We start from the raw sequence: 57,671 nt of genomic DNA, 5'->3' as shown, positions 1-57,671 counted from the left end.
CCTTGCCGCGTCCTGCGACATCGTCGTCAGTGCGTCGACGGCTCGCTGGCATTTGCCCGAGGCGCCAAACGGTTGGCTGCCTCCGTGGGGTTTAGCATCGCTGGTAGCGCGAACCGGCCCTGTTCGAGCGCGCCGTTTGACCTGGGGAGCCGCGCCGATCGACGGTGTCGAAGCAGCTCGTATTGGACTGGTTGACGATGTGGTCGAGCCGGGCGCAGCGCTCGCGCATGCGATCAGTGTGGCCAACGGGCTTGCCGCGGTGCCACTGGAGGCCATTGCGTCTACCAAGCGATTCTTTGAGCCATTCATCATGGCGGATACGGAGCGCCTGGATGAAGTCGCATCCAGGGAGTTCGCACTAAATTGCGAAACGCCGAGCTCTCGCAAGACCTTCGAACGTTTCATGGTGAAAGCGTGAGCAAGATTGTTGATGCTGCGACCGCGGTCGCTTCGATTCCGGACGGATCCACTGTCGGCTGTGTCGGCGTAATCGGCTGGGTGACGCCGGATGCGCTGCTCAAGGCGCTTGGAGAGCGCTTCCGCAAAACGGCGAGCCCGAAAGATCTGACGTTCTATTTCCCTGTCGGAACGGGCGACGCCCAAGGCATCAGGGGAATGGATCACGTCGCGCAAGAAGGGTTGATGAGGCGCATCGTCGGCGGATCCTACATCAATCCGGTCGATCCAACGACGGGCAAGCGCCCGGAGTTGATGCGCTTGATCCGTGAAAACAGGATCGAAGCCTATTCATGGCCAATCGGAGCGACCATGCATTGGCTTCGCGAAGTTGCGCGCCGCAGTCCCGGTTACATGACACGGATCGGTCTCGGGACCTACATCGATCCCGAAAACGGCGGTGGCAAGTTCACCGAGCGCGCACAAGATAATCTGGTTCGGCGCATCGATTTCGAAGGTCAGTCTTATCTGTTCTATCCTACGTGGAAGCTGGACACGGTCTTTATCTACGCCTCATCGGCGGACGAGGAAGGCAACCTCTCATTCGAGAACGAGGCGCTCGTCTCCTCCAACATCGCGCTAATCCTCGCGGCCAAGGCGCATGGTGGCCGTGTGATTGCTCAGGTGCGCCGAGCGGTACCTCATGGAACGCGGCCCGCTTCCGAGGTGCGGATTCCCGGCATGTTCGTCGACGCCGTCGTGGTCGATCCGTCGATGATGATGACGACCGACGTGAAGTTCGAACCGGCTTACTTCGGCGGAGAACGGGTTCCTCTGTCGCAGCTCCCGCCCATTCCGATGTCGGCGGACAAGGTCGTTGCGTTGCGTGCATCGAAAGAGGTCCGCAAGCGAGAACTATCGATCTTCGGCTTCGGCGCAGCAGCCGACGTACCCTTGGTGATGGCTGAGCAGGGGGTGTTCGAGAACGGTAGCCTCAAGGACTACTGGTTCACGACCGAGCACGGTTCCTACGGGGGCATCGTGATGTCCGGCTGGCAGTTCTCGGCCAACCTCAATCCCGATGCGATCCTGGACGGGGTCTACCAGTTCGATGCCATCGATGGCGGCCTTTGCCGGTTTGCGGCGCTGGCCTTTGCCCAATTCGACCGGGGTGGTCTGGTCAACGTTTCCAAGTTCGGCGTCGCGAATCCTGGCGCCGGCGGGTTCATCGATATCGCGGAAAACGCAGAGCGGCTGGTGTTCACCGGCACTTTCACCACCGGCGGCCTCGATGTCGCGTTCGCGGATGGAAAACTGCGCATCGTCAAAGAAGGCAAGGTGCGCAAGTTCGTCAACAAGACCGAACACATTACCTATTCCGTGATCGATGGCGTGAAGCGTGGTCAGACGGCCCGCGTGATCACTGAGCGCGCGGTGTTCGAGATTGCGGCCGAAGGCTTGATCCTCACCGAAGTCGCGCCGGGGATCGATGTGCGCCGCGACGTGCTCGATCAGATGGAATTTGCGCCATGGAAGGTGGCGGACGATCTCAAGCTCATGGATGAGGCGTTCTTCCTGGATATGCCTTGCCAGGCTAGGGCCAGTTGAAGGTCGCCAAACGCTGATTCGATCAGGCTACACCAGGCCGATCCCTCGCTCGAAGATCTTGCGTGTATAGCCTTCGATCTGGTCCATCAGGGCCGTAGCGTGGGCAAGCGCCTTTTTCTCGTCCTGTCGCGCAACGGCGCGCGCCCGCTCGGCATGCAGTTTACCCATCGCTTCGAGGTTCTGCAGGTCGGACTCATATTTGTAGTAAAAGCGCCGCGACATCGCGTGGAGCGGTGAGATCGACCGGGCCGCAAAAGGATTGCCCGCCGCCTTCGCGATGAGATGATTCGCATTGAACACCTCGCGAAGGTATTTTTCCAGATTGCCCTGCTTGCCGGCCGCATCGATTTCGTTGGCCGCCGCAACGAGCCGCTCGCGATCGGCGGCCATGATCCTTCGCGCCGCTCGTGTGGAAATGAAAATCTCAAGCTCCCTGCGGAATTCGATGACGAGCAACTGCTCATGGAGATTGATCTCGGTGATCATCAAGCCATGTCGGGGCAAGATGCTCACCAGATAGTCTGCCTGCAGGCGCTTGACTGCTTCGCGGACCGGCGTGCGGCCAATCCCGATCTTGTCGGCAAGACCTTCTTCGGACCAGTGGCTCCCGGGAGGAAGCTGCAGCGTGACAATCATCTCCTCGAGGCGTCGATGCGCGGCATCGGCCTGTGATTCCGTCGTGACATCGATCGCAGCTTTCTTACCCATAAGACGTCTAAGCCTTTGCAGTACACCGAGTCGTATTGAAGAACTCGCAAGCACCAGTCAACCGAGCCACGCCAGATCTATACCACTTTGTTGTCCGTCGCCGTTCCTGCGACCGCTCTCCGATAGATGCAGCCGATAGCTCTATCGCCTCGGCAGGCGAACGAGGCAGCCGCGCTTGACGTGTGCGCCGTAAGATATTACTAGTACGTTAGTGAGATAATACAAACATTGTCAGGGAGGGAGAGACGTGCTCGGGTCAAGAGGATTTCTGCTCACAGGGTTGATGGCGTGCAGCCTGCTCGCGGCGCCGGCCGTTCGCGCTCAAGATGTCGTCAAGATCGGTCAGATCGAGGCACTAACGGGCGCCACCGCCACTTACGGATGGATGTCGGCGCAAGGCACCAAGGTCGCCGTCGAGGAGATCAACGCCAAGGGCGGCTTCAAGGTCGGCGACAAGACCTACAAGCTCGAATTGATCCAGGCGGATACCCGTGGCGAGCCACGCGAGGCCACGGTTCAGTTTCGTAAGATGATGGAGGACAAGGTCCGCTTCGTCTTCGGTCCGTTCCTGACCAATATCTTCAACGCCATTGAACCGATCGCGAACCAGAACAACGGCAAGTTCCTGCTGTTCTCGGGGGCCACATCGGCCCATGCCGCGCTTGGAAAGCCGGATCACGACTATCTGTTGCGCACCTGGAATTGGGATGCCGGTTCGGCGGGGTTCGGCCAGTTGATGGTCGACTACCTGAAGAAGCTGAACACCAAGAAGGTGGCGATGCTGTTCCAGAATGATGCCTTCGGTAAGACGGCCGTCGATATCTATACGGGGCTTTTCAAGACTGCCGGCATCGAGCTGCAGGTCGAGCTCTTTGAGCCCGGTACGAAGGACTTCAGTGCGGTACTTGCGAAACTCGCCGCCGGGAAGCCCGATATTCTCTTCCCCGGTTATTCCGATGCGGTGCTCTACGACATTGTGCGGCAGGCGACTGAATCCGGCTTCGCGAACCGCTTTTTCCTGGTTCGTGGCTCGATCGGGCCCGCGCTCAAGAACAAGGACGCCATCGCGGACTACGTAGCCTACGTTCCGAAGTATTTCGAGGAAGCGGAAAAGAGCGAGCCAAAGGTCAAGGCGTTCATTGAGAGCTACAAGAAGACTTTCAATCGGGAATTCCCCTACGACCAGGCGCCTCTGTGCTCATCGTCCTGCTACGACCATGTCTACATGCTCGTCCAGGCGATGCAGAGCGCAGGTACCGTCGACGACGTTTCCAAGATCCGGTCTGCGTTGCTGGCCATGACTTACGACGGGTTGTGGAAGATCCGATACGACAAGACCGGGGAGGCGGTGTTCGGGTTCGACGTGGTGCATGTGCGCAAGGGCGGCTCGATTGAAATCGTCAAATACGATCCGACCAAAGAATAGCTGAGATCGTCGCGCTTCGGCTTTCCCGGAATGTCTTCTTGGTCCGGGAAAGCCCCTCCATCGATGAGGGGAGGGGCATTTGCCATGGCGTGCTCTCCTAACGGACACAGTATCCATGTCGCAGCTAATTATCGGGCAGATGCTCAACGGCGTGATCGTCGGCTCGCTCTACGGCATCATCGCGCTCGGCGTGACGCTCACCTTCGGTTTGACCGGCATTGTGAATTTCGCGTTGGGCGCCTTCATGATGCTCGGCGCCTACACAACGTGGTATTTCTACGATGTGCTCGGCTTGCCGTATGCGTTGGCCGTGCTTGGCGCCGTCTGTGCCGTCAGCGTCGTCGGCTACGTCTCGGATCGCGCGCTGTTCCAATTCACGCGCGGCAATCTCGTCAATGGCTTGCTTGTGTCGATCGGCATGATCTCGGTATTCGAGGCGCTCGTGCTGGCGGCCTTCACCACGACGCCGAAGGACCTCACTTACGTGCTGCCTGGCGCGTTGAACATCGCGGGGATTATCCTTCCCAAGATCAAAATCGTTGTCTGCGTCGTCTTCCTGGCCGTGATATTCGGCACTTATCTCGCGTTGACGCGCACTTGGCTTGGCCGTGCGGCGTTCTCCTATGCGCAGAATCCCGAGGCGGCTGCGCTGATGGGGGTTCACACCGGACGATTGCAAACGATCGTCGTCGTGTACTCGACGGCGCTCGCAGGTCTTGGCGGGGGGCTCTACGCCAGCATGTACTCCATCGAGCCGACGATCGGCTCCGGATACATTCTAAAGGCGGTGGAAGCTGCGATCCTTGCCGGCGTCGGAAGCGTCATTGGAGCGTTGGGTGGCGGCATCATTCTCGGTATCAGCGAGAACATAGGATCCGTCTTCCTTCCATCCGCCTTCCGTGACGCCTACGGGCTCGTCTTCCTGATCGCGATTCTCCTCGTTCGTCCGGGCGGCCTCTTTGGAGATCGGCCATGAGATACGCCATCGCCATCGGATTGCTCGCCGCGCTGCTGGCGCCGCTCATAGCTCATAGCGATTCGGTTCTTGCCATTGCGATTTACGCCTTCATGGCTGCGTCGCTGGCGGTGAGCTTCAATCTGATATTCGGATTCACCGGCCAGTTGTCGATGTTCCACGCGGCATCCTTCGGCGTGTCGGCCTACATCGTCACGATCCTCGTCACGACGTTCGGCTGGAATTTCTGGTTGGCCATAGCTCCGGCCCTCGCCGTCGTTCTCATCCTGTCGCTGATCGTTGGAACAATTTGTTTCCGGTTCAAGCTGAAAGAGTTCTACTTCGCCGTGGTCACGATGGCGTTTTCGGAGGTGCTGCGGTTGATCATTCTGAACTGGAACGGAATGACGAACGGCTCACTTGGCATCACCGTCGTCGACAAGCCGAGCCTCTGGACGCCGATTGGCAACGTTGCGATTTCGGGCGGGGTTGCCTGGTACTACCTGACGCTGGCACTGTTGGTTGTCGTATACGTCGTTTGCCAGGGGGTCCTTTCATCGTGGATCGGCCGGTGCCTTGCAGCGATCCGCCTGAACGACCAGTTAGGCGAAACGCTGGGTATCGATGTTTTCAAGTACAAGCTGCTGAGCTTTGCGATCGGAAGCGTGCTCGCAGGCTTGGTCGGCGCCTTCTACGGGTTCTATTCAGGTTTCGTTGAGCCGCACTATCTCTCGATACCGCTCGGGCTGGACATTATTGCGATGGTTCTGCTCGGCGGGGTTGGGTCGCTGATCGGGCCCGTGATCGGCGCCTTCGTATTGACGGCGCTTCCTCACGTCATCGAGTTGAGCGCGGAGCTCCGTATCGCGCTCTACGGATCGATTCTGGTCTTTGTCATCCTGGTCATGCCGAAGGGCATCGTTGGCCTGATCGGGAGCAAAAGAAATGCTGCTTGATATCCGGAACCTGACCAAGCGCTTCGGCGGTCTGACAGCCGTTTCGAACGTCTCCTTCGGAATCGAGCGAGGCGAAATCATCGGGATCTTCGGGCCCAACGGCTCCGGGAAGACCACGACGCTCAGTCTGATCGCGGGAATTCTCGTGCCGACGGACGGCAGCATTGTCTGGAAAGGCAAGGATATCAGCGCGCTTCCGCCGTTTGAAGTCGCGCAGCACGGACTGGTGAAGACGTTTCAGAATCCGCAACTGTTTCCCGAACTGACCGTCGCCCAGCACATGCGCATTGCATGTCACCTCCATATCAAACGCGCATTAGGCTTCGGTCGCGTGTGGTCACTATTCGGAGGCATGCCCGCTGAGCTGAACGGCACGCTGACCCGCAAAATCGACCAGATGCTCGAATTGTGCAGGCTGGCCGATAAGCGAAACGAAGAGGCGGGAGCTCTGTCCTATGGGGGCGAGAAGATGTTGGGCGTCGCAATGGGAATGGTTTGCGAGCCCGAGCTGCTGTTGCTCGACGAGCCGGCCTCGGGTCTCGGCCACGATGAGATCATGAACCTCGACGCGGTCCTGCGCGATTTGAGAACGCACGGGGTGACGCTCTGCATCATTGATCACAAGGTTAGGTTCCTGGGCCGGCTGGCGGATCGCTCGATCGCACTTCATCACGGCGCGGTCATCGCCACCGGCAAGACCGCAGACGTTCTCGCCAACGAAGCAGTCATCGAGGCCTATTTGGGCAAGAAGCATGCTTGATGTCACCGATCTCAACGTCAGTTACGGCAAGCAGAAGGTCCTTAGAGGAATATCTTTTGAGCTTCGGCAGGGCGAAGTCGTCACGCTGATCGGGCCGAATGCCGCCGGAAAATCGACGACCTTGCGCACGCTTGCCGGGTTGAAGAGGAGCGACTCCGGAAAGATCGCCTTCGACGGCGGTGACATGGCTTCCATATCGACAGCCGAGCGCGTCAAGTGCGGGCTGGTGCTCGTTCCGGAAGGCCGCCAGATCTTTCCGCGAATGTCGGTCCATGAAAACCTGTTGATGGGAGCTTACCATCGTTCCGATCGCGACCATGTCGAAGACGATATCGAACGCATCTTTTCCATGTTCCCTCGTTTGCGTGAGCGCAGCACGCAGCGAGCTGGCTCGATGTCGGGTGGCGAACAGCAGATGCTCGCCATCGGACGTGGATTGATGTCTCGGCCGAAGTTGATGCTGCTCGATGAGCCGACACTGGGTCTCGCGCCGATCATTATCGAAGAACTTGGGCGGATCATCCGCAATCTGGCCAAGGAGGGCCTTGCGATCCTGCTCGCGGAGCAGAATGCGGTGATGGCTCTGGGATGCGCGGATCGCGCCTACGTGCTCCAGTCCGGCGACATCGTGACGTCGGGTGATGCGAAACGGCTCTCGGAGGCTCCCGAGGTCAAGCAGATGTATCTTGGCGCGTGACGTCTATTTGCTGGTGATCCATGAGCGATAAGCAGGAAGTTGTTGGTCTGGAGAAGCGGGGTGACGTTGCGGTCGTCACCTTGTTGAGGTCTTCGCGCCGCAATTCGATGAATCAGGAACTCGTGGACGGGGTGAGGGCGGCCCTGATCGAGCTGGATCGCGATGAGAGTGTCGGCGCCATCGTTCTCGTCGGTGCGCCACCTGGCTTTTCCGCCGGCAGCGACCTGAAGTTCATCGGTGCGCTCGGTCTCGAGGCGATGGGGCGGTTCGAGCAGGAATGCGGGGACTTGGGCCGCCTGATCGGTTTCATCAGCAAGCCCGTCGTTGCCGCGGTTGAAGCGTTCGCGATCGGTGGCGGATTTACATTCGCCACGTGTTGCGACGTCGTTGTCGCTGGGCGCGGATCGAAGTGGAGCTTGCCCGAGGTGCCGCATGGATGGCTCACTCCCTGGGGCATCAAGTCGCTGGTTGCTCGCGTAGGGTTGGTCAAGGCTCGTTTGCTCTGCTTCTGCCTTGAGCCGCTGACCGCCGAAGGGGCGCGAGAACTCGGCGTCGTCGATTATTGTTGCGATGATGGCGAGGCGCTTTCGACCGCTGTCAGTATCGCCGAAAAGCTGGCCTTGCTCCCAAGGCCGGCAGTTGCGGCAACCAAGCGCTTCTTTTCTGGCTATCTGATGGAAAATGCCGAGGCGATGGACTTCGAAGCCAATCGCCTCTTCCTCGACAATTGTCGGGAGAGAGCCGCCCAGGCGACTCTTGACAAGTTCCGGCACCGCTGATGGCCGCCATCCCAACCAGAAAGGACTGGATCGATGCTCCTTGACCTCAATGAAGAAGAAAGACTGCTGAAAGAAGGTCTCGAACAGTTCGCCGAAGGTTCGATCCGGCCGAAGATCAAGCCTTTCGTGGACCGGCATGAGTTTCCCACCGAACTCGTCAGAGAGTTTCTCTCACTCGGCTTCATGGGTACGGCCTACGATCCGGATTTCGCCGGCGGCGGACTTGGCACCCGAGGCGCGGCGATCGTGGCCGAGACGCTGGCTCGCGCAGAGCCGGGCTTCGCGGCGATCTATCTTTGCAACAGCGCGCCGATGACGGTGATCGCGCGCTACGGTTCCGACGAAGTCAAGAAGAAGTGGCTGGAGCCGCTATGCCGTGGCGATTTCATCGCTTCGTTCGGCGTAACCGAGCCCAGCGGCGGGTCGGACGTCGCCAGCATCAAGACACGAGCCGTGGAAGATGGCGATTCCTTTGTGCTGTCGGGATCGAAGGTGTTCTCCACCAATGCCGGCACGCCTCTGCACGGAGTGTCGACGTTCGTCGCTGTCACCGACCCGGAGCTGGGCCCCAAGGGACTCTCGACCTTCGTCGTTCCGGTTGGAACGCCTGGCTTTAAGGTCGGCAAGCCCGGGCGCAAGATTGGCTGGCGGATTGCAGATTCGGTGGAGCTGTTTCTCGATGAATGCCGCGTGCCAAAAGCGAATATGATCGGCAATCGTGGGGACGGATTGAAGCAGATACTTACCACTCTAAGCATCGGCCGCATTCTTGTTGGCGCCACAGGCCTGGGGCTCGCCCGCAAGGCGATGGACCTCGCGAAAACCTATGGGGCAGGTCGCAAGATCGGCGGAGTGCCGATATTCAATCACCAAGGACTGACATTCCCGCTGGCCGACGCGCTTACGAAGATCCACGCGACCGAACTCATGATCCGCAATGCTGCCTGCTTGGCAGACGCAGACCGGCCATTCCGTCTCGAGACATCCATGGCCAAGTTGTTTGCGACCGAAATGGCGGGTGAAGTTGCCGATATCGCCCTGCAGGTTCACGGCGGCTACGGGGCATTCGAAGAGTATGAGGTGTCCGGGCTCCTCGGCGAAGCGCGGGTCCTTCGTATCCTTGAAGGCACAAGCGAAATCCAGCGTTTGGTGATCGCTCGCGAGCTGATGGCGTAACGCTTGGCTAAGATCAAAAACCTTTCGTTGTTTCGAACCCGCCAAGATCTGAGGTTCTCGGGAGCCCGATCAAGCAAGGAATTCAGGCCGGCGATCGCCACCATGCACGTTGCCTTGGGGGGGGCGACGTCAGGTGACGATCCACTATCCCTTCACTGGCTCGCGCTGGTCGCGGCAACAGGCGTGGTGGCGGTCGCGCGCTTGCTGAGTGCCAGATATACTGCGGCCGATACGCCGATGCCGAACAGCCAGCTCAAATCCGCGCCGCCGAGGAGGCCGGTCGAGATCGGACCCTGCAGTGCGCTAACGAGGCCGTCTTCCACCGACCAGCCGGCAACGAGACCCGCGAAGAAGGCGATGATCCCGCTCCAATTGATGTCGCCATAGGCGCTGGTCTCCGGCGAGCGGTAGAGTTCGGCGACGTCGATCTTGCCCCTTCGCTTGATGTAGAAATCGGCGAGCACGACGCCGGCCCACGGGCTCATCCACAACAAGAGGCTGATCATCCAGTTGTCGAACGCCTTCGCAAACGACGGCGCGAAGATGAAGTACAGCGTGACCAGATAGCCGGCGATGCCGACGATAATCGCTAGCGCGACGCGCGAGAGCTTGAAGCCTGCGCTGAGCGCGGCGAGCGCAGCCGAATAGACATTGAGGATATTGGTCGCAATCGGTCCGTGCAGCACCATCAGCAGTACCAGGATGCTGGTCGGACCGCCGAACACCGCGCTGACCATCTTGGCCGGATCGGTATCCAGCGTTGTGCTGGCGATCGTCGCGCCCAGGATGGCGAGCCACACGCTCGGTACGAACATGCCGACATAGCTGTACCAGAACACAGAGCTTGACGGCACGCTCCTCGGCACGAAGCGCGAATAGTCAGATGCCCAGGTGACCCAGGAGATGCCCCAACCGACGCCGACCGCCGTCATCAGCAGCGTCAGCATCGCCAGATGCGCGCCGCCCGAAAGGGAGGTGGTGAGGCCCCAATTGACGACGCCCGGACGCGACCACGCCAGCACGCTCATCAGGATCATGATGGCAACCGTCGCCGGCACCGTATATTTCTCGAAGGTCCGGATCGCGTAGAAGCCGTACACGCCGATCCCGACCTGAAGCACCATCACCAGCGTGATGATGATGATCTCGACCAGCCAGGTGTCGGGAATGCCGAACTGGCCAAGGATGGCGACTGCGATCTTCACGGGGAAGTAGGTGTTCACGCCGATCCAGCACAGCGTCATCAGGAACATCAGGATGCTCGGCAGATAGGCGCCGCGAACGCCGAAGGCCGAGCGGCTCAAGACCATTTGGTTGACGCCGGTCCTGTGACCCATCACGGTGAAGGACGCAAAGATCGCGCAGCCGATGATGTTGCCGATCACGATCACCGCGATCGTTTCCATGAGGCCGAGCTTCAGGATGATGCCAAGCGCGCCGAGCGCCCAGTTCACCGGCGCGATATTGGCGCCTGCCCAGATCCACATTTGCTGCGGTCCGGTGGAGTCCCGGTCGGCGTCGGGAATAGGCTCGATGCTATGAATATCGGCGCGAAGCTCGGAATCCGTCATGACATCCCCCGTTCAATACGAAGCACGCTTCGTAATCGTCGGGCGCAGCAACAATCATGCCATGAAAGGAAGGCGCGTCCGCAAAGCGTGCCGCTCCGCACGCCGATGCGACGGGTGGTTCGAAGAATTGACGCTGTCTTTTCAAGGTCGAGACGGTGTCGCTCCCGGTCTATGTCGACGTGCAGGCCGGTCGTTGCAACGCTTGGTCATGCCAGTCCGGGCGTCGGCAGAGCCGGGACCGCAATAGCGAGCGTGCGGTCACAGATTGTGCAGCCCGCGCCAAAAAGACAGCCAGCGACTCCCGTTCCATCTAGTCGAAAAGGGCAGCAGCGCTGTCGCGATTGGCGTTGCCCGCAACGATGCGTTGCATCATTTCGATGAACAAGCTGCGTTCCTTCTCTGTCAAGCCGGCGAGGGTGGCGCGATGTGCGGTCCGCGCCGATGCCTCGATCCGGGAGAGCAGGGCCGTTCCGGCCGATGTCAACCGGCAGAGCCGGGCGCGTCGGTCGTCTTTGTTGACGGCCCGTTCGACCAGATTGCGGGCAGCGAGCCGCTTCAGCGCGCCGGTCGTCGTGGTGCGATCCAGCGCGATATCGGCCGCCAATGTAGTCTGATCGGCGGTTCCTCGCACCGCTAGCGCCGACAGCAGGCTGTATTGCAGCGGCGTTATCTCGAATTGGCCGCACGCTTCCTGGAACAGCGCGACGTGGATCTGATGCAGGCGCCGGATCAGGAACCCTGGCCGTTGTGACAATGGCCATGGGCGATGCCTGGTCTCACCGCGACGCTTCTTCGCTTGCTGCAACGCACAGTCTCCAGCCTTGGAACGTGGCGCGAGTAGCCCGATTCGAGTGCACGCGCCATCACCAGATCATGGCATGAAGCTTGCTTTTTGGAAAATACGAAGCATGCTTCGTATTTCCGCGAGAGCGGGATCAACCCGCCGGCGAGCCTTTAGGAGAACGTTCATGTCCATCAGCGCCAGCTTCGACCTGCTTTTGCGCGGCGGCCGCGTGATCTGCCCGGCCTCCGGCATCGACGGCATCCGGGATGTTGCCATTCGCAACGGCAAGATCGCGGCGGTGCAGGCGGATATCCTGCCAACCAGTGCGAGGGAAGTGATCGACGTCGGTGGCAAGCTGGTGCTGCCGGGACTGATCGATACGCATGCGCATGTCTATCAATACGTCACCGGACGGTTCGGAATGAATGCCGACATGGTCGGAGTGCAGTCGGGCGTTACGACGCTGGTCGATCAGGGCGGTCCGTCCTGCATGACGCTGCCGGGCTTTCGTCACTTTGTTGCCGAGACCTCGAAGTCGCGCGTCTATGCGTTCCTGTCGGCCTATCTCGTTGGCGGGCTCGAAGGACATTACTATCCGCAGCTCTATAGCCCTGACGGAGTCGACATCGACGCCACCGTCAAGGCGGCGAGGGCCAATCCTGACATCGTTCGCGGTATCAAGGCGCATGCCGAGATCGGTGGCTTTGCGCGCTGGGGCATTCGCGTCATCGAAATGTCAGCGGAGATCGGTCGCCGCGCCGATTTGCCGGTCTATGTCCACTTCGGCCAGCTCTGGGGCCTGCCTGAAAGCGGCGCGAACGGTGAGGATGCCGACACCATCCTGACGCGTGTGATCCCGTTGTTGCGCGAAGGAGACATTCTCGCGCATCCGTTCACGCGCCATCCGGGCGGCTTCGTCAACCGCGAGGGCGAGGTGCATCCCGTGATCCAAGCAGCGCTTGATCGCGGCCTCAAGGTCGATGTCGGCCATGGCAGTCATTTCTCCTACCGGCTTGCGAAGAAGGCGATTGCCGCCGGCATCGTCCCGACCACGCTTGGCGCCGACATCCACGGCTACAACACCCATGTGCCCGCGCCCGCCGGCACGCCGGACCAGCACGAGGACGAAGAAAACCATCCGTTCGCCGGCCAGGCAAAGTTCAGCCTGGTGCAGGCGATGAGCTCGATGATGGCGCTGGGGCTCTCGCTCGAGCAGGTGGTGCCGATGGTCACCTCCAATCCGGCGAAGATGCTCGGCCGCGACGAGGAGATCGGCGCGCTCAAAGTCGACAGAGATGCCGATGTCTCGGTGCTCACGGAGCAGACCGGGCGTTTCGTCCTTCGCGACAACGAGAAGAATGAAGTCATCGCCGAACGGCTGCTGCAGCCGACGTTCTGTTTGCGTGCCGGCACGCGCTACGACGCGGTGGCGCCGATCCTGCCGCAGGCGGTCGCGGCGTAAGGAGGCCGTAGCAGTCCGATCGGGGAGACGCCACCGTGCGCAACGAGCGTGACTTTTCCTCCGCACCAGGGGCAGGCGCCGGGCAGGGCGTCGGTGCGCGGCTGCCGCGCAAGGAGGACGATCGGCTGATGCGCGGCCGCGGCCAGTTCGTGGCCGACATTCGTCTTGCCGGGCTGCAGGATGTTGCGTTCGTGCGCAGCCCGCTGGCCCACGCGCGTATCAGTGGCATCCATGTGCCCGAGCGCTATCGTGGAAAAGTCTTCACTGCCGCCGATCTCATCGGCGTCAAGCCGATCCGCGCGGTGTCGGCGTTGCCGGGCTTCAAGATTTCCGAACAGCCGGTGCTGGCCAGCGGCAAGGTCCGCCAGGTCGGTGAACTCGTCGCGATGTGCGTGGCGCCGACGCGTGCAGAGGCCGAGGACATCGCGGCTGCCGTAACGCTCGATCTCGAAGAGCTTCCCGCCGTCTACGACATGTTGAAGGCGCGCGAGCCCCATGCGGCGCTGGTGCACGAGCATTGGGGCGACAACGTCTTCCTAGAAACCAACTACGAGGTCGACATCTCAACAGCGCTGGATGCGCCGATCAAGGTGACGCGCGAGATATCGACCGCACGGCAGTGCATGTCGCCGCTTGAGGGGCGCGGCGTGGTCGCGACCTTCGATCACCGGCTCGATCAGCTCACGCTCTATTCGGCCGCCCAGATGCCGCATGTCACCCGCAGCGGCCTTGCCGAATGCCTTGGTATGGAGGAGGGGAGGATCCGCCTGATCTCGCCCGATGTCGGCGGCGGTTTTGGCCACAAGGGAATTCTGCTTCCCGAGGAAGTCTGCCTCTCCTGGCTGACCATGCGCTGTGGCCATCCGGTGCGCTGGACCGAGGATCGCCGCGAGCATCTCACGGCGAGCTCGAACTGCCGGGAGCATCACTACAATATCACGGTCTATGCCAACAGCGACGGAAGGCTGCGCGGCATCGATTGCGAGGCGACGGTGGATTCCGGCGCCTATTCCTCCTATCCGTTCTCGGCCTGTCTCGAGGCGGCGCAGGTCGCGAGCATCCTGCCCGGTCCCTATCTGATGCCGGCCTATCGCTGCCGGACTTTCTCGGTTGCGACCAACAAGTGCCCGATCCTGCCCTATCGTGGCGTCGCGCGCACCGGCGTCTGCTTTGCGCTGGAACTGATGCTGGATCTGGTCGCCGCGGAAGCGGGCCTCGAGCCCGGCGAAGTGCGCCTGCGCAACCTGATCCGGCCGGAGCAGATGCCGTTCGACAACATCACCAAGAAGCACTTCGACAGCGGCGACTATCCCGAGGCGATGCGGCGAGCTTTGGCGACGATCGATGTCGACGCGGTCCGCGCCCGGCAGCGCAAGCGAGAGGCTGATGGACGGCGGATCGGCGTCGGCGTTTCCATCTATTGCGAGCAGGCGGCACATGGCACCTCGGTCTATGCCGGCTGGGGCATTCCGATGGTGCCGGGTCACGAGCAGGCGTCCGCGCGGCTGACGCCGGATGGTGGTCTCGAACTGCGCGTCGGCGTGCATTCGCACGGGCAGGGCATGGAGACGACGCTCGCGCAGGTCGCCCACGAGATGCTCGGCATTGATGTCGCCAACGTGCGTATCATCCTCGGCGACACCGCGATGACTCCTTATTCGACGGGCACCTGGGGTTCGCGTTCGATGGTGATGGCGGGTGGCGCAGTCGCAACCGCGTGCCGCGAACTCGGCGAGCGCGCCAGGCGCATCGGTGCCAAGCTGTTGCAGCACGATCCGGCAGCGGTGGTGCTGCAGAGCGGTGAGGTCCGCGGCGTCAACGGCAGCGTGACGTTGAAGGAGATCGCCTACACCTGGTATCGCCGCCCGCAGGATCTCCCTGCCGACGTCGATCCCGGCGGACTTGAGGTCACCTCCGGCTACAAGCCGCAGCGCGACAGCGGTACCTTCAGCTACGCCGCGCATGCAGCCGTCGTCGCCGTTGATCCCGATTTGGGTGAAGTCGAGATCCTCGACTATGTCGTCGTCGAGGATGGCGGCGTGCTGGTCAATCCGATGGTGGTGGACGGCCAGATCTATGGTGGCCTCGCGCAGGGTATCGGCACCGCGCTCTATGAGGAGATGCCGTTCGACGCATCCGGCCAGCCGCTTGCGACGACGCTCGCCGATTATCTCCTGCCGGGACCGACCGAGGTGCCCGCGGCACGCCTCGATCACATGGAGACGCCGTCGCCCTATACGCAGTTCGGGGTGAAGGGCATCGGCGAGGGCGGCGCGATCGCACCGCCGGCCGCGATCGCCAATGCCGTCAATGATGCGTTGAGACCGCTTGGCGTCGAGATGATGCAGTCGCCGATTACGCCGCACCGTATTGTCGAGGCTGTGCTCGCCGCTCGCGATGCAGAAAGGACGGCGGCATGAAACCCGCGCCCTTCGGCTATGAGCGTCCGCGCGACCTGCCGGCAGCGCTTTCGCTGTTGGCGGAAGCCAACGGGGCGTCGAAGATCATCGCCGGCGGGCAGTCGCTAGGTCCGATGCTCAACCTGCGACTGGTCCAGCCGGAACTGGTCGTCGACATCACCGGCCTTGCCGAGCTCAAGCAGGCCGAGCGACGCGGCGACGAACTCGTGCTCGGGGCCTGCATCACGCATGCCGACATCGAGGATGGACGAACGCCGGATGTGACGCGTGGCGCCATGCGGGGTGTCGCCGCCAACATTGCCTATCGCGCGGTGCGCAATCGCGGCACGATCGGCGGCTCGCTCAGCCATGCCGATCCGGCCGCGGACTGGGTGTCGGCGTTTGCGGCTTTCGGCGCGCGGCTGACGCTGCGCAGCCTCGCAGGAGCGCGTACCGTCGCGATGGAAGATTTCATCCTTGGCGCGCTTGAATCCATTTTGCGGCCCGGCGAGATCGTCGAGACCATCCATGTTCCGGCGCGGCCCGCATCGGCGCATTGGGGTTACGTCAAGAGCTGCCGCAAGACCGGCGAGTTCGCGCATGCGCTCGGCGCCGTGATGATCGATCCGAGCGCTGCGACGGCGCGCGTGGTGATGGGAGCGATCGACACCACGCCGATCGTGATCTCGGATGCCGCGGAACTGTTCGGCGGGCGCATCGCCGGCGACTACAAGGAGCGCTTTGACGTGCGCGTCGCCGACGCTCTTCTCGCCAAGGCCGGCATCGGCAATCCGGCCGACCGACATATCCATGTGAGCGTGCTCAGGCGCGCCGTCCGTGAGGCGGCCGCATGAACATGATTGCGCTCAACGTCAACCGACGTGCGGTACAGGCTGAGGCGGAGCCGCGCACGAGTCTGGCCGACTTCGTTCGCGACAAGCTTGATTTGACCGGTACGCATCTTGGTTGCGAGCATGGTGTCTGCGGCGCCTGCACAGTGCTGCTCGACGGTGTGCCGGCCCGCTCATGCATCACTTATGCGGTGGCTTGCGAGGGTGCCGATATCACCACGATCGAGGGCCTCGATGAGGACGACATCACGACCGAGCTCCGCGCCGCCTTCACCCGCGAGCACGCCCTGCAATGCGGCTATTGCACGCCGGGTATGCTGGTCTCCGCGCGCGACCTCGTCCTGCGCCTGACCGCGGCCGACGAGCGCCAGATTCGCATCGGCCTGAGCGGCAATCTCTGCCGCTGCACCGGTTATGTCGGCATCGTGCGTGCCGTGCAGTCAGTGATCGAGGCACGGCGTGCTCGCAATATCGCGCCCGAGCCGGATGGCGGTCGAAAGGTCTTGGGACCGGCCGGCTCAGGAAGAAGCGGGCGAGAGGGCGCGATCCAGGCGCCGCGTGCAATTCAGGCTGAACCCGTCTATGCATCCGAGGCGGCGGTATCGCCGGCTGAGATAGCGGACTTCACGCCGGCCAACAGGCTCGAACGGGACTTCACGCTTCCATACCCGCCAAAGGCTGTCTTTGCGATGTTCGACGACATCGCCGCTGTTGCGGCCTGCCTGCCAGGCGCGTCGTTGACGGCGGTCCCGAGCACCGAACGCGTCGAAGGCGCCATCCGCGTCAAGCTTGGTCCAATCGCTGCGACATTCCTGGGCTCGGCCCGCATCGAACGCGCCCCGAAGAACCTCTCCGGTCGCATCGTCGGCATCGGCAACGATCGCCGCAGCCGATCGGCGACCCAGGGCGAAATCCGGTACCAGTTGGCGCCGATCGAAGAGGGCGCGGCGACGCGCGTCGATCTCTTAATCGGATACACGCTGACGGGAATGCTGGCGCAGGTCGGGCGGCCGGGACTGGTGCGCGACCTCGCCGAGCGGCTGATCGCGGAATTCGCCGCCAATCTCGATCGCCGCATGTCGGGGGCCTCGCCCGAGCAGGCAACCGCGACGGAGCTGGAGGGATTTTCCATAGTTTCGGGAGTTTTGCGCGCGCGCATCGCGCGCTGGTTGGGTCGCTTCGTCAGGCGGGACGGAGCGGCGTGATGTTTCGGCGTCTCCCCATATCGCGGGGCGGCGAGATTGGGACTGCGCGGAGATCAACAGGGGAATTGGAGAGCCACATGATAAGGACTTCCAGGATTGTTCCGGCAATTGCGCTGGCGACGGTTTTACTTGGCAGCGGGGCCGAGGCGCAAACCATCAAGATCGGCGTGAACGAACCGCTCACCGGCGCGTTTGCCGCCTCCGGCACCTATGTCGTTAACGGTGCCAAGATCGCCGCCGACGAGATCAACGCCAAGGGCGGCATTCTCGGCAAGAAGATCGAGCTCGTCATCGAGGACAACAAGAGCAATCCGACCGAGGCTGCGGCCGTCGCTGAGAAGCTGATCACCAGCGACAAGGTGCCGGTATTGATGGGCGCCTGGGGCTCGAGCCTGACGCTCGCGGTGATGCCGAAGCTGATCGAGTATGAGACGCCGATGGTCGTCGAGACGTCGTCGTCGAGCAAGATCACCACCACCGGAAACCCCTTCATCTTCCGCATCTCGCCGCCGTCGTCGGTCGAAGCCGCGGCCTTCAAGGGCATCGTCGACAAGCTCGCGTTGAAGAAGGTCGATTTCCTCGTCATCAACAACGACTGGGGCCGCGGCACCGCCGAGGATTTCAGCAAGATGATGAAGGAGAAGGGGATCGGCATCGGCTTGGTCGAGACCATGGACCAGGGCGCGCAGGACATGAGCGCGCAGCTCTCCAAGATCAAGGGCTCGGACTCCGAAACCGTCATCGTCACGACCGCGGTCGACCAGCTCACCCTGATCTTCAAGCAGGCGGCGGCGCTGGGCCTGAAGAAGCGCATCATCACCACCGGTGGCTCGCAGAATCCCGATCAGATCATCGCGCAGGCGGGCGCCGCCGCCAACGGTACCATGCACCTGACGACCTTCCTGCCCTGGTTCCCCGAGAAGACGCCGAACCCGGAAGCGACCAACTATTTCGTGTCGGAATGGAAGAAGCGCGGCTTCGATTTCGCCGGCTGCACCGAGAGCTTCCGCGGCTATGACGGCATTCGCACCGCGGCGGCCGCGATCGAGAAGGCGGGCAAGGCGGAGCCCGCGGCGATTAAGGCGGCGCTGTGGGACATCAACGTGAAGGGTTTGAACGGCGATATCGTATTCCGCAAGTCCGGACCTGCAGGCAAGGAGAGCGGCCAGAGCCAGCCGAACGTCTACCTGATCGAGATCAGCGACGGCAAAGTCGACATGAAGACGCTGTGACGATGAGATCGAAGCGAGCAACGACGGCGCTCCGCTCCCTCTCCGGCGTGCGGGAGAGGGCTGGGGTGAGGGTATCTCCGCGAGTCGCCGTGTGGAGAGAGCCTTCACCCGGCGCGGAGCCTGTACTCGGACGGCGCGAAGCGCCGATCCGGGTGCGCCGACCTCTCCCGCAAGCGGGAGAGGTCGAGTTCGCGGACAGACCCACTCAACCAACTCGCATCCCCCGCTAACACGGAGCCGCCTTGAGCGAGTTTCTGCAACATCTGATCAACATGCTTGTCCTCGGCGGCACCTACGCGCTGCTGGGGATCGGGCTGACCTTGATCTTCGGCATCATGAACGTGGTGAACTTTACGCACGGCGTGCTCTATACCTTCGGCGCCTACATCATGTTCATCGTGGTGCAGCAGCTCGGGTTGAACTTCTTCCTCGCGTTGCCCGTCGCTGTCGTCGCGGGCTGGCTCCTGGGCGCGGTGATTGAACTGACCTTGCTGCGGCCGCTGCGCGGCTCCGATATCGATACCACCATGCTGGTGATGATCGGCGCCTGGATCGCGATGCAGTCGACGACGCTGTGGATCTGGGGCGGGGTCGCGAAATCGGTCGCGACACCGTTTCCGGAGGCGCCGCTTGTATTGGGGCCTGTCTCCGTCTCCTGGCTGCGGCTGTTCGTCCTGGCGGCCGCAGCGCTTCTGATCGTGGTGACGTACCTGCTCATCAACCGCACCAAGCTCGGCTGCGCGATGCGCGCGACGTTCCAGGACCAGGACACCGCGTCGCTGATGGGGGTCAACGTCGATCTCATCTATACCTCGACCTTTGCGATCGGCTCGAGCCTGGCCGCCGCGGCCGGCGCGCTGCTCGGCCCGGTCTATGTGATCTTTCCGCAGATGGGCGATCTTGCCGCGGTCAAGGCGTTCGCGATCGTGATCCTCGGCGGGCTCGGCAACATCACCGGCGCGGTGATCGGCGGTTTCATCCTGGCGTTGGCCGAGGAACTCGGCGCCGGCTACATATCGTCGGGATATCGGGACGCGATGGGCTTCCTGATCATCATCGCGGTGCTGATCTTCAAGCCCACCGGTCTGTTCGCGCGTTCGGAGCGCGTGGGATGAGGGCAGCGATCACCATGCTCGCGCTCGCGGCCTTCGCATCCGTGCCGCTCTGGCTGCGCGATCCTTATCTCCTGAACGCGCTGATCACGACCGGCATCTTCATCATCGCTGCAATGAGCCTCAATCTCCTGCTCGGTTTCACCGGCCAGCTCAGCCTCGGTCACATCGCCTTCTTCGGCATCGGCGCCTATGTCAGCGCGCTGACCTCGCTCGGCTTCGATATCGGCCTGCCCGGCGGCTTCCGCCTGGGTCACGAACCATGGCCGCCGATTGCGGGGCTTGCGCTGGCGATCCTGGTCGCGGGATTGTGCGGCTATTTCGTCGGGTTGCTTTCCTTCCGCGTCCGCGGCGCCTATTTCGTGATCGTCACGATTTCCTTTGCCGAGGTCGTGCGGCTGGTAGCGCTGAACTGGGTCGAGCTGACGCAGGGGCCGCTGGCGTTGACCAATATCCCGTCGATCGCGATTGGCATGCCGGGTCTCGGTGAATTGACGCTGCGCACTAAGCTGCAGAACTATTATCTCGTGCTCGCAGTCGCAGTCGTCGCCTATCTCCTGATCGCGCGGCTTGTGCACTCCCATTTTGGCCGCGCCATGCGCGGGTTGATGGAAAACGAAACGCTGGCGGTGTCGGTCGGGATCGACGTAACGAAGACGCTCACGCTCGCCGCAGTCATTTCGGCTGCTATCGCGGGCGCGGCCGGCAGCCTTTATGCGCACTACATCCGGATCATCGATCCCGAGGTGTTCGCCTTCATCAACACGGTGACGATGGTGATCATGGTCATCAGCGGCGGCAAGGGCTCACTGGCCGGACCGGTCATCGGCGGCCTGATCTTCGGATTGCTGCCGGTCGTCCTGCGTCCGATCATGGCGCCGGAAGCACAATGGATCGCCTATGGCGGCGTGCTGATCGTGATCCTCTTCGTACTGCCGCGCGGCATCGTACCTTCATTGGCGCAGCGGTTCGCGAAACGGAAGCGCCAAGCCTCAACGGTTGCTCCGGTTGCCTTCTCCGAACGTGCCAAGGAGCCTGCGTAGTGACCTCGCGTGCGATCGCCTTGGACGTTGAGCAGGTCGCCGTTCGCTTCGGCGGGCTCGTCGCGCTCTCGGATATGAACTTTACGGTAGGCGAGGGCGAGATCGTCAGCCTGATCGGCCCGAACGGCGCCGGCAAGACGACCGCGTTCAACGTCGTGACCGGCTTTCTGGATCCCGCCCACGGCAAGGTGAGCTATCGCGGGACCACGCTTAACGGACTGAAGCCGCATCAGATCGCTGATCTCGGATTGATCCGCACCTTTCAACGGACCAGTGTTTTCCCAAACGACACGGTTTACGACAATCTTCTGATCGGGTTGCACCGCCAGGGCCGGGTTGGCCTGTTCGAAGCGATTCTTGGCCTGCCGCGCGGACGCGCGTCGGAACGCCGGCTGCGCGAGCGCGCCGCCGAACTCGTCGAATGGGTCGGGCTCGAGCGTCGCGCCCACGACCCCGCAGGTTCGCTGTCCTATGGCGAGCAGCGCCTTGTCGGCGTGGCGCTGGCGCTGGCCGCAGAGCCGTCGATGCTGCTGCTCGACGAGCCGGTCTCCGGCATGAATGCGTCGGAGACCCACGCGTTCGTCGAACTCATCCGCAATATCCGTGACCGCGGCGTTACCATCCTTCTGGTCGAGCATGACATGCCGATGGTGATGAGCGTGTCGGATCGGATCGTGGTGTTGAACTACGGCCGGATCATCGCGGAAGGACCGCCGGATGAGATCCGGAACGATCCTGACGTCATCGAAGCCTATCTCGGGCAGGGAGCCGCGCGTGCTTGAGATACGCGACATCGTCTGCGGCTATGGCGGCGTCACTGCCCTGCGGGGCATTTCGCTGCAGGTGAAGGCCGGGCAGCTCGTCGCTCTGATCGGCGCCAATGGCGCCGGCAAGAGCACGACGCTGCGCGCGATTTCCGGATTGGTACCGCTGCGTTCCGGACAGATGTTCTTTGACGGCAAGGATATCACCGCGGCGCGACCGCCGCGCGTGCTGGCGAGCGGGATCGCGCATTGCCCGGAGGGGAGGCGCGTGTTTCCGCACATGACTGTCGAGGAAAATCTTGACATGGGCGCCTATCTGCGCAACGACGCGGGCGGGATCGCCGCGGACCGCGACCGCATCTTCACTGAGTTTCCGCGTCTTGCGGAGCGGAAGCGGCAAGCGGCCGGTACCCTGTCGGGCGGCGAGCAACAGATGCTGGCGATCGGCAGGGCGCTGATGTCGCGGCCTCGCCTCGTCATGTTTGACGAGCCGTCGCTTGGGCTCGCGCCGAATATTGTCGAGCGAACGTTTGCCATCATTCGCGGCATCCGCGATGCTGGCACGACCGTTTTACTGGTGGAGCAAAACGCCTTCGCTGCGCTTGAGATGTGCGATCAGGCTTACCTCATCGAGAGCGGTCGCATCGTGCTGTCTGGCGTCGGCGCGGAGCTGATCGCGAACGAGCATGTGCGAAAGGCCTATCTGGGTGGCTGATCCGCCGCGGTCGCTCGGACGGCGATCTGTCCTGTGAGCCGGCTGATCGAAAAGACCTTCGTCTGCACCTGGCATCGGCGGCAATAACGTCAGTATCTATCCTGACATGTGGGTGCAATATGGGCGACTTAAGGTCCGCGCCGCCGCTATGACCGTCGCTTGAATCGTTGAGGGCAACCAATTGTATGCGCAAGTTTCAGCGCAAAGCTGGTGTATGTGCCTAAGCCGCATATTGATTTTTGTCCTCGGTATTGCCCTCTCGGCACACGCCGCCTTCGCCGAAGAGGTTCTTCTGGATTTCAATATCCCGGCGCAACCGCTGCCGGCGGCCTTGGAACAGTATGCCGAGATCACTGGTCGCAATATTCTTTATAATAGCAATCTCGTGGTCGGCCGGCGGGTGGCGGCAGTGCAAGGCCGTCTTTCGCCCGATGCGGCGTTGACGAGGTTGCTGGACGGAAGCAAGCTCTCCGCCGTACAGATCACAGCGACCTCATTCACGTTGGTTTCTGCTCCGGTCGGGCACACAGTCCTTCCACAGCCCGTAGTGACGGATTACTATGGAAAAATTCAAGTAAGTTTGCATAACGCGCTATGTGGTGCCGGGGCGGGCCGGCCAGGCAACTATCGGATTGGAATGCGTCTTTGGATTGATAGTGCCGGAAGTGTCACGCGCTATGAGCGTCTCAATTCGACCGGCGTATCCGACATCGACGCGGGGATCGATCAGGCGTTGCAGCGTCTGAAGATCGGAGCCCGCCCGCCGGCAGAGCTGACTCAGCCGGTGTCAGTCGTCATTATCCCAAAAGGACCCGGCGTGACGATGTCCTGCGTCGAACCGGCTTCCAGTCACGCCGGAGTGCTGCCGTGACCCAATCGTCTCTGGGGCTGGTGCGACAGTTTCTGCTCGATCGCTATGATGATCTTAAGTATCGATTAACGGTTCGGCTGGGCTCGTCTGATTTGGCTGGGGATGCCTTGCAGGATGCATGGCTGAATCTGCAGCGCGCCAATGCGCTCGGCGCGATCCGCGATCCGGGCAACTACATCTTCGGCGTCGCGATGAATGCCGCGCGGGATCGGATGCGGGATGCCGACAACCGCCTTCTCAGCGCTGCGGAGGTCGAGGGATTGCTACAGATTGTCGATGATGCGCCGGATCCTGCCCAAGCGGTAGAGGCGCAGTCGGACTGGCAGGTCTTGATAAGTATCTTGCAGGAAATGCCGCAGCGTCGGCGCGAAATCCTGCTGATGGCCCGACTGGATGAGATGCCGCGGGCGGAAATTGCACGATGTCTTGGCATTTCCCAGCGTCTTGTCGAAAAGGAACTTCAACTCGCGCAGGAATACTGCATCGCCCGGCGGCGCCAACGCTCAAAAATAAGAGTGCGGCTTGAGCCTGTGAAAAACGTCTTATCACTGAAGGGCAATGACCTCGGCACGGAGTCGGGTGATCGAGCGCTGCCCGATGAGGGCAGACAACGGCGATGACCGATGCCGGCGATCACGATCTCGGATTGGATCCCCTTGAGCGGGAGGCGGTCGCGTGGGTACGGCGGCTGACCTCCGGGCAAATGACGGTGGCCGATGCCGAAACTTTGAGAGATTGGCGCAGCAGGAGCCCCGCCCACGGGGCTGCCTTTGCAACGGCAAGTCGTCTCTGGAGAGATCTCGAGCCTGCCGGACGGAATTTGCGATGGCAGAGCCGCGTTTCGGGACCAGCGGAGATCGAAGAAAGGCAACGGCCGGCATCACTGAGCCGCCGATATCTGCTGGGGGCAGGGCTGGCGAGTGCAGCAGCAGCGGCGGCCTATGCCTTGGTCCGTCCGCCGTTGGACTTATGGCCATCGCTTACTGAATTGCGCGCTGATTATCGCACCGGCACAGGAGAGCAGCGCGATATATCGCTGTCGGCGGAAACGTCGGTACGGATGAATACCCAAACCAGTATTGTCATTCGTTCTCTCGAAAGCGATAACGAACGGCTCGAGCTGATCGGCGGTCAAGCATTGTTTTCAACGACTGCCCGCGAAGGACGATCGCTCGCAGTATTGGCGGCAGACCGCTGGATCACCGCCACCGAAGCTCAGTTCGACATTCGGCACCTGCACGGCCGCACGGCCCCGCTGGTCTGCGTCACTTGTATGCAGGGGAGCCTCGCCATCGTGCGGGACAGCGAAACGACGCCGGTGATCCCGGGACAGCAGCTTCGTTATGACAGCAACGGGCCGGCGCGTTTGGAGACAGTTGATCCGGAGATCATATCGGCATGGCAGCGCGGCGTTCTGATCTTTCGCGCCACGCCCCTTTCGGATGTCGTCGAAGAGGTCAATCGCTATCGGCCTGGCCGTATCGTCGTGGTCAATTCAGAACTCGGGCGGTCGCCAGTGAGCGGTCGCTTTCGCATCGATAATCTCAACGAAATTCTGGATCAGATCGCGCGAGCCTTTGGCGCGAAGGTGCGATCGCTCCCGGGCGGACTTGTTTTGCTGAGCTGATCTCCGCCGGTGGTGACCGGTTCGGTGACATGAAACTGTCATAAAAAACCCGTGCGGTTTTCGACGTGGGCCTACGTCAGCTCGGTAGGGACGTGTCTATGCCGCGCCGCGAGGTCGCAAGTATGGGCACGTTCCCGGTGTTGCTGGAGAACCCGTCGTGCCCATTTTCCGTTCGAATGCCCCCCGCTGGACTGCCCACCGTGCAACGCTTCTGGCGGGCATCAGCGTGCTGGCCTTGCTGGTCCATGCTGCTCCGGCCGAGGCCCGCCCGCTGGGCTATTACGCGACGACCTCCGCACCAACGATTGCGACCGATGCGGCACTTGCCAATGCGCAACAGGCGGCACAAGCGGCGCAACAGGTCCAGCAATCGCTCAATCGCGCGACGCAGGCGTTGCAGGCGATCCGCAGCCTGCAGGACGCTGCCCGCGCGGCGGCGCAGGGCGTGCCGCATTCCGCGGGGCTGAACATCAATGTTCCGAACGGGCTGACGCCGGGTGGTCTGGTGCCCGATCCGGTCGCCGGATGGAGCGGCGCCAACACGCCGACGCAATCGGTCGCGGGCGGGCGGACCAACGTCAACATCGACCAGACCCGGCAGCAGGCGATCCTGAACTGGAAGACCTTCAATGTCGGATCGCAGACCACGCTGACCTTCGACCAGCACGGCAACGCCAACTGGGTCGCGCTCAACCGGGTCGATGCCAACACCGGGCCGAGCCAGATCCTCGGCAACATCAAGGCCGACGGCCAGGTCTATGTCATCAACCAGAGCGGCATCATCTTCGGCGGCGCCAGCCAGATCAATGTCGGCGCGCTGATCGCCTCCACCGCCAGGATCACGGATCAGCAGTTCCTGGCAAGCGGCATCTACTCGGCCCAGAGCAACAACCTCTATGTGCCGAGCTTCACCGGCGCCGACGGCAAGGTCGTGGTCGAAAGCGGCGCGCAAATCACCACCAGTGCGCCGGCCACGGTAACGTCAGGCGGCGGATTCGTGCTGCTGATGGGAACGGAAGTGCAAAACGCCGGCTCCATCACCACCCCGAAGGGGCAGGCCGTGTTCGCGGCGGGCGACGACTTCATCCTGCGCAAGGGCTACGGCACCGACGCCAACCAGAATTCCACGACCCGCGGCCTCGAAATCTCTCCCGTCATCGATGCCGGGAGCGCCAGCGGCCGCGTCACCAACACCGGCCTCGTCTTCGCCAAGCAGGGCGACATCACCATGGCCGGACGCAACCTCCTGCAGGACGGACTCCTGCTGTCGACCACTTCGGTCAACCAGCGCGGCACCATCCATCTGCTGAATTCGGCCAGCGACGCCAGCGGCAATGTCACGCTGACCGCCAACGCCGTCACCGCGATTCTGCCCGAGCTCGATTCCAGCGACACCGCGCTGAATTCGCAGCGCGACGCTCTGATCGCGGCGTCCGGCGGCAACCCGCTGGCGATCGGCCAGTTCGACAATCTCTCGCCATTGGCCGATCGCAAGGACCGCTCGCGCGTCGAGATCGTCAGCGGTGGCACCGTCAACTTCCAGAACAACTCGCTCACGCTCGGGCAAGGCGGCGACGTCGCCGTCAGCGCCGGCAAGCGCGTGTTCGCCGAGACTGGCGCGACCATCGACGTCTCCGGCACCCAGGGCGTCGTGCTGCCGGTCTCCGCCAACGTCATCAAGGTCAACATCCAGGGCAACGAGCTGCGCGATTCGCCGCAGAACCGCGACAGCGGCGCGCTCATCAGCCAGGACGTCTGGATCGACGCGCGCGATTTGATCCTGGTGCCGGCGGGAACCGGCGGATACGCCACCGACCGCTACTACACCGCGGGTGGCCTGCTCGAGGTCTCCGGCTATCTCAACACCACCGCGCACAAGATTGGCGAATGGACCGCGATCGGCGGCTCCATCACGCTGGCCGCACCCGAAGTGGTTGCGCAGAAGGGATCGACCTTCAACATCTCCGGCGGCTCGGTCCAGTACGAGGCCGGCTACGTCAGAGAGACGATGCTGCTCGGCAGCGACGGCCGGCTCCACGGCGTCAACGATGCCCGCGCCGACATGACTTTCTACGGCGTTGGAGAGGGCTTCATTCGCAAGCATGAGCGCTGGAACGTCACCGAAGTCTGGACCAGTCCGTTCGGGAGTGGCCGCGAGCGCGTTCGCTGGGAAGAGGGCTACACGATCGGCCGCGACGCCGGCCAACTGATCCTCTCCACACCGACCTCGGTGTTCGAAGGCGATATCGTCGCCCAGGTCATCACCGGCGAGCGCCAGAACAGCGCGCGGCCGGCCGGGGCCACCGACGGTTACAAAATCGGACAAAACCAGGCGGCGCTGGCGGGGCAATTGGGCATCGGCCAATACACCGGCCAGGGGCTGACCGGCGTCTACGACAGCGCCATCGTCGTCGGCGACGTCACTGGTATCACTGCCGGCCTCCGCCCGAGAGATGCGCTGCCCTCCGACCGCAGCAACACCGTCTATCTTGATGCCGGCCTGCTCAGCAAGGCCGGCCTTGGCGGCCTCAGCGCCGTCAGCGGCAAGAGCATCTCGATCGATGCACCGCTGACGCTCGCCAATGGCGGCCAGGTCAATCTGCAGGCGCCTCTCGTCGAACTCAACGCGGATGTCACCGCCCATGGCGGCAGCGTGTCGCTCGGCAACATCATGCACGCATTGCCGGTGTCGGGCGGGAGCGTGATCTGGTGGGCGCTGAATGATGCCAACGACAAGGCCAACGTCGTGATCAACGCGACGGTCGACCTGAGCGGCCTTTGGACCAATGCCTTGAACGGCGCTGACGACAATTCGCGGCTCGGTTATCTCGACGGAGGCGATCTGACGATTTCGACCACCCGTGCGATCACGCTCCGGTCGAACTCCGTCGTTGACGTCTCCTCCGGCGGCGCCATTCTTGCCAACGGCAAGACGCAGGGAGGAAAGGGCGGCGATGTCAGCCTGCTGACCAACGACTATTCGCATTTTGCGGACTCGGAATTCTCCGGCGCCGATCTGTCTGCGCCGCTCGTGCTCGATGGCACGATCCGCGGCTATGGTTTCAATGGCGGCGGCACGCTCACCATCGATGCGGGACAGTCCGTCGTCATCGGTCAGGCGGCATCGGGATCTGGTGCACAGCTGGTGCTGGCGCCGGCACTGTTCCAGTCAGGCTTCACCCGTTACGACATCCGCAGCACGTCGGGCATGACCATCACTGACGGCACCAACGTTGCGCCCGGGGTGCCGGTCTATCGTTTCACGTCGGCGAGCTACAGTGCACCGACCGGGACCGCGACGGCAGCCGCCGCGGAGACCTGGTTGCCACCGACTTATCTTGACGATCCCGTCGCAGGCAAACTGACCCAGCGTCTCGGCGCGGATCTGACGCTGACGAGCCTGTACGATTTCGACATGCGGCCGGGATCTTCGATCTTGGTCGGTCCCGGGCATGCCGCGACGATCTACGCCAATCGTCAGACCACGATCGATGGCAACATCACGGCGCACGGCGGGAAAATCCTGATCACCAGCCTGCAGGACCAGCTGGGTGACATCCGATACAACCAGGGCAACGGCATCTACACGCGGACGCGGTCGATCTGGATCGGCGATGACGCCACGCTCGACGTTTCGGCGCGTGCGGTGACAGGGACGGGCGCGAGCGGCATGATTTATGGGATCGTGCCGGACGGCGGTTCGATTGCGCTCGGCGGCACTGGCGCGACGGACAAGTACGGGTATCTGATTCCAAGCAGTGCTTTCGTAGTCATCCGCCCGGGCGCTGTGCTCGATGCGTCCGGGACCTCTGCGTTGCTCGATATCTCGTCCGGCAGCGGCCTGCAGCGGGCGCAGGTGGCAAGCGATGGCGGCACCATCGCCCTCTATTCGGGGCTCGGCATGTACATCGACGGGACGCTGCGCGCCACGGCCGGCGGCGCCGGCGCCTCGGGCGGCACGCTCCTGCTCGCCGCGATCAGCCCGCTATATTATGCGGCGCCCCCCAGTCCGACCAATCCTTATGGGATTGGCGACATACCGGCCGACATGCAGACGATGCGCAATCTCACGATCACGCAGCATCAGCGGCCGAGCGGACTTGGGTCCAATCTCGCGCCGGGCGAGGCCGACCCGACGCTCAAGGTCGGCGAGGCTGCCATCAGTGTCGATCAGATTCACGCCGGCGGCTTTGATTCGCTGTCTTTGTTCACGCGCGACCTGTTCGTGTTCAACGGCAATGTCGATCTTGCGATGAATCGCAGCATTGCGCTGACCGGCGGCATTCTGAGCGCGGCCGTCGATGCCCAGCATATCACCGTCAACCTGACGGCGCCCTATGTAAACCTGACCGGCTGGCACGGCTTCGATCACGGTTCATTCGCGGGCTATGATCCTGCGCTCAACGTCTCAGGTCCGAGCATGAACACGGCTGCGGACTCGACATTCACGGTCTCGGCCAGCCTGATCGACATTTCTGCCGATGTTCGTTTCGGTGTGCACGGGCTGCACGGTATGGGCTACATCAGCGTTCCGGATCCAAACAGCGGCGTATTGGCTCCAATTCTTCCCGTGGATGCGCCCGGCTTCAAGCACGTCACGCTGCAGAGCACCGGCGATGTGCGCTTTGGCTCCGGCAACGTTGTCACGCCCGGCGATCTGACGATCCAGGCTTCACAGCTCTATCCGCTGAGCAACGCGACCGCGACCGTGACGGTTGGCCAGGTCTTGGGGCCGAATGACAGCATAACGACTGATCTCGATACCGTGCTGACGATTCGCGGCAATGGCGGGCCAGTGCCGGATGTTCCTCCCACCGTTTTCGGAAAACTTGCATTCGTCGCAGCCACGATCGATCAGGGCGGCGTCGTGCGTGCGCCGCTGGGGGCGGTGTTGCTGAACAACAATTACGGCCTGAACGCCAACGTGCCGCCCGCGACGGTGATTTTCCGCGCCGGCAGCATCACGTCGGCCAGCGCGAACGGGCTGACGTTGCCGTTTGGCGGCACCTCGGATGGTATTGCCTACCAAGGTGCGGACGGCACGCTGGTTGACCTTGGCCTCCAGAAAAGCGTGAACGGCAACGTCATCATCACGACCGGCATCTCGGTGCTGGCCACGTCGATCGTGGGTGAGAAGGGCGCGATCCTCGATCTCTCGGGCGGTGGCAACCTGACGGGGGCCGGCTTCATCAGCGGCCGCGGCGGCTCGGTCGACGTGTTGAGGACGGCGCTCGTCAACGCCAATCCGGTGAACAGCTACAGTTCGGCAAACGCGAAGGTCTATGCCATCGTGCCGGGCTACGCGTCGGCCTACGCGCCTGTGATCGCGACCAAGGGCGCCGGCGATCCGGCGATCGGCCAGCAGGTCACGATCCCCGGCGGCGTGGCGGGGCTGCCGGCCGGGACGTACACGCTCATGCCGTCAAGCTATGCGCTGTTGCCCGGTGCGTTCCGTGTCGAGCTCGGAGCGACGAGCAATACGGTCGTCTCGCCGGTCAGCATGGCCAACGGCTCGATCGTGACGTCAGGCTATCTCGGCGTCGCCAACGCGGGCATTCGGGATGCGTTGCCGACGCAACTGATCCTGACATCTGGTCGAACGGTGCGAAGCTATTCTCAATACAATGAGATGAGCTACAGCGAGTTCGCGCGCAGCCAGGCCGCGACCTTCGGTGCCGTCCGGCCGCGTCTGCCGGAAGACGGCAAGGTGCTGGAGCTGATGCTTAACGCATCTTCGGGCAGCGGAAAATCGCTCTCGTTCCAGGGCACCACCTTGTTCGGCGGCATCGGCGACGGTATCTCCGGCAGTCTGTTCGTCTCTTCCACGGTATATGGAGGGCAGATCGACATCACCGCGCCCGGCGCGGCGCCGATCGCCGGCCATACGTCGATCTCGAGCGATGCTATCAATGCCTTCAATGCCGACACCTTGCTGATCGGCGGTTACAGCACCTACTACAACGATACGACGAGGGGCACCGGCGGACGCATCTACTTTTCGAGTGAGTCCTCTGTGAACATTCTCGATGGCGCCGCCGTGCGCGCTGGCCAGGTGTTCCTCGTCGGCAAGAACATCGATGTCGCAAGCGGTGCCACGATCGACACCCGCGGCCTCGGTGCGCGCGGGCTTGATTCGAGCCTGGGTTACATGTTTGGCAACGTAACGTCAGAGGCCAACTCGTCCTTGTTTGCGAGTGCGCCGGCGGTCCTGGCCGTCGCAAACGGCACGTTCAATTTCCTGCCCGTGGTCGGAGCGGGTTCGATCAACATCGACAGCGGCGCCACGCTGCTTACCGATGGCAGCATCGTGCTCGCCGCTCCTGGTTCGCTCACGATGGGCAACGTCAATTTCGGTGCGCGTTATCTGACCGTGACGCAGGATGTAATCAATGCGGGTACCGACGCGGCGCTCGCCGCGGCACAGGCCGCGGGTCAATTGCCGTCAGGCTGGAATTTGACGCAGGCCGCACTCGACAAGCTGCTGCATCCTTCGACAACCGCGGGCGTCCCGGCGCTTGAGCAGCTCACGTTGACGGTTGGGGGCTCCTTCAACCTCATCGGCAGCGTTGCGCTCGACGCGCGCGGTCAGTCCGCTGGCAGCAAGGAGGTGCAGTTCGTCATCAACACGCCGGCGATCTACGGCCTCGGGAACGCTGGCGACACTGCGAGCATCACCGCAGATACCCTGATCTGGAACGGCATCCGGACCGGCAACGGCCTACCCGACACGGGCGGCGTGCCCTATGGGAGCAAGGCGCCGGCAGCGGTTGTGCCGGGCGGCCCGGGGACGGGCAGCGGAACGCTCAACATCGCCGCCAAGGACATCGTCTTCGGCTACGACGCCAACAGCCGGATCACCGATGGCGCGACGCTCGAACGCCTCGCGCTCGGATTTGCCAACGTCAATGTCTCGGCCAGTGACAGGATCTCCGCCAATAGCGACGGCTCGCTAAAGGTCGGGCTGTCAAAGGATGGTTCCGGCAATCTGCAGGGCGGCAACCTTACTCTCACGACGCCACTGTTGACTGCGACAGGCGCCGCAACGATGGCCTATAACGCTGGTGGCGTGGTTCGCGTTGTCGCGCCTGCGGGTGGTGCGGCCGCGACCGGCGCAATCGCGGATCTTGGCGGCACGGTCTCCATCAGCGGTGACACCATATTCCTTGACACCGGGGTTGCTTTGCCAAGCGGCAAGCTGACGTTGAGCGCAACGAACAACATCGATCTCGGCGCCAACGCGGTGATCGACCTTTCCGGGCGCAGCACCACCTTCTACGACGCCACCAAATATAGCTGGGGCGGCGATCTGATACTGCAAAGCGCCCATGGCAACATCGCGCAGGCCGCCGGTTCGAGCATTGATGTGACGGCGGCGAACAACGACGCCGGGACCATTATGGCCACCGCCACTGACGTGGCGCACGGTCTCGTGCAACTCGGTGGCACGCTGAAGGGGGCTGCGACCGGCGGCTACAATGACGGCCAGATCAGCATCGCGGCGCAAAATCTCGGCGACTTCGCGGCACTGAACCTGAAGCTGAACGACTCCGGCTTCTTTGGCGCGCGCACCTTCAACATCAAGCAGGGCAACCTCGTTGTCGGAAACGAGGTGAGGGCACACAACGTAACCATCTCCGTGGATGGCGGCAGCCTGACGGTCAATGGCACCATCGATGCCAGCGGCGCCAAGCCCGGCAATATCCGTCTTGCGGCGCGGGACGATGTCACACTTGCATCCTCGGCCGTCTTGGATACCCACAGCACCGTTCTGCAGACCGACAGCTACGGTGCTCCGATCGAGGCGAACAACACGGCGCACGTTGAACTCACGACAAAGAATGGCACGTTGACATTGTCGCCGGGCGCCACCATCGACATGCGCGTCACTGATCCTGCAAATGCTGACGGATCAGGCAACCCGATTGCCTATGGTCATCTCGAACTCAACGCGCCCCGGATCGGAACGGCCTCCGGTACCAGCGCAACGGGTAGCGACGGACCGGCCAACGCCACAGGCGACAGCATCGCTGTTTCCGCGACGGGACCGCTCAACATCGTGGGCGCCTCGAGCATCGCGCTGAACGGGTTTGCGACTTACAAGAATGCGCCAGTCGATCCGAACGATGCCAGTGGCCAGATCATCGATCAGGATTGGCTCGATCTCGTCAACCAGGACAGCAAAACCTTCATCAGTAACATCTATGGCGGCAACGTCGCCGGCGGTCAGCTGACCGATGAGCTGAAGACCAAGATCGCCGGGCTGCTCGATGCCAAATACAACTCCGGATTCCATGTCCGGCCCGGCGTCGAAATCCAGAGCAAGACCCCGAACGGTAATCTGTCCACGTCAGGCGACATCGATCTGTCCGGTTACCGTTATGGGCCGAACGTGACGTCGGTTCGCGGCTCAGGCCAACCGGGCAAACTCGTCGTTCGCGCCGGGGGCAATCTCAACATCAACGGCAGCATCAACGACGGCTTCGCGCTGCCGCCGGACTCGCCGGATGCACTCACCACGCTGCTTGCCCCGGGCACGCTCACGGACACCTATACCGTGACGGATAGCGGCGCAATCTTGACACGCGGATCCAGTCTTCCGAACACCGGTAGGATCAACATGGCTCTGCCGCTCGCCGGCACCGAGGTCGACGATACCCCGCTATTGTCGAATCCAGTTCCCGTCGATCTCGTTTTGACGGCGGAGTTCGACCCCCTCCCGGGCAGGAAGCTTATGGCGGGCACAATCTACAATCCGGACGGGACCGTGATGTATAAGGCCGGCGATACTATCCCGGCGACGACATGGCCTATCGGCACCAAGGTCTCCGCTGGAGTCTACTTCAATAGGATATTGGTGAACACAAGCTTCCCCTGGTTCGTTAACGGCACTCTTCCGCCGGGCGCCGATCTGAGTATTTTCGGCGGCTATACTTTCACGCAGGATACAGTAATGCCGGCGGGTACGGTGTTGCCGGTTGGAACGGTTGTCGTCAGCTTGACCGCAGCAGGCGATCGGAAGGTGTGGGCGACGTCGCCGATGCTGGCGTCCGGCACGCAATCCTGGTCGATGCGGCTTGTCGGTGGTGCCGATCTTGGTAGCGCCGACGGCCGGATATTGCAGACGTCGTCAAGCCTTGCAGGCGCGGGCAATGTCGTGCTCTCCGATCCCTTCACCGTGAACCTGCAGGGCACCGGAAGCCCAAGTGCCGGCTTCAGCGTCGTGCGCACCGGTACGGGTGATCTCGAAATCCTCGCTGGTGGCAACTACACGCAAAGTTCGCCGTTCGGCGTCTACACGGCTGGCACCGCGGTCGCCGAAACAGGAACGCCGGCCAATGATCCATTCAACGCCGCCCGCGGACGCATGCCTGATGGGACCGTGCTTGGTGCGGCCAATTCGGCCTATGAGGCCACGCTCAACTCGCAATTCATGTATTATACCGAGCACGGCGGTGATTTCCTGCTGACGGCGCAAGGCGATATCAGCGGAAATCAGACGAAGGAGTCGGCCGTGGTGGGCGACTGGCTCTGGCGGCAGGGCGGCGCCGGACTTGGCCAGGCGACAGCCTGGGGTACCAACTTTGGCAGCTATACCGCGGACCTCGAGAGTTCGAAATCGTTGCTAAAGCTGTCGGGCTTCTCGGGCATGGGGGCACTGGGCGGCGGCAATGTCACGCTGCGGGCGGGGGGCGACATCGGTAATGCCGGCCGGGGTGTTGTCGTTGCCGTCGGCGGCAGCGGACGTGTCATCGATGGTCGTCTTGTTCAGACCGGCGGCGGTACGCTGTCGGTGAGGGCGGGCAATCGCATCGGTGGCGGCGGCAACCAGTTTGTTGATCTGCGCGGCGACATTGGCGTCACGGCCGGCAATTTCGGCAGCCTGAATGCAACAAATTTCGGCTACTCTCTTGATGATCCGCGGCCGCTCAATTTGCTCGTGCCTTACGCAATGATCAAGGTCTCGGGCGGATCGTTCGCACCGGGGGATGGTGCCGTCGACATTCGCGTCCGCGGTGATCTCTCCGTCGGCGACATCATCGATCCCGGCCGCGCCGGCGTTAATCAGCAGACGGATGCCAGCACGTCAGTCGGGGCCGGTCAGGGCGTCGCCTGGTTCACGCTCTGGACGGCACGGACGGCGGTCGATCTGTTTGCGGCAGGCGGCGACGTGTCGCCGCTATCCGATACCGGCGGATTGGTACCGCAATCCAAGACGCTTTTCCTGCCATCGATCCTGCGGGCCACTGCGGCGAACGGAAGCATCTATCTCAACGGCGGCAACGAGATGTTGCCGTCGCCGTCCGGGCAGGTTGAGTTGCTGGCGCGAGGATCGGTCATTCAGGTCGGCCTCGGCGGGGACACGCTCGGCTTCGGCCCGCTCTCGACCTCGTTGTCATCTCTTGCCACGCCGTTCAATCCTGGCTGGGCGCTGCTCCAGGGGACCAATCAGTGGGCCCTTGTCGATTCGAATTATTGGGGTGATCCCAACTCGCCGGTCGACGCCCCCGGAGGCTGGCGCGCGTACCGGTACGACTATAATTCGCAAGGGCACGCCTATGATGGACCAGGTGGCTATCCATTCGTGTTCGGACCGAACACCGTTACCGATGCCAGTGCACTCGGTGGCCCGCTATCGCGTATCTATGCCGTCGACGGCGATGTTCTCGGTATTCGCTATGGCGAGATCTTTACCAGCAGCCAGTTTATCAACGGCAGCACCGTGACAACGGACAATTACCGCGCGGCGAAGCCGGTGCGGATCTTCGCTGGCGGCGACATTGTCAGTGTAAACGGACTGATCTTACAGAACGATCCGACCGCCGTTTCGATGATCGTCGCACAAGGCAGCGTCATTTATCCCAGCCTTGATGTTGCAGGACCCGGCACGCTCGAAGTGACGGCGGGCAAGAACATCTATTTCGGATCGACGGGAAACATTGAGAGCATCGGTCCGTTGATGACGGGCGATAACCGCCTGGGCGCCAGCGTCGTGCTGCAGGCCGGAGTCGGGGAGGGCGCGCCGGGCGCTGGCCAGGTGGATTGGAGGGGCTTTGCCAAGCTCTATCTCGACCCGGCCAATCTCGTTGGTCCAGGCCCGCTCGCCAATCAGCCCGGCAAGGTCGCCAAGACCTACGACCAGGAACTTTATCAGTGGCTCAAGGACCGCTTCGGCTATGCCGGAACGTCGCAGGATGCGCTGGGCTTTTTCCTGGCTCTGCCGGGCGAGCAGCAGCGGGTCTTCCTGCGGCAGGTCTACTACGCCGAACTGACGGCCGGCGGTCGTGAATATAACGATCAGGCGGGTTCGCGGCACGGTTCGTATCTCCGCGGACGCAACGCCATCGCGGCACTATTCCCCGCGGAGGACGCCTATCGCGGCGACATCAGGTTGTTCACCGCAGCCTCCGGCGCGGGAGCGAGTTACAAGGTCAACAGCGGTTATGTGCACACCGATCGCGGCGGCGACATCCAGTTCCTGGCGCCGGGCGGCCTGGTCACCATCGGCACCGAAGGGCTGGCGCCGGGAGCCGATGCGGGTCTGATCACCCAGGGCAAAGGCGACATCCAGATCTATTCGAAGGGGAGCATCCTGCTCGGCCTGTCGCGCATCATGACGACGTTCGGTGGCAATATTCTCGCATGGTCCGCCGAAGGTGACATCAACGCCGGCCGTGGATCGAAAACCACGGTGATCTTCACCCCGCCGCGCCTCGTCTACGACAACTATGGCAATATCAGCCTCTCGCCGCAGGCGCCCTCAACGGGCGCAGGCATCGCGACTCTCAAGCAGATCCCCGGAATGCCGCCCGGCGACGTCGACCTGATCGCGCCGCTCGGCATCATCGATGCGGGCGAGGCGGGCATCCGTTCCTCGGGCAACGTCAACCTGGCGGCGCTGCAGATCCTCAACGCCGCGAACATCCAGGCCCAGGGCAATGTCACCGGCGTTCCCACGGTGCAGGCGCCGCCGGTCGCGGCATTGGCCTCCAGCAATAACATGACGGCAGCGACGCAACAGGTTCAGCCGACCGCGCCCAGCAACAATGATCGTCCTTCGATCATTATCGTCGAGTTCTTGGGCTATGGCGGCGGCGACAAATCGATGCCTGAAGATACCGACCGAGGTGATACGCGTGACCGACGGAGCGAGAACCAGACGCGTTACGACCCCAACAGCATGTTCCAGATCGTTGGCAGCGGCGAACTTACTGACGAGCAGAAAAAGTTGCTGACGGGCGAAAAGACGGAAACGGCTCATTGATCCGCAATTGTTGCCGTTGCCCAGGCCTTCTTCACGCTCAAGTTTGTCCATGATGGGCTGGGCGGACCCGCAGTTGCTCTAGCGGGCCAGCGCAACATCAGGCAGGTCGTCCCCATCACCGCTGTGGCGAGCACGGTCGACCAAAGCGCGGCGTCGCTGGCCAGTCTGACGCAGCGCTGGCCGAAGGTCGGGAAGTAGCACGTTATCGGGCCTTATGACCGCTTTCTGCCGGCTGCACAGAGAGAGTTCCGCCTATCGTTCCGTCATGCGAACACTCGGGCTGGACCGCTGCGTCATCGTCCAGCCAAGCATCCGGTGCGCTATCGTGCCATGCCCGGCGACGGCGATGTGCTCGATGCCTTGTGGGCGTGGCTGCCGGACGAGCAAACCGTGAGACACGTGCTCGTAGAAAATCCTGAAAAGCTCTATGGCTTCGCCGCAAAGCCGTGACCATCATGCCACGTAAGCCGAGTTGCGCAGAAAGATTAGACGTGACAGAACCAAACAGGTGCCCCCCATGGAAGAGCGCTCCGAGTTAGCGGAAAGAATTCTCGATCAAACGGCCGATGCGGTGATTTACGCCGATCGCTCCGGCGCGATTGCCCGCTGGAATCCCGCCGCCACCGCGTTGTTTGGCTATTCGTTGGAGGAGGTGCTCGGCCAAAGCCTCGATCTGATCATCCCCGAGCATCTGCGGGCCGCGCATTGGCGCGGCTTTGAGGCCGCAATGGCTGGCGGCGCCATGAAGCTTCAAGGCAAGCCCACGCTGACCCGCGCCTTGCACAAGAGCGGACGCAAGGTCTACGTTGAGATGACATTCGCGATCGTCAAGGACAGCGCCGCTGGCGAAGTGCTTGGCTCGGTTGCCGTGGCACGAGACGTGACCGAACGCATCGAACGAGAGCGTGCCGCGACCCGTGCCTCCTGAGATGTTCGCAGATGCCACTTTCAACCGGCCCGGCAGGATCGTTGATGCGTCCGTGATAGCCAAGTTTTCTTGGACGTCCGGCAATGCCGCCATCGACGCTGCGTCAATCACGGCCCTCTAAGGCACCCTTGATCGAGGCGGGGGCCTGCGCGAAAACGAGGAAGTCTGCTATGCGGTTGTCTAGAGTCGCTGTTTTGATGCTTAGCGCTGTAGCTACAGGCTCAATGTCCGTATCTGTAGCGATGGCCGCTTCTGACTGTCCCAGATTACTGGAAGTAGCGGATTGGGGCGAGAATTCGACCGGCGACATTAGCGTCACCTCTGGAGAAAGTTGCCTATTTCCGATTACGATACGCGGCACGGTGAGTAGCTCGGACATTTCACAGAAGCCGGCGCACGGCAGCTTGAAAAAGCTCAACATGACGACTTACGAATACAGGGCGAAGGCTAGGTATAAGGGAAGCGATGCCTTTGCCATCAAAGCAGTGGGACAGGGGCCGACGGCTTCTGGCACATCGGTAATCACTGTGCACGCGACGATCAAATAGTGTTGCGCGGGTCCACAGCGCCAGTGCCCGCACCGGGTTGCCGGCGGCACCACACAATAGAGGTTAGCGCCAACCAAGCGCGGGAGCGATGTGAGTCAGGATCGCCTCGATGACGTGCGCGTTGTAATCCACGCCGAGCTGATTGGGCACGGTCAAGAGCAGCGTGTCGGCCTCCGCGATAGCTTCGTCCTTGGCCAACTGCGCAATCAGCACGTCCGGCTCGGCGGCATAGCTGCGGCCGAAGATTGCTTTGGTTTTTTCGTCGATGAAGCCGACCTGGTCCGCGTCCTGACCACTGTGTCCAAAGTAGGCGCGGTCCCGGTCGTCGACCAGCGCGAAGATGCTGCGGCTGACTGACACGCGAGGCTCGTGCTTGTGACCAGCCGCGCTCCAGGCCTCGCGGAAAGCCCGGATCTGGTTGGCTTGCTGGACGTGGAACGGCTCTCCGGTCTCGTCGTCCTTCAGGGTGGAGCTTTGCAGGTTCATGCCCAGCTTGGCCGCCCAGACCGCGGTGGCGTTCGACCCGGCGCCCCACCAAATGCGGTCGCGCAAGCCTTCCGAGTACGGCTCGAGGCGCAAGAGGCCTGGAGGGTTCGGAAACATCGGATGCGGATTGGGCTTTGCGAAGCCCTCGCCGCGCAGCAGCTCGAGCAGGATCTCCGTATTGTGCCTGGCCATGTCGGAAGCGGTCTCGCCGTCGCGTGGAACGTAGCCGAAGTAGCGCCACCCATCGATAACCTGCTCGGGTGATCCGCGGCTGATGCCGAGTTGCAAGCGCCCGCCGGCAATGAGGTCGGCCGCGCCCGCATCCTCGGCCATGTACAGCGGGTTCTCATAGCGCATGTCGATGACTGCCGTACCGATCTCGATCCGGCGGGTCTTGGCGCCTACGGCTGCCAGCAACGGAAACGGCGAGGCGAGCTGACGAGCGAAATGATGCACACGGAAATACGCACCGTCCGCTCCCAACTCTTCGGCGGCAACGGCAAGATCGATGGATTGCAGAAGGGCGTCGGATGCCGATCGCGTCTGCGATTGCGGTGAAGGCGTCCAATGCCCGAACGATAGAAAGCCGATCTTTTTCATAGACATTCAGTGTAAACCCTTGGGACGCATGTTCGAGGTTGCTGCCCGTTGGCAATCCGGATCAGATGCGCGCGATCGCGTGAACGCCCTGTGCGCACGATCCGCCGCAGCAGGTTGCGAGCGTCGATAGCATCATTGACCTATATTTTGATACATTCGATGAGGCAATATCCCGTCGTCATGGCCTGCGGTGCCGTAGAACGTGTCGAATTTAGTCTGCAGAATGGACAATAGCGAGATGAATGAACAGACCCCGCATGGCCCGCGGAGCACGCTGCTGGCGGTTGAAGATACCGAATTTCTGCTTCGCGACGAGATGCGATCGATCCGCTTTGCCCTCGAATATGCCAAAGCCGAACTCGCGTTGCGGGATTGGGGGATCCGCTCGACTATCATTGTTTTTGGCAGCGCGCGTGTGCCGTCTCCGGAGCAGGCCGCGGCCGCCGCCGAAGCGGCTCGGACGGAGACCGAGAAGAGGGTGGCCGAGAGATTGCAGCAGCAAACCGAGTTCTACCAAGTCGCGCGCGAATTCGGGCGCATCGCTTCGCAGCGCGGCGGCGCCTTCGATCCCAAGAACCGGTGGCGCGACAATGTTGTCGCTACTGGCGGCGGCCCCGGCATCATGGAGGCGGCAAACCGAGGCGCGTCCGACGTCGGTGCTCCAAGTATCGGATTCAATATTACCCTGCCACATGAGCAGATTCCCAATCGCTACATCACGCCAGAGCTCAGCTTCCGATTTCACTACTTCGCAATGCGAAAAATGCACTTGGCCATGCGTGCGAACGCTCTGGCGATTTTTCCCGGCGGTTTCGGAACCATGGACGAGATGTTCGAGGTGCTGACGCTGCAGCAAACGCAGAAGGCCCCTCCAGCGCCCATTGTGCTGTTCGGCGAGAGCTATTGGCGCAAAATCATTAACTTCGAGGCCCTCGTCGAGGAGGGCATGATTTCTGCGGCCGACCTCGGTCTCTTTGAATTTGCGGAGACCGCGGAAGACGGTTGGGCCTCACTGGTTCGCCGTGGCTTGCGTGCGCATGGTACTACCCCAGCCGGTTGATCGGCGACGGACGGCGCGGAGCAAACGGTATCCGCTTTTCCGGATCATGCTCTAGTCGTGCAGGAGCATGTCGCCCGCCACCGGATCGCTGACGCGCACGCGTTCTGCCTTCGATGCAATTTGCAAGTCAGACCTTTCCGCGAGGGGGAGGGCGCAGGCTGAATCGTCGTCACGAGGTTGCCGCGGCAACAGCAGCAAGATTGAACCTGTCAAAACCAGGGCCGCAAGCCGGATTGCGATCACACCCAGCAAGACATCCGATCCGCTTGCGGCAGAATGATTTTTCATCATCGCAGCATGACCGACACGGGTAGGCTGGACAATCTGGAAATACCGGCGACTGCCTTCGCCAGGAACGAAGGCTTATCGCGATTGTCTGACTGCGACGGTGCACTTCAGGCTCGACACGCATCCGTCTAGCTCGCCAGATCTCGTCGGCGCAGTCGGCAATATGTTAGACCCAGCCACCATCGACGATGTAGTTCTGGTTGGTGCAGGCGCCGCTGTCGTCGGCGGCGAAGAAGAGGACGACGCGGGCGATGTCGTCCGGCACCAGCTTGCGCTTAAGGCATTGCCGCTGCATGATTTCGGCCTCACCTTCGGGCGTCAACCACAGATCCTGCTGTCGCTGGGTCATGATCCATCCGGGCAGGATGGAATTGACCCGCACATTGTTGGGCCCAAGATCGCGGGCGAGCGCACGGGTTAGGCCCTGAACCGCCGACTTGGCGGTGGTGTAGCAGGGCATGTTGCCCTGGCCGATTACCCAACTCACCGAGCCGATATTGACGATCGAACCGCCCCCTGCCTGGATCATATCCGGCGCGACCGCCTGGGCGCTAAAGAACTGATGTTTCAGATTGACCGCGATCCGCTCGTCCCAGTATTCCGGCGTGACGTCCTCGATCGCGTGACGGTCGTCGCGGGCCGCGTTATTGACCAGGATGGTGATCGGTCCGAACGCCTCGCGGACGCCTGCGACCGCGCGTTTCAGGGCGGCGATGTCGCGCAGATCGGCGTGCTCGAAGTGCACACTCGCATGCGCCGGCAGGCTGGCCAGTAGCCGCTGTGAGGCCTCCACATCGATGTCGATGAAACCGACCCGCGAGCCTTGGCTGACGAACCGGCGGACGATGGCCTCGCCGATGCCGGAACCGCCGCCGGTCACCAGTACAGTCAGGTCCTTGAGACTTGGATAGATGGCGCCCTGCATTGGCATCCTCTCGATTTTGCGCCTGAAGGGCGTCGGTTGCGTTGGCTGCGGCTCAAACAAGGGTCACGGCTCCCGGTGTTCACTCGGTCGTCTCGATGTGGCTTCGGTCCACGACCCGCAGCGTCCGCCGCACCATGCCGTCGACAATTGCCGCCGACTCGCTTGGACGCACATATATTGCCGTGGACTTGAGCAGCCACGGTAACACAGCCTGGTCGAGCCGCTCCTCATAGGCGCGGCGCATCATGTCAAATGCCTGCAGGCCGGGGCCCGCCAGGATGACATGGTGCGGGCGCAGCACCGATATCGTTGCGGCGACCGCCTCTGCAAGCGCGTGGCCCGCCTGCCGGAATAAGTGCTCGAGACGGGGATCGCCGCCCAGTGCTCGCTCGCGCAGCAGAGCCATCTGCGCCTCGGACGGCTGCTGCGACGCCGCCGGCGGCAGGTCAAGAAAGGTGCGGGCGTCGCGGTAGAGCGCATAGTCGGCGAGATAGGCCTCGATGCAGCCGCGCTGGCCGCAGCGGCATTGCGGACCGTTCGGCGCCAACTTGACATGGCCGATCTCGCTGCCGGCGCCGGCGCCCCAGCGCGCTTCACCGTCGACAACGACGCCCATCCCGACGCCGTGGCCGACCATGATCGTGGCCGAGAGGCCCTGCGCCAGTGCCGGCTCCGCGGCTGCGAGGGCCAGCGCAACTGCGACAGCGTCGTTCGCCATCACGACCTCGACCCCGAATGCCTGACGCATCGGCTTCGCCAGATCGATGTCGGTGACCGACAGCGCCGGACTCCACAGATGCCGCCCGGTGTCGGCGTTCACGATGCCCTGCAGCGCAATCCCGATTCCCAACAGTCGATGGCGCGGCGTTGCCGTCGCGTCAAGCATAGCATCGATCTGTGCGATCATGAGATCGCACAACGCATCTGCATCGAGAGCGCGCGTCGTGAGTGCAAGTCGCGATTGCGCCAAGCCAGAGCCACTGAAGTCCGCGATCAGTGTCTCAATCAGGTTCATGCGTAGCGAGACCGCAATGATGCGGCCAAACTCCGGGTTCAGGGTCAGCAGTACCGCCGGCCGGCCACGGCGACGGCCATTCGGCCCGTCCGCATCCTCTTCGTCGGTATCGTCGGGCCACGACGTTGCCACCCCGGCGTCGGTCTCGGCCTCGCACAACAGTTCTTCCGCTATCAGTCTCGACGTTATGGCCGAAATGGCCGCGAAGCTCAGCCCCGTGCTGCGGGCGAGCTCCACGCGCGGCAATGGTCCCTGACGTCGCAAGACTTCGACGAGGCGGCCGCGATTCGATCCGCGGGCCACGCTTGAAGCACGTCTCGGCGGCTCGGGCTGCTCATCCATGCGGCCATTTTTAATTCGCTCAGTGAAATTAATCAACGTGTGAGACGCAGGAGATGGCCAAAAAGAACAATGAAGGCTACCTTATCGTACCAATTATACTATCGTTGCGCGAGAAAATCGGCAACAACATCCTTGACTCGAGGTTGTGTTCCGATAATTTATTCGCAGTGTAAACAAAATAAGGCGCAAGAAGCGCCGTGGGTGGATCCCCTCATACCGGGGTGACGACAGGGAGGTGCACATGAAGAGCTCAATGAAGACATTGATCGTGCCGCTGCTGGCGGGCGCAGCCGCGCTCGTGATGGCCACTGGGGTGCAGGCGCAGCAGAAAAAGACAATCGCGCTGGTGACCAATGTCGCGGCTGACTTCTGGACCATCGCCGGCCGCGGGCTCGAGAAGGCGCAGAAGGAGCACCCGGAATACAATATCGAGTTGATCGTCACCAACGATGGAACCGCGGCGGGCCAGCGGCGCGAGTTGGACGACCTGCTGGTACGCGGCGTCGCCGGCATCTCTATCTCTGTAGACGATGCGCCGCACGCAACCGAACAACTCAACAAGGTTGCGGCCAAGACCGTGTTGATCACGACGGACAGCGACGCGCCGCAGAGCAATCGTCTCGCCTATATCGGCACCGACAACGTCGCGGCTGGGCGGCAGGCGGGCGAGGAGATCAAGAAGGCGCTGCCGAACGGCGGCAAGATCGCGCTGTTTGTCGGAACGATGGACGCTGACAACGCCCGCGAACGGGTGCAGGGTATCAAGGAAGCGATCGCCGGCACCCAGGTCGAGCTGGTCGACGTGTTCACCGACCAGGTGGACTTCGCCAAGGCTAAGGCGAATATGGAGAACGTACTCGTCAAATATCCCGACATTGCGCTGTTGTCCGGCCTGTGGAGCTACGAGACACCGCTGATCTATGACGCGGTGAAGGCGGCGGGCAAGGTCGGCAAGGTGAAGATTGTCGGCTTCGACGAGGACCAGCGCACGCTGCGGGGCATTTCCGACGGCACGATCGAATCCACGGTCGTGCAGCAGCCGTACGAGTTCGGCTATCTCTCCGCCACCAACATCATCAAAACGCTGAACGGCGACAAGTCCTGGATCCCGTCGGACAGCAAGCTGATCGTGCCGACCAAGGTGATCAGCAAGTCCAACGTCGCGGAGTTCACCGCATCTCTGAAGGAACTGCTGAAGAAGTAACTTCAGTATGCTTCACCGCCGGGCTGCCACAGGCGGCCGGGCGTTGTGCGGGAGGAAACGCCAAATGGCGGAAACGCTGCTTGAACTTGCCGGGATCAGCAAGACTTATCCCGGTGTCAGGGCCCTCGACAACGTCAACCTGCGCGTGTACCGCGGCGAGGTGCTGGGCCTGATCGGCGAGAACGGCGCTGGCAAATCGACGCTGATGCGTGTGCTGGGCGGCGTGATCGCGCCGAGCGAGGGCGTGATCCGCATCGGCGGCAACGACCACGCCCGGATGACGGTGAGCGAGGCGACGCGGGCCGGCGTCGCCTTCGTGCACCAGGAATTGAACCTGTTCGAGAATCTCGACGTCGCGGCCAACGTATTCATTGGGCGCGAGAAGCTTATTGGCGGCCCGCTGAAGCTGGTGGACAACGCGGAGATGCGCGCCCGCGTGACGCCGCTGCTGGAGCGGCTGGGCGCCGATTTCACGCCGAACACGCTGGTCGACGACCTGTCCATCGCGCAGCGTCAGATGGTGGAGATCGCCAAGGCGCTCTCGATTGACGCCCGCGTGATCATCATGGACGAGCCGACCTCCAGCCTGACAATTTCGGAGACAGAACGGCTGCTGGAGGTGATTGCCGACCTGAAGGCGCACGGCATCTCGGTGATCTTTATCTCTCACCGGCTGGGCGAGATCATGACCTGCGCTGACCGCGTCGTGGTGCTGCGCGACGGGCGCACGGTAGGGGAGCTGGCGCGGGACGAGCTGAGCCATGCCGCAATGATCCGGCTGATGATCGGCCGCGACCTGAAGGCGCTGTATACGCCGCCGAAACGGCCGTCGCAGCCGGGCGGCTGCGACATCGTCGGCCTGGTGACATCAGCCTTTCCCGACCGGCAGATTAATCTTTCCGTGCGGCGCGGCGAGATTCTCGGCCTGGCAGGGCTCGTGGGCGCCGGCCGCACCTCGCTCGCCCGCGCGGCCTTCGGCATTGACCCGCTGCTGGGTGGCGAGATCAGGATCGACAACGCGCCGGTCGGTGTCGCGTCGCCGCGGGATGCGATCAGGCAAGGGGTCTATCTGGTGCCGGAGGACCGCAAGAAATCCGGGCTAGTGCTTGAACTGCCGATCCGCGAGAACGTGACGCTCGCGAGCTTGCTGAACTATGCGCAGATGTGGCTGGTAAACGGCGCGGCCGAGCGCAAGGTCGCGAAAGAACAGGTTAGGAGCCTGTCCATAAAGGCGCCGAGCATCGATATGGAGGCCGTGACGCTCTCCGGCGGCAACCAGCAAAAAGTGGTGCTGGGCAAGTGGCTTTCCATGCAGCCGCGAGTGATGTTCTTCGACGAGCCGACCCGTGGCATCGATGTCGGTGCCAAGAGCGAGATCTATGTGCTGATGCGCGACCTCGCCGACCAGGGCGTCGCGATCGTGATGATCTCCTCGGACATGGAGGAGGTCATCGGCGTCTCCGACCGGGTGGCGGTGATGCATGAAGGGAGTGTCAGCGGCGTGCTCGAGCGCGAGCAGTTCAGCGAATACAACGTGTTGCGGCTGGCGGTCGGCCAAGCGCTGGAAACCATGGAAGCCGCGGCGCCATGATGAAGAAAGAACTCGGCCTGTGCCTGCTGCTGGTGGTGATCTCCGCGATCACGGGCGCGATCAATCCGGCCTTCCTATCGTTGGTGAACTTGCTGAATATGGCCAATCTGATCGGCCTGTTCGGCGTGTTCGCGCTCGGCGTGGGGCTTGTGATCATCACCGGAGGCATCGACCTTTCGGTCGGCTCGATGTTCGCGCTGCTTGGCGTCGTATTCGTCGACCTTCTGACGACTTATCAGATTTATTGGCCCTTCGCGCTGCTGCTGGTCCTGCTGGGCGGACTGGCGCTAGGGGGCATCCAGGGTTTCCTGATCACACGGCTGAAAATGCAGCCCTTCATCGTGACACTGTGCGGGTTGCTGATCTATCGCGGCGCCGCCCGCTACTATACGAGCGATTCGACACGCGGCTTCGGCTACGGTGACGAGGCCAGCACACTGAGCAACATCGCCTCCGGCAATATCGCGGGCATCCCGAACACCTTCGTCTTCCTGATCATCCTTGCGCTGATCCTCGGCGTGCTACTGCACCGCTCGGTCTACGGGCGCTGGCTCTATGCCGTGGGCAAAAACGAGGAAGCGGCGCGCTTCTCCGGTATCAACACGGATATCGTGATCGCGACCGCCTACATCATCAGCGGCGGGCTCGCCGGGGTTTCGACCGTGTTGTTTGTGTTCTACACCAACTCAGTCTCTCCAAGTTCGTTCGGCAACTTCTACGAACTCTATGCGATCGCGGCTGCCGTCCTGGGTGGGTGCAGCCTGCGCGGCGGCGAGGGCTCCATTCTCGGTATCGTGCTGGGGACGGCGCTGCTGCAGGTGCTGCAGAACCTGGTGAACATCCTGGGCATTCCCAATTCCCTGAACTTCGCAGTGATGGGGACGGTGATTCTGCTCGGCGTGCTGGCGGATCAGCAATTGCAGAGCCGTCGGCGGCGCAAGATGGCGCTGGCCGGCCTGGCCCGTACGGCGCCGAAATCGACACTTGTGCAAGGAAAGCAAAGCGCATCACCGCGCGGCGCGGCTGCGTTGCCAACGAGTATGGGCGATCAGGCATGACAGTTCGATAGAGAACCACGACCAGGCGCTCCAGATGGCCGCTTCTTCGGCAGCCAAAATCGGCGTGTGCTGGGAAGGGAGCACGTTCCAGGCGCGAGGCTTTGGGCGGGGACGTGACACAAAATAAACAAAGCCGGGGACGCTGGGAGTACCAGAAGATGTTCTTGCATAGGTCTGTAAACGCCGCACGTGTGTGCGGCGTGGGGATTGCTTTGTCGTCTCTGTTGAGCGGTGGAGCGCATGCGGCCGATTTTTCAACGAAAGCTCCGCCTCTTCCTTATGTCGCGGCGGATGATTTCTGGACAAGGCCATACCTGTTTGGCGATCTCGGCAGGACCAAGCTGAAGGAGCAGGGCATCGATATTGGCCTGACGCTGGGTAATGAATCCGTCGGCAACCTGTCGGGCGGAAACAGGAACACCGCGGCCAACGCCGGACAACTGTGGTTCGGGGCCAAGCTCGATATGGCGAAGCTTGCCGGCATCCCGGGCGGCACGGTCGGCCTCACGCTGGTCCAGCGTTTCGGCGACAACCTGAATACCGAGGCAGGCATTCCGGCCTTGCAGTTGACCAACGAAGTTTTCGGCCGCGGCAACATCTTTCGCCTGACCCAACTCTACTACTCGCAGAAGCTGTTCGATGACCGCCTTGAACTGAAGGGCGGCCGTCTTCCAGTCGGCTCCGACTTCTTCTTCGGTCTGTGCGAGTTCATCAACCTGACCTTCTGCGGCGGCCAGCCCGGCAACATCCTGGGGGGCTACATCTACAACTGGCCGGTGAGCCAATGGGCCGGTGTCGTCCACTACAACTTCGCCAAGGAATGGACGTTTTCGGTCGGCGTCTACGACTCCAATCCGAATTATCTGACGACCTCAGAACCCAGCACGTACTTCTTGCCGGGCATCCCCTCCTCAAAACCAGTCTCGGGTGTATTCGTGCCGATGGAGCTGACCTGGAGCCCGAGCGGTGCCCTGTACGGGACCTGGAGATTGGGCGGCTGGTACGACAGTCAGTCGACGATTGATGGTGGCCTCCCGGGTATCATTGTTACCATCCCGGGTGTCGGCGGTGTTCCGGATCAAAATCTGGGAGATCAAAGAGGCCGCTTCGGCGTTTATGAGTCGATCCTGCAGCGGTTGACCGTTGATGGTCCCGGCGCGCTGGGTTGGTATACCTTCCTCAATACGACCGTCGCCGATCACCGGACGTCGTACCAAGATTACCAGATCGCCTGGGGCGTCAAGCACACCGGGACGTTCGCCTCGCGCCCCCAGGACGAAGTCGGCTTCGCGGTGGGCACGACCCACGTGAATTCGGCCGCTCTCAGCCCGAATGCAGGCGGTAACGAAGTTCCGATCGAAGCTTGGTACGGCTGGCAGGCAACCGGCTGGATGAACCTCAAATTCGACCTCCAGTATGTGATCAATCCCGGCGGGCGCGGGTATAATCCCGACGGCGTGAAGACCGACAATGCCTGGGTTCTTGGTATGCGCACCGAGGTCCACTTCTGAATGGTAACCCCTCACGTTGCCGGGCAGCCGGTCCTGGAGTTGAAAGGCATCGGCAAGGAGTTCGGTGCCATTCGCGCGCTGCACGGGATCGACATGCGCATCTTCCCCGGCGAGGTGGTCGGCTTGATGGGAGACAACGGCGCCGGCAAGTCGACACTCGTCAAGATCATCGCCGGCAATTTCCCGCCGAGTCACGGAGAGATTCGCTTTGACGGCAAGGTGGTTCATTTCGCCCGTCCGATCGATGCCCGCGCGGTCGGAATCGAGGTGGTCTACCAGGACCTCGCGCTCGCCGATAATCTCACGGCGGCAGCCAATGTCTTCCTCGGCCGCGAGCTCAAACGCAAATTTGGTCCGTTCGCCTTTCTCGATCACAAGGCGATGGCGGCGCGCGCGCTGGAATTGTTCGGAGAGCTGCGGTCGGAGACCCGTCCGCACGACCTCGTCAAGCAGATGTCGGGCGGTCAGCGTCAGGCGGTGGCGATCGCGCGGACGCGGCTCTCCAATGCCAAGCTCGTGATGATGGACGAGCCGACGGCCGCGATCTCGGTCCGCCAAGTCGAGCAGGTCTTAAGCCTGATTCACCGCCTGAAGGAGCAGGGAGTCGCGGTGATGCTGATCTCGCACCGCATGCCCGACGTCTTTGCGGTCTGCGACCGCGTCGTGGTCATGCGCCGCGGCGAGAAGCGCGCCGACAAGGCGATCGGCGACACCAGCCCCGAGGAAGTCACCTCCCTCATCACGGGAGCGAAGGAGGCCGCGTGATGGCCACGCCCCCGGAATCTCCCATCATCACCTTCACCAATGTCGGCAAGGCCAAATGGTGGCAGAGCGGCATCTTTGCCTCGCAGACCGGTTACGTCCTGCTCGCGCTTGTGGCGCTGTTCGTGGTGATGAACTTCGCGAGCCCCTATTTCTTCACCGAAGGCAATATGCAGAATGTGGCGAAGAATTTTTCCTTCATCGCCATCGCGACGCTCGGCGTGACCTTCGTCATTATCACGGGCGGCATCGATCTCTCGGTCGGCTCGATGATGTGCTTTTCCGCGATGATCACCTCGATGGTCATGACGCACATCTCGACGCCGGGCACGCCTGCCGCGGAGTGGTTCGTGCATTTGGCCGCCGACGGCAAGACCGTGATCGCCAATGTGCCGGGTTTGATCCTGCTCGTCTCGCTCCTGGCGGGCTCGGCGTCGCGCTGATCGTCGGCCTCGTCAACGGCTTCTGCATCGCGGTGCTTGGGCTGTCGCCTTTCGTCACCACGCTCGGCATGCTCTCGATCGTGCGCGGCCTCGGCTACGTCGTCTCCAACGGCCGCGGCAGTTTTCCCGGCGGCCCCGACGCCGATTATTTCTATGCGCTGACATCGGGCGTTGTGTTCGGCATGCCCGCGCCGTTCATCTATCTCGTGGTTCTCGCGGTCGCGATGGCGGTCGTGCTGCATCACACCAGTTTCGGCCGTCACGTCTTTGCCCTCGGCGGCAATGAGAAGGCGGCCGCGCTGACCGGCATTTCGGTCGTGCGGGTGAAGGTCGAGGTCTATGTGATCTGCGCGCTCGCGGCGGGTCTGCAGGGCATCATCATCTCCGGCTGGCTGGGATCGGCGCCGGCAAACATGGCGACGTCCTACGAGCTCAACGTCATTGCGGCCGCCGTCATCGGCGGAGCCAATCTCGCCGGCGGCGTCGGCGGCCCGCTCGGGGCCATTGTCGGCTGCGTGCTGCTCGAGGTGATCCGCAACGGCCTCGTGCTCGCGCAGGTCAACTCCTATTGGCAGCAGGCCCTCGTGGGCGTGATCATCATCGTGGCGGTGCTGGTCGATCGCATCCGATCGCGCATGGCCTAGAGAGTTCCTCCGGGAGGATAACGAAATGATCGTCTATCCGCCTCCCGGAGCCGCTGATTTCAGGGATAGACACAAAAATGTGGAGGGAAGCAATGAGGAAGGTACTTCTTGCCGGCATGGCCGTCGCCTTGATGGCGACGCCGGCGTTTGCTCAGAGCTACAAATTCGTGATCGTGCCCAAGGCCATGAACAATCCGTTCTTCGATTTCGCGCGCGACGGCTGCCAGAAACGCGCCAAGGAGCTCGGCAACATCGAATGCATCTACAAAGGTCCTGTCGAGCACGAGCCGGCGACGCAAGCCCAGATCATCCAGGATTTCATCACCCAAAAGGTAGACGGCCTGGCCATCTCGGTCGCCGATGTTGCCGCGATGACCAAGTCGATCGAGGCCGCAACGGCAGCCGGCATTTCCGTCATCACGTTTGACTCGGACGCGCCGGGCTCGAAGCGGATTGCCTACATCGGCACCAACAACAAGGAGTTCGGCCTCGCGCTTGGCAAGCAATTGCTGAAGCTCCGGCCCGATGGCGGCAAATACGCAATGGTCTCCGGCGGGCCGGGTGCGGAGAATTTGGCCGAACGCGTCAATGGCGTCCGCGAAGCGCTCAAAGGTTCGAAGTGGACCGAAGTCCCGGGCTCGCCGACCTTCTGCAACGACGACCCCGCGCTTGGCGTGCAGCAGATGACGGATCTGCGTACCGCGACTCCTGACCTCGCGGCGATCATTCCGATCGGCGGATGGCCCATGTTCGCGCCGGAAGGCTTCAAGGCGTTCGCCAGCAAGAGCAAGAAGGACATGGACGCTGGCAAGTTCACACTCGTCGTGGCCGACACCCTCAGGATGCAGCTCGAGCTTCTGAACGAGGGTTATGCCAATGCGCTGGTCGGCCAGCGTCCGTTCGAGATGGGCGAGAAATCGATGGATACTCTTCTTGCAATCAAGAAGGGCCAGAAGGTGCCGGAGATCATCTACACTGGTCTCGACGTTGTGACGAAGGACAACATCGCGAAGATGTTGAAGTAGGAACGTCTTGACCGGATTTCTACGGCGCAACGGACTAGAGCATGATCCGGAAAAGTGGAGACCGGTTTTCCGAAAAAGATCATGCTCAAACAAAAAGCTAGAGCGGGATGACGATTCGAAGAAAAGTCATCACGCTCTAGCGTCGAATCGCAAAGTCCTTCGATGCTCGCCGATATTCCCAATTGGCCTGCTCAAGTTCTGGTCGATCGAACTCTGCCTCGGGGTACCCGACGCACAAGTAGCCAATGAATTTCCAGGAGTCCGGTACTTCAAGAATCTCGTGGATGCTGGCTGGGTTCAGGATCGATACCCAGCCAACCCCGATGCCCTCTGCACGCGCGGCGAGCCACATCGAGCAGATCGCCGCGACCACGGAATATTCGGCCGTTTCCGGCATGGTTGCCCGCCCGAGGCCATGACCCACGTCGCCTGCGGTTTCCGCGAACACGGCCAGGTGTCCCGGCGCCTGTTCGAGGCCTGAGAGCTTGAGGGCTGCATATCGGGCCGCGCGTTCGCCCGAATAAGACTGCAAGGCATCAGCATTGCAGGTCTTGAAGTTTTCGATCACGGCCCGGCGTCTCGTCTTGTCCTCGACAATGACGAACCGCCAAGGCTGGCTCAGGCCGACCGAAGGGGAAAGGCAGGCGATCTCGATGAGCCGCTCGATGGCGTCGCTCGGGAGCGGATCAGGACGAAACCGCCGGACGTCGCGGCGCCACACGAACAACTCGCGCAGTTGCCGGCGAAAGGATTCGTCGAAGGAAACCATCAGGGCTCACGGTTCTGAATCGAATAATGATGCGGGATCAGCAGCACGGCGATTTCGCCGATCTGTTCGAACGCGCCCAATCTGTCCCCCAATTCGTCGCGTTGCAAGCCACGCCGTCATCACCCTGGCCAGCGAAAGCAGAATCAGGGCAAGCACGGCCTTGGCCGGCCCAAGACCAAGACAAAGACCAAGACAAAGTTCTTAGGCAATAGCTGCGGTGCCGGCGATGAGTTCGAAGGAGCGCAGCCGAACTGCGTGATCGTAGACATCGGACACGATCATGAGTTCGTCGGCGCCTGTTTCCGCAACGAGCGCATCGATGCCCGAACGAACCGTATCGGGCGAGCCGACGATGGAGCGCGCGAGCATGCTCATCGCCTGCGCTTTTTCCGCAGGCGACCAATAGCTCTCAATATCGTCGATCGGCGGCTGGCTCAGGCCCCGCGCGCCGCGGAAGATGTTCGTGAAGGACATCTGCTGGGTCGTCGCCAGCCTGCGCGCTTCGTCATCGCTGCCGGCGGCGATGATGTTGACGCCTACCATCGCGTAGGGACGGTCAAGTTGCTCGGACGGTTTGAAGCGGCTGCGGTAGATCTGCAGCGCGGGGATGAGCAGTTCGGGTGCGAAATGCGAGGCGAAGGCATAGGGAAGCCCGAGTTCTGCTGCCAGCATCGCGCCAAAATTACTCGATCCGAGAATCCACAACGGCACTTCCGTTCCCGCCGCCGGCACCGCCTGGATGCGCTGATTGGGACCGGCTGGAGCCAGAAAGGCCTGCACTTCGAGAACGTCCTGCGGGAAGTTTTCGGCCGCTTCGGGCGTACGGCGCAACGCGCGCAGTGTAAGCTGGTCGGTCCCCGGTGCACGGCCCAGCCCGAGATCAATGCGGCCCGGAAACAGGCGCGCCAACGTCCCGAACTGCTCGGCGATGACGTAGGGGGCATGGTTGGGGAGCATGATGCCGCCCGCGCCGACGCGGATGGTTTTTGTTCCCGCTGCGATATGACCGATCACAACCGACGTCGCGGCGCTCGCGATGCCCGGCATGTTGTGATGCTCCGCCACCCAAATGCGGCGATAGCCCCAAGCCTCGGCATGGACCGCGATATCGCGAGCGTTATCGAGCGCGCCGCGGGCATCGGTGTCTTCAGTGACGCGGACGAGATCGAGGATAGACAGTGTCGTCATAGGAGCTCCCGAACGAAACCTTCTGTGTGAATGACGCTGCCAGAGATACCTGGCCGCGTCCAAGCTTGTCCGAAACGGCAGGCTTCATTCGATTCTTGTACCCCATATGGGCACTGTCTCCGCGTGGGTCAATCTGCTGAATCCGGTCCGCGATCGACCAACAGCGCCGACTGCAATCAGCACCGGGCGCGTCTCTGCGCCAACGACCGCTTCTGGGAGATGGTGCTAGGTATAAAGAACATACGCCGAACTGCTCCTTGCGTTTTAGGTCTTGATAGGTTTTAAGCCCGGTGACTTCACGATCACAGGTACGAACGAGAAGCGAACCCCGTGGCTTGTCGCCCTTTAATCAGAGTGACGTAGCCCTGGTAGCTCATGCGTTTCAAAACTGTTCTGAGCCTCCACAAAGGAATCCATCATGGCCAAGATGACCAAGAATCAGTTGATTGATGCAATTGCAGAAGGAACGCAGGTTTCCAAAGGAGACGTAAAGGCCGTCATCGAGCAGATGGCGACCGTAGGCTATAAGGAACTGAATGAATGCGGCGAGTTCGTCATTCCCGGCTTCGTCAAGATGTCAGTCGTAAACAAGCCTGCTACCGAAGCCCGCAGCGGCGTAAATCCTTTCACGAAAGAGCCTATGGAGTTCGCGGCCAAGCCAGCCAGTAGGTCCGTCAAGGCCTCACCTCTGAAGGCGGCTAAAGACGCTGTTTGAAGCGGATGGGTTGGTTGAGGCCTGTTCGTTCGCCTGAACTGTGGGTAATTCCATCACACGGGAAGCGGCGCCTGCTTGCTGCTGTTGGTGATTTCCATGATTGTAGGTCTGCGAGAAGCGAGCGCGCAGGACGCAGAATGCATCCACGAGCGCGCTGCCATGGTCGAAACCATCCGCGGTTACACCCGGTCCCAGGCCGGTGTTCTTGGACAGCGCGAGCCGTCACGCCGCAGGGCATCGCGGTACGGCGAGAAGCCAACCACAGCTAGGACGCCCGCACTCCGTCTTCTATGAACGCTCTATTTCGTCGGGCAGTCCTACCATGGGTTTGTCGATGTCATCGACAAACCCATGCGAAGGTGGCCGCAGCCGCTCGCCAAAGTAGCGTTTACGTCCTGGCCGTGAGGCCGGTCGGAATGCACGATGATGACGGACCAACGCGACGAAGGTAGATACGAAAGCTTAGGCGACGATTACCTCGTGAAGCACCGTCACTGTGGCTCGGATCCTAGTGATGGTGGTGGCGAGAACGGTGGTGATGGTGAGGACGGTGGTGCCCCCAACCGACGCGGGGAGGGACGTAGGTGGGCCGGCCGTAGAGAAGGACATCGCACCCGGCTCGACGATCGGCATCACCCTCAAGGGAGCAGACGGAAACACCGGGCAGACGAAGTTCAAGAATTGAGCTTTCGCAATTGAATCTTCTAATCGGAGTGCCGCGATCGCGACGCTCCAGCGTGGAAGACAGGAACGCAACGGTGGCAGCGAACGGAACAGGCCGAGATCTGAGATTGGACCTCGCGGATTGGCGAATTGGGCGATCTTCCTCGACCACATTCCAAACAACGCGGTCGCATGGATCACGATGAAGAACTATGGGTTCAGCGACGCCGCGGACCTGTTTGTCTTCATATCTGGCTACACGGTCGCGCTCGTCTACTCCCGAACGATGGCGGCCAAAGGCTTCCTTGTGGCCGCAGTCGGCATCCTGGCGCTAGCCTGGCAGATCTACGTCGCGCATATCCTGCTGTTCGTTTTCTACGTCGTCGCCATCGCCTACATCGCGGAACGGTACAATCATGTGCATCTGCTTGATGAATTCAACGTCCGACTATTAATTGCGCAACCGATCGAGTTCCTCAAGCACGGCCTCGAGGTCTTCATTGGCGCGGCCCGCCGGTCGTTTGTGTGGAATGGTCGGCGGTTCGTGGCGGCCAGCCGGCCAAGTAGGGAGCCGCTATAGCTGTCCGCCGCAAACCGGCTGACGCAGCTAAAAACGCGTCCGAAAGAGCACGGGATCGAACTTTGGCCAGCATTCGGCACTTCGATAGAGCAAACGGCCGATAAGGAGGCTCCGATGGATGACAATGAGTTTCGCGTTTGGAGCCATAAGGCCGCTGATTGGGGCGTGAATTATCGCCGAGGTCTGCGCAATCGTCCCGTCCGGGCTCAGACAATGCCCGGAGCCACTTTCAATGCCATTCCTCCAAGCGCGCCCGAATTGCCGGAACCGATGGACGCCATTTTTGCGGACTTCGAAAGGATCGTGATGCCCGGTATCACCCATTGGCAGCATCCGCGGTTCTTCGCCTATTTCCCGGCCAATGCAGCCCCCGCTTCAGTGATCGCCGAGCAATTTGTCGGCGATCGCCGCCCAATGCATGCTTTGGCAAACCTCGCCATCTGCAACCGAGTTGGAGACTCGTGTTCTGGACTGGCTGCGCCGGGCGCTCGGTCTGCCTGAAGGCTTCAAGGGTGTCATCCAGGACTCCGCATCATCGGCAACGCTGGCGGCAGTTCTCGTCATGCGCGAGCGCGCACTGAAATGGTCAGGCAACAGGCAGGGACTGTCGGGTCAACCGCGATTGCGGATCTACAGTTCGGATCAGGTGCACACCTCGATCGATCGCGCCATCTGGATTTCGGGAATTGGCGAAGACAATCTCGTGCGCATTCCGGTCCTTGGCGAAATGCGCGGCCTCGATGTCGCAGCATTGGACGCTGCGATCGTCTCGGACCAACAAGCTGGTTTTCTACCCGCGGGCATTGTCGCCAGTGTCGGAGGTACCAGCGTAGGCGGAACTGACAATGTCGCAGGGATCTGTGAAGTCGCGAGACGACACGATCTCTACGTTCACGTCGATGCGGCGTGGGCCGGGTCCGCGATGATCTGCCCAGAGTTTCGCCATCTGTGGGAAGGAGTCGCGCTGGCCGACTCTCTGGTTCTCAATCCCCATAAATGGCTTGGCGCGCAATTCGATTGTTCCGCGCATTTTCTGCGCGATCCCGAAAGCCTGGTGCGAACTCTGGCCATTCACCCAGAATTCCTCAAGACGCACGGCCATGACGGCATCATCAATTACTCAGAATGGAGCATACGGCTTGGCCGCCGCTTCCGTGCCTTGAAGATCTGGTTCTTGCTGCGGGCCTATGGGCTAGATGGGTTGCGCAACATGATCCGCAATCATGTGCGCTGGTCGGAGGCGCTGGCCGCGCGGCTGACACAGACAGCCGATTTTCGCGTGACAACCAGGCCCATACTCTCATTGTTCTCGTTTCGCCATGAACCGAAGAACGTTGCCGACCTTGATGAACACAACCTTCGACTGATCAATGCGATCAACAACGACGGGCGGATCTATCTCACGCAGACCAAAGTCGATGGGCAGTTCGTCATCCGATTTCAGGCGGGTTCATTCGATATGACAGAAGCCGATGCGGATGCCGCATTCGACGTGATCATCGAAATTGCTCGACAAGTGAGTGCGCGAGCAGCATCAGCTTAAGTTCCACGGACGCAGGGTTCGACATCGCTTCCTGGCCGCCGTGACAGATTTCGTTTCCTATCCTGAACCCGCCTGTTAACATCTTCTCGCGTGGTCGCGTTCTTATTCTTAGTGATGAATTTCGGATTATGACAGGATGCGCGAGGGAAAGCCCGTCATGCTCGCAAGGTTCATCGGCACCGTCCTGGCTGTCATAACTGTCTGTGTGACCACATGGGATGGAAATGCATATGCAGAGATATTGATCACGACTGCCACCATATCGCGGGGCGAGTTAGTAATCGTAGGAAGGGTTAGTCTTACTGCGTCACGAGTTTTCGTCGCGTGTTTGGAGCTGGGTGGCGCCACAGCAGGGACATCTCTGTAAGGTGCTGATCAGCGCTCGGATCAAGCGCAGCCGCATGGTCGCGATCGAGTTTGGGAC

Annotated in this window: 40 protein-coding genes and 3 pseudogenes (1 of these 43 running past the window's edge); 34 read left to right on the top strand and 9 right to left on the bottom strand. The window is 61.9% G+C overall.

Features of this window, described 5'->3' with window-relative positions:
- A protein-coding gene (locus ACZYOF_RS02415) for an enoyl-CoA hydratase/isomerase family protein (RefSeq protein WP_463714679.1) crosses the window boundary here: on the top strand, positions 1–418 show its 3' portion. It extends 326 nt beyond the left edge of the window; 418 of the gene's 744 nt are visible here — the last part of the coding sequence; its start codon lies off the left edge, out of view; it ends in the stop codon at positions 416–418.
- Positions 415–2,004 (top strand): acyl CoA:acetate/3-ketoacid CoA transferase, encoded by a 1,590-nt coding sequence (locus ACZYOF_RS02410; RefSeq protein ID WP_463714678.1) that lies wholly within the window; start codon positions 415–417, stop codon positions 2,002–2,004. The genes ACZYOF_RS02415 and ACZYOF_RS02410 overlap by 4 nt, the downstream gene beginning before the upstream one ends.
- A gap of 27 nt (positions 2,005–2,031) precedes the next feature.
- Here the strand turns inward: ACZYOF_RS02410 and ACZYOF_RS02405 are convergent, their stop codons facing one another.
- On the bottom strand, positions 2,032–2,640 hold the full coding sequence (locus tag ACZYOF_RS02405; protein ID WP_463714728.1) for a GntR family transcriptional regulator: 609 nt from the start codon (positions 2,638–2,640) through the stop codon (positions 2,032–2,034).
- Positions 2,641–2,959: 319 nt separating this feature from the next.
- On the opposite strand from ACZYOF_RS02405, the gene ACZYOF_RS02400 reads away from it, so the two are divergent.
- The 7 genes from ACZYOF_RS02400 to ACZYOF_RS02370 all read left to right on the top strand — a co-directional run bounded on the left by ACZYOF_RS02400 (position 2,960) and on the right by ACZYOF_RS02370 (position 9,461).
- On the top strand, positions 2,960–4,138 hold the full coding sequence (locus tag ACZYOF_RS02400) for an ABC transporter substrate-binding protein (RefSeq protein ID WP_463714677.1): 1,179 nt from the start codon (positions 2,960–2,962) through the stop codon (positions 4,136–4,138).
- Between the two features lie 115 nt (positions 4,139–4,253).
- The gene (locus ACZYOF_RS02395; RefSeq protein ID WP_130576589.1) at positions 4,254–5,114 is read left to right on the top strand and encodes a branched-chain amino acid ABC transporter permease; all 861 of its coding nucleotides are present in this window, start codon (positions 4,254–4,256) and stop codon (positions 5,112–5,114) included.
- A gap of 20 nt (positions 5,115–5,134) precedes the next feature.
- Positions 5,135–6,049, top strand: a complete 915-nt coding sequence (locus tag ACZYOF_RS02390) for a branched-chain amino acid ABC transporter permease (RefSeq protein WP_463714676.1) — start codon at positions 5,135–5,137, stop codon at positions 6,047–6,049.
- Complete coding sequence (locus ACZYOF_RS02385; protein WP_463714675.1) at positions 6,039–6,809, top strand: ABC transporter ATP-binding protein; 771 nt, start codon at positions 6,039–6,041, stop codon at positions 6,807–6,809. Before ACZYOF_RS02390 ends, ACZYOF_RS02385 begins: the two co-directional genes overlap by 11 nt.
- Positions 6,802–7,506, top strand: a complete 705-nt coding sequence (locus tag ACZYOF_RS02380; protein ID WP_130576597.1) for an ABC transporter ATP-binding protein — start codon at positions 6,802–6,804, stop codon at positions 7,504–7,506. The genes ACZYOF_RS02385 and ACZYOF_RS02380 overlap by 8 nt, the downstream gene beginning before the upstream one ends.
- Before the next feature lie 20 nt (positions 7,507–7,526).
- Positions 7,527–8,285, top strand: coding sequence for an enoyl-CoA hydratase/isomerase family protein (locus ACZYOF_RS02375; protein WP_130576600.1), 759 nt, complete (start codon positions 7,527–7,529; stop codon positions 8,283–8,285).
- Between the two features lie 33 nt (positions 8,286–8,318).
- Positions 8,319–9,461 (top strand): acyl-CoA dehydrogenase family protein, encoded by a 1,143-nt coding sequence (locus tag ACZYOF_RS02370; RefSeq protein WP_463714674.1) that lies wholly within the window; start codon positions 8,319–8,321, stop codon positions 9,459–9,461.
- A 152-nt stretch (positions 9,462–9,613) separates the two neighbouring features.
- On the opposite strand, the gene ACZYOF_RS02365 is transcribed toward ACZYOF_RS02370, so the two are convergent.
- Both ACZYOF_RS02365 and ACZYOF_RS02360 read right to left on the bottom strand, forming a co-directional pair.
- Positions 9,614–11,032: a cytosine permease gene (locus ACZYOF_RS02365; RefSeq protein ID WP_463714673.1), complete on the bottom strand. Its 1,419-nt coding sequence runs from the start codon at positions 11,030–11,032 to the stop codon at positions 9,614–9,616.
- A gap of 310 nt (positions 11,033–11,342) precedes the next feature.
- Positions 11,343–11,663, bottom strand: coding sequence for a MarR family winged helix-turn-helix transcriptional regulator (locus tag ACZYOF_RS02360; RefSeq protein WP_463714727.1), 321 nt, complete (start codon positions 11,661–11,663; stop codon positions 11,343–11,345).
- A gap of 337 nt (positions 11,664–12,000) precedes the next feature.
- Here ACZYOF_RS02360 and ACZYOF_RS02355 point away from each other — a divergent pair, with 337 nt between their 5' ends.
- From ACZYOF_RS02355 to ACZYOF_RS02290, 14 genes are all read left to right on the top strand, one after another.
- Positions 12,001–13,278, top strand: a complete 1,278-nt coding sequence (locus ACZYOF_RS02355; RefSeq protein ID WP_463714672.1) for an amidohydrolase/deacetylase family metallohydrolase — start codon at positions 12,001–12,003, stop codon at positions 13,276–13,278.
- Between the two features lie 128 nt (positions 13,279–13,406).
- The gene (locus tag ACZYOF_RS02350; RefSeq protein WP_463714726.1) at positions 13,407–15,698 is read left to right on the top strand and encodes a xanthine dehydrogenase family protein molybdopterin-binding subunit; all 2,292 of its coding nucleotides are present in this window, start codon (positions 13,407–13,409) and stop codon (positions 15,696–15,698) included.
- Positions 15,695–16,531 (top strand): FAD binding domain-containing protein, encoded by an 837-nt coding sequence (locus ACZYOF_RS02345; RefSeq protein WP_130576623.1) that lies wholly within the window; start codon positions 15,695–15,697, stop codon positions 16,529–16,531. Before ACZYOF_RS02350 ends, ACZYOF_RS02345 begins: the two co-directional genes overlap by 4 nt.
- The gene (locus ACZYOF_RS02340) at positions 16,528–17,733 is read left to right on the top strand and encodes a xanthine dehydrogenase family Fe-S subunit (protein ID WP_463714671.1); all 1,206 of its coding nucleotides are present in this window, start codon (positions 16,528–16,530) and stop codon (positions 17,731–17,733) included. The genes ACZYOF_RS02345 and ACZYOF_RS02340 overlap by 4 nt, the downstream gene beginning before the upstream one ends.
- Before the next feature lie 77 nt (positions 17,734–17,810).
- Positions 17,811–18,965 carry an ABC transporter substrate-binding protein gene (locus tag ACZYOF_RS02335; RefSeq protein WP_463714670.1) on the top strand — a complete coding sequence of 385 codons (1,155 nt, stop codon included), beginning with the start codon at positions 17,811–17,813 and terminating at the stop codon, positions 18,963–18,965.
- 242 nt (positions 18,966–19,207) lie between these two features.
- Positions 19,208–20,080, top strand: a complete 873-nt coding sequence (locus ACZYOF_RS02330) for a branched-chain amino acid ABC transporter permease (protein WP_463714669.1) — start codon at positions 19,208–19,210, stop codon at positions 20,078–20,080.
- A complete protein-coding gene (locus tag ACZYOF_RS02325; protein WP_463714668.1) occupies positions 20,077–21,120 on the top strand; it encodes a branched-chain amino acid ABC transporter permease in 1,044 nt (347 codons plus the stop codon). Before ACZYOF_RS02330 ends, ACZYOF_RS02325 begins: the two co-directional genes overlap by 4 nt.
- Positions 21,120–21,902 carry an ABC transporter ATP-binding protein gene (locus ACZYOF_RS02320; protein ID WP_463714667.1) on the top strand — a complete coding sequence of 261 codons (783 nt, stop codon included), beginning with the start codon at positions 21,120–21,122 and terminating at the stop codon, positions 21,900–21,902. Before ACZYOF_RS02325 ends, ACZYOF_RS02320 begins: the two co-directional genes overlap by 1 nt.
- A complete protein-coding gene (locus tag ACZYOF_RS02315) occupies positions 21,895–22,599 on the top strand; it encodes an ABC transporter ATP-binding protein (protein WP_463714666.1) in 705 nt (234 codons plus the stop codon). Before ACZYOF_RS02320 ends, ACZYOF_RS02315 begins: the two co-directional genes overlap by 8 nt.
- 181 nt (positions 22,600–22,780) lie before the next feature.
- Positions 22,781–23,470 (top strand): STN domain-containing protein, encoded by a 690-nt coding sequence (locus ACZYOF_RS02310; protein ID WP_463714665.1) that lies wholly within the window; start codon positions 22,781–22,783, stop codon positions 23,468–23,470.
- Entirely contained in the window at positions 23,467–24,090 is a 624-nt protein-coding gene (locus tag ACZYOF_RS02305) for an RNA polymerase sigma factor (protein WP_463714664.1), read from the top strand. Before ACZYOF_RS02310 ends, ACZYOF_RS02305 begins: the two co-directional genes overlap by 4 nt.
- Positions 24,087–25,097, top strand: coding sequence for a FecR family protein (locus tag ACZYOF_RS02300; RefSeq protein WP_282527903.1), 1,011 nt, complete (start codon positions 24,087–24,089; stop codon positions 25,095–25,097). Before ACZYOF_RS02305 ends, ACZYOF_RS02300 begins: the two co-directional genes overlap by 4 nt.
- 157 nt (positions 25,098–25,254) lie before the next feature.
- Positions 25,255–37,359, top strand: coding sequence for a filamentous haemagglutinin family protein (locus tag ACZYOF_RS02295; protein WP_463714663.1), 12,105 nt, complete (start codon positions 25,255–25,257; stop codon positions 37,357–37,359).
- 517 nt (positions 37,360–37,876) lie between these two features.
- Entirely contained in the window at positions 37,877–38,287 is a 411-nt protein-coding gene (locus tag ACZYOF_RS02290) for a PAS domain S-box protein (protein ID WP_463714662.1), read from the top strand.
- A gap of 611 nt (positions 38,288–38,898) precedes the next feature.
- On the opposite strand, the gene ACZYOF_RS02285 is transcribed toward ACZYOF_RS02290, so the two are convergent.
- Positions 38,899–39,921 carry an LLM class flavin-dependent oxidoreductase gene (locus ACZYOF_RS02285; RefSeq protein WP_282527925.1) on the bottom strand — a complete coding sequence of 341 codons (1,023 nt, stop codon included), beginning with the start codon at positions 39,919–39,921 and terminating at the stop codon, positions 38,899–38,901.
- Between the two features lie 238 nt (positions 39,922–40,159).
- On the opposite strand from ACZYOF_RS02285, the gene ACZYOF_RS02280 reads away from it, so the two are divergent.
- Complete coding sequence (locus ACZYOF_RS02280; RefSeq protein WP_207234366.1) at positions 40,160–40,981, top strand: LOG family protein; 822 nt, start codon at positions 40,160–40,162, stop codon at positions 40,979–40,981.
- A 51-nt stretch (positions 40,982–41,032) separates the two neighbouring features.
- Here the strand turns inward: ACZYOF_RS02280 and ACZYOF_RS02275 are convergent, their stop codons facing one another.
- The 3 genes from ACZYOF_RS02275 to ACZYOF_RS02265 all read right to left on the bottom strand — a co-directional run bounded on the left by ACZYOF_RS02275 (position 41,033) and on the right by ACZYOF_RS02265 (position 43,551).
- A complete protein-coding gene (locus ACZYOF_RS02275) occupies positions 41,033–41,269 on the bottom strand; it encodes a hypothetical protein (protein WP_130576649.1) in 237 nt (78 codons plus the stop codon).
- A 166-nt stretch (positions 41,270–41,435) separates the two neighbouring features.
- Positions 41,436–42,194, bottom strand: coding sequence for an SDR family NAD(P)-dependent oxidoreductase (locus ACZYOF_RS02270; RefSeq protein ID WP_130576651.1), 759 nt, complete (start codon positions 42,192–42,194; stop codon positions 41,436–41,438).
- A 79-nt stretch (positions 42,195–42,273) separates the two neighbouring features.
- Entirely contained in the window at positions 42,274–43,551 is a 1,278-nt protein-coding gene (locus ACZYOF_RS02265) for an ROK family protein (protein WP_463714661.1), read from the bottom strand.
- A 241-nt stretch (positions 43,552–43,792) separates the two neighbouring features.
- On the opposite strand from ACZYOF_RS02265, the gene ACZYOF_RS02260 reads away from it, so the two are divergent.
- The 7 genes and pseudogenes from ACZYOF_RS02260 (at position 43,793) to ACZYOF_RS02230 (ending at position 51,789) form a co-directional block, all read left to right on the top strand.
- Entirely contained in the window at positions 43,793–44,755 is a 963-nt protein-coding gene (locus tag ACZYOF_RS02260) for a sugar-binding protein (RefSeq protein ID WP_463714660.1), read from the top strand.
- Positions 44,756–44,819: 64 nt separating this feature from the next.
- Complete coding sequence (locus tag ACZYOF_RS02255) at positions 44,820–46,346, top strand: sugar ABC transporter ATP-binding protein (protein ID WP_130582544.1); 1,527 nt, start codon at positions 44,820–44,822, stop codon at positions 46,344–46,346.
- Complete coding sequence (locus ACZYOF_RS02250; RefSeq protein ID WP_130582545.1) at positions 46,343–47,404, top strand: ABC transporter permease; 1,062 nt, start codon at positions 46,343–46,345, stop codon at positions 47,402–47,404. The genes ACZYOF_RS02255 and ACZYOF_RS02250 overlap by 4 nt, the downstream gene beginning before the upstream one ends.
- A gap of 158 nt (positions 47,405–47,562) precedes the next feature.
- Positions 47,563–48,915 carry a carbohydrate porin gene (locus ACZYOF_RS02245; protein ID WP_463714725.1) on the top strand — a complete coding sequence of 451 codons (1,353 nt, stop codon included), beginning with the start codon at positions 47,563–47,565 and terminating at the stop codon, positions 48,913–48,915.
- A complete protein-coding gene (locus tag ACZYOF_RS02240; RefSeq protein WP_463714659.1) occupies positions 48,916–49,680 on the top strand; it encodes an ATP-binding cassette domain-containing protein in 765 nt (254 codons plus the stop codon). It begins immediately after the preceding gene.
- Positions 49,680–50,764 (top strand): annotated as a pseudogene (locus ACZYOF_RS02235) (ABC transporter permease). The gene ACZYOF_RS02240 and the pseudogene ACZYOF_RS02235 overlap by 1 nt, the downstream one beginning before the upstream one ends.
- 92 nt (positions 50,765–50,856) lie before the next feature.
- Positions 50,857–51,789, top strand: a complete 933-nt coding sequence (locus ACZYOF_RS02230; protein ID WP_463714658.1) for a sugar-binding protein — start codon at positions 50,857–50,859, stop codon at positions 51,787–51,789.
- Positions 51,790–51,925: 136 nt separating this feature from the next.
- Here the strand turns inward: ACZYOF_RS02230 and bluB are convergent, their stop codons facing one another.
- Entirely contained in the window at positions 51,926–52,558 is a 633-nt protein-coding gene (gene bluB, locus ACZYOF_RS02225; RefSeq protein WP_463714657.1) for a 5,6-dimethylbenzimidazole synthase, read from the bottom strand.
- 201 nt (positions 52,559–52,759) lie between these two features.
- The gene (locus tag ACZYOF_RS02220) at positions 52,760–53,746 is read right to left on the bottom strand and encodes an LLM class flavin-dependent oxidoreductase (protein ID WP_463714656.1); all 987 of its coding nucleotides are present in this window, start codon (positions 53,744–53,746) and stop codon (positions 52,760–52,762) included.
- 418 nt (positions 53,747–54,164) lie between these two features.
- Between ACZYOF_RS02220 and ACZYOF_RS02215 the strand changes: the two genes are divergently transcribed.
- From ACZYOF_RS02215 to ACZYOF_RS02205, 3 genes and pseudogenes are all read left to right on the top strand, one after another.
- Positions 54,165–54,461, top strand: a complete 297-nt coding sequence (locus tag ACZYOF_RS02215) for an HU family DNA-binding protein (RefSeq protein WP_130224561.1) — start codon at positions 54,165–54,167, stop codon at positions 54,459–54,461.
- Positions 54,462–55,219: 758 nt separating this feature from the next.
- Positions 55,220–55,614, top strand: a pseudogene (gene opgC, locus ACZYOF_RS02210) (OpgC domain-containing protein); the annotation flags it as partial.
- Between the two features lie 204 nt (positions 55,615–55,818).
- Positions 55,819–57,247, top strand: a pseudogene (locus ACZYOF_RS02205) (pyridoxal phosphate-dependent decarboxylase family protein).
- Positions 57,248–57,671: the final 424 nt, after the last annotated feature.

It is taken from the genome of Bradyrhizobium sp. LeoA1Lang (assembly GCF_055413685.1).
The sequence above is the reverse complement of the archived record's forward strand: the minus strand, read 5'-3'. Positions and strand labels throughout refer to the sequence as shown.

What these genes read in the sequence shown, in the direction of transcription:
- ACZYOF_RS02375 (WP_130576600.1), top strand. Translation starts at nt 7,527, where the DNA reads ATGAGCGATAAGCAGGAAGTTGTTGGTCTGGAGAAGCGGGGTGACGTT.
- ACZYOF_RS02350 (WP_463714726.1), top strand. Translation starts at nt 13,407, where the DNA reads ATGCGCGGCCGCGGCCAGTTCGTGGCCGACATTCGTCTTGCCGGGCTG.
- ACZYOF_RS02250 (WP_130582545.1), top strand. Translation starts at nt 46,343, where the DNA reads ATGATGAAGAAAGAACTCGGCCTGTGCCTGCTGCTGGTGGTGATCTCC.
- ACZYOF_RS02245 (WP_463714725.1), top strand. Translation starts at nt 47,563, where the DNA reads ATGTTCTTGCATAGGTCTGTAAACGCCGCACGTGTGTGCGGCGTGGGG.
- ACZYOF_RS02260 (WP_463714660.1), top strand. Translation starts at nt 43,793, where the DNA reads ATGAAGAGCTCAATGAAGACATTGATCGTGCCGCTGCTGGCGGGCGCA.
- ACZYOF_RS02240 (WP_463714659.1), top strand. Translation starts at nt 48,916, where the DNA reads ATGGTAACCCCTCACGTTGCCGGGCAGCCGGTCCTGGAGTTGAAAGGC.
- ACZYOF_RS02220 (WP_463714656.1), bottom strand. Translation starts at nt 53,746, where the DNA reads ATGACGACACTGTCTATCCTCGATCTCGTCCGCGTCACTGAAGACACC.
- ACZYOF_RS02370 (WP_463714674.1), top strand. Translation starts at nt 8,319, where the DNA reads ATGCTCCTTGACCTCAATGAAGAAGAAAGACTGCTGAAAGAAGGTCTC.
- ACZYOF_RS02265 (WP_463714661.1), bottom strand. Translation starts at nt 43,551, where the DNA reads ATGGATGAGCAGCCCGAGCCGCCGAGACGTGCTTCAAGCGTGGCCCGC.
- ACZYOF_RS02340 (WP_463714671.1), top strand. Translation starts at nt 16,528, where the DNA reads ATGAACATGATTGCGCTCAACGTCAACCGACGTGCGGTACAGGCTGAG.
- ACZYOF_RS02290 (WP_463714662.1), top strand. Translation starts at nt 37,877, where the DNA reads ATGGAAGAGCGCTCCGAGTTAGCGGAAAGAATTCTCGATCAAACGGCC.
- ACZYOF_RS02275 (WP_130576649.1), bottom strand. Translation starts at nt 41,269, where the DNA reads ATGAAAAATCATTCTGCCGCAAGCGGATCGGATGTCTTGCTGGGTGTG.
- ACZYOF_RS02355 (WP_463714672.1), top strand. Translation starts at nt 12,001, where the DNA reads ATGTCCATCAGCGCCAGCTTCGACCTGCTTTTGCGCGGCGGCCGCGTG.
- ACZYOF_RS02300 (WP_282527903.1), top strand. Translation starts at nt 24,087, where the DNA reads ATGACCGATGCCGGCGATCACGATCTCGGATTGGATCCCCTTGAGCGG.
- ACZYOF_RS02230 (WP_463714658.1), top strand. Translation starts at nt 50,857, where the DNA reads ATGAGGAAGGTACTTCTTGCCGGCATGGCCGTCGCCTTGATGGCGACG.
- ACZYOF_RS02365 (WP_463714673.1), bottom strand. Translation starts at nt 11,032, where the DNA reads ATGACGGATTCCGAGCTTCGCGCCGATATTCATAGCATCGAGCCTATT.
- ACZYOF_RS02380 (WP_130576597.1), top strand. Translation starts at nt 6,802, where the DNA reads ATGCTTGATGTCACCGATCTCAACGTCAGTTACGGCAAGCAGAAGGTC.
- ACZYOF_RS02255 (WP_130582544.1), top strand. Translation starts at nt 44,820, where the DNA reads ATGGCGGAAACGCTGCTTGAACTTGCCGGGATCAGCAAGACTTATCCC.
- ACZYOF_RS02345 (WP_130576623.1), top strand. Translation starts at nt 15,695, where the DNA reads ATGAAACCCGCGCCCTTCGGCTATGAGCGTCCGCGCGACCTGCCGGCA.
- ACZYOF_RS02405 (WP_463714728.1), bottom strand. Translation starts at nt 2,640, where the DNA reads ATGATTGTCACGCTGCAGCTTCCTCCCGGGAGCCACTGGTCCGAAGAA.
- ACZYOF_RS02385 (WP_463714675.1), top strand. Translation starts at nt 6,039, where the DNA reads ATGCTGCTTGATATCCGGAACCTGACCAAGCGCTTCGGCGGTCTGACA.
- ACZYOF_RS02215 (WP_130224561.1), top strand. Translation starts at nt 54,165, where the DNA reads ATGGCCAAGATGACCAAGAATCAGTTGATTGATGCAATTGCAGAAGGA.
- ACZYOF_RS02325 (WP_463714668.1), top strand. Translation starts at nt 20,077, where the DNA reads ATGAGGGCAGCGATCACCATGCTCGCGCTCGCGGCCTTCGCATCCGTG.
- ACZYOF_RS02270 (WP_130576651.1), bottom strand. Translation starts at nt 42,194, where the DNA reads ATGCAGGGCGCCATCTATCCAAGTCTCAAGGACCTGACTGTACTGGTG.
- ACZYOF_RS02395 (WP_130576589.1), top strand. Translation starts at nt 4,254, where the DNA reads ATGTCGCAGCTAATTATCGGGCAGATGCTCAACGGCGTGATCGTCGGC.
- bluB (WP_463714657.1), bottom strand. Translation starts at nt 52,558, where the DNA reads ATGGTTTCCTTCGACGAATCCTTTCGCCGGCAACTGCGCGAGTTGTTC.
- ACZYOF_RS02335 (WP_463714670.1), top strand. Translation starts at nt 17,811, where the DNA reads ATGATAAGGACTTCCAGGATTGTTCCGGCAATTGCGCTGGCGACGGTT.
- ACZYOF_RS02285 (WP_282527925.1), bottom strand. Translation starts at nt 39,921, where the DNA reads ATGAAAAAGATCGGCTTTCTATCGTTCGGGCATTGGACGCCTTCACCG.
- ACZYOF_RS02280 (WP_207234366.1), top strand. Translation starts at nt 40,160, where the DNA reads ATGAATGAACAGACCCCGCATGGCCCGCGGAGCACGCTGCTGGCGGTT.